The sequence below is a fragment of the Actinomyces oris genome (genome assembly GCF_001937445.1).
GTDB lineage: Bacteria > Actinomycetota > Actinomycetes > Actinomycetales > Actinomycetaceae > Actinomyces > Actinomyces acetigenes.
Genome location: NZ_MSKS01000019.1, coordinates 1 through 57014, shown reverse-complemented (window position 1 = coordinate 57014; position 57014 = coordinate 1). Strand labels below are relative to the sequence as shown.

Sequence of the window (57014 nt, the reverse complement as noted above, 5' to 3'; positions counted from 1 at the left end):
GATCGACCTGGCTGAGCTCCAGGCCATGGTGCCCGCCGACGCCGGCCCCGTCATCGGTATCGACGAGGCCCGCCTGGAGCCGGTCACGCTGGCCATGGAGCAGGATCCCAACCTCATCGTGCTCGGTGACGCCAAGAAGGGGAAGACCACCTTCCTGCGCGCTCTGACCCGCGAGCTGATTCGCGGCAAGACGCCCGATGAGGTGCGGATTCTCGCCATCGACCTGCGCCGCAACTTGCTGGGGGAGATTCCCGAGGAGTTTCTGCTCGCCTACCTCTCAGTGCGCGACATGGCCGTCTCCGAGATCAACGACCTCTCGGGTTACCTTCAAGGGCGTCTGCCGGGCCCCGACGTCACGGCCGAGCAGCTGCGCAACCGCTCATGGTGGAGAGGGCCGGAGATCTACCTCCTCGTGGACGACTACGACCTGGTGGCGACGAATACCTCCAACCCGCTTGCACCTCTGCAGCCCCTGCTGGCGCAGGCTCAGGACATCGGTCTTCACCTCGTGCTCACGCGCCGCATCGGTGGAACGACGCGTGCCATGTACGAGCCGATCATGCAGACACTCAGCGATCTGTCCACGCCGGGCATCATGCTGCCCGGCAACCCTGATGAGGGGCCGCTGCTGGGACGGCAGAAGCCGCAGCCCGGCCCGGCTGGGCGGGCCCGAATCATCAGCCGTGATGGGGTGCGCACTCTTCAGCTCGCGTGGACGCCGCCAACCATGTGAGTGGTACCCGTGCCTGCCGGCTCCTCTGGCCGGATGCAGGCACGGGGCAGCGAGGATCTCTCCATCCGGATGGGGTGAGCCCGTACCTGCGTAAGGTCAAGTGGGGTGCGTGGGGGTGCCTATTGGGCGTGGGGCCGGTAGCTCACATGCTGGGGTTGTTGCGTGCTTGTGGCCGCTGGTACGAACTGACGTGCCTTGTGCTTCATGGCGGACGCGCGTCGGCGTAGCAGCACGGTGATCCCGACGGCGATGGCTCCCAGCAGGATCGATGCGGCCCACGCCCGGAAGATGACATACGGCAACCGCTGGCCAGTACTGCTCAGCCCGAGACCGGAGGAGACGACAGCGCGGGATATGCCGAACGCGGCGAGAATATACATGTTGACCAGGGCTATGAGTGTTGGGGCGAGTCCAACGGTGTAGCGGAATACGCGACTGGTGGGAGATGAGACTCCCAGATAGAGGTTGATCGAGGCAATGACGGCTAAGATGATCGTGATGACTATCCCAACAGTGAGTGGTATTCCCCGATCATTCGGTCCGACTGCGGGGGTCATCCATAAATTGACCGTCTGGCTACTCGTGTCTGATCGATAAAATTTTGCGTTGAGGAGCAGTTTTGTGATCCGGTGGAGCATTGATATGAGGAGGAACAGGTTCATCGCCATTCCAAGACTGACCAGCCAGTGTCGAGGAGGGTTGGCGGTCCTTCCCATCCGGGTTGTGAAGATCGCTGCGGAGCCAGTGGCCAGCAGACACAAAATGGGGAATGGGTTGCCGATGGGGTCGTTGTTCAGTATTAATGCGTCAATGAAGAGTAGTTGAATTGCGGCCGCTGTTGTGATGACGCTGGCCTGGTTTCTGATGATGTTGACGATGGAGATAGGGATAAGGATGAGCCACCAGGCGCCTAATGTTAGTGGGATGTACGTCAGTGCCTGGATGTAGTCGCGCTCCGTGGGGTTCTGTAAGGAAGGGAAGGCCTGGTTTGTGGACGTGTCATTGATTGTCCATATCACGTGAAATCCGACTGCTAACAGTGTCAGCGCGAGGGCGGCCAGTCGGTCGCGTCCCCAGGGGGCGGGTGAGGGGAAGGCGGTCTTGCGGGTGATGCCGAGTGGCGCACTGGCCAGTGATGGCGGCACGAGCGGCTGCGGGGTCGCAGGAGCGGGGCCCGGGAGCGGGGCGGGGGTGAACCTGGGAAAGCTGGCGGTGGGCGCTGCCGAATAGGGGCCGATATCAGTCCCGTTGGTGACGATACTGCTGGCGGGCTGGCCGATGCTGGACAGGTGCGGGGCCACCGGTTGCGTCGGGGTGCTCCTCTGTCCCTGGAAAAGATAGGGGTAGTCGGCTTGCTGCCCGCCCTGGGGCCCGCGGTCCGGTGTGAGGGCCGCATGCGGTGGTGACGCAGTGGTGTGCGGCCCGTGTGGCATCACGCCGTATGGCGTGGCCGGGCCGTATCCATAAGCGTCCGACGGCGTCGGAGCAGGGCTGCTCTGAGGTGGAGGTGGCTGCCGCATAGTGGGCATTGTGCTCGACCTGTTGGTCGGTGTCGATAACCGAAGTGGTGGCGCGTGCCGACCTCGCGGTGGTGGGACCGGCTCAGTATCCGCCCGTCCATGGTGACTGGGACCGGTGATACCGGCTGAAGCGGTTTTGCATGCCCCGTGCTCCTCCAGTATGAAGTCCCTGCTGAGTTCCTCCGGTGGACTCCTCGTTGGTGAGGTGACGGGCGGCGGCCACCGTCGAACCGACGGTGACGATCCCCACGACGATGACTGCCAGCAGCATGAAACCGGTCTCGGACGGCGTATGACTGTGCCCGTCAGCCGAGGGCCCTCCGAAGACGGTAGAGACGAGGAGGCTGTCGAGGCTCAACAGGGATGCGCAAGTAATGGACGTTATCTTAAATGTCTTGCCATAAGATCCGCGGGCCGCCTGGATGACGCCGATACCCGACACAATGGCGATGAGGGCGGAGAGTATCATGCTGGGCACCAAGGGAATCCCGACTACGTCGGAGTCCGACCACACGAGCCAAAGATGTGAGGTGTAGTGAGTGATGCTCTGGCCGTTTGATATCGAGGCGTAGGCGACCCAGCCAAAATTCGCGAAACGGAGAATCGTGTTGAACAGGATGAACTGACAGGAGCCTACGGCGAGGGTCAGGATCCAGGATCGCGGCTCCTTCAGCCTCTGGTTAAGTCGTGTGGTCGCGACGGCTCCGACAGTGGCGACGAAGAAAGAGATTACAATGATGACGGCGTTGATATGAATCTGATGGGACTGGGCTGTTCCGGTTGGGAGCATGACTGTCACGAATCCGAACCACAGCGCCAATCCGGTCATCTCGGAGACGGGCTGGTTTCGGAAGAGGCGACGGAAGGCGAAGAAGAGCCACCACAGGTTCGGCGTGATGCTGATGTATATCATTGAGGCCGCCAGTCTGGAGAGGGAGAGCCAACTGTGCTTGCTCGTAATGTACGCATTCATCGACATAATGAAGTTCGCGGCCTCCAGGACGGCGAGTACGAGCAGTGCCGTGAGCGCCACGGCCTTCGCACCGCTCCACGGCACATGGTGTGGTGCGCCCACGGGTTGGGATGAGGTCGTTCCTGGGCGCGGGCTGCTCAGCTGTGGCGGTCTGGCAGGAGAGGGATAGCCCGGTGCGGTGACTGCTCCGCTCAGGTATGCCGACCCGGTGCCCGAGCCCGCGCCGTGCTGAAACTGCTGGAACTGCTGCGGTTGCGGCTGGTACGGCTGGTACGGCTGATACTGCGGTGCGGAGGCCTGCACGGGCGCAGGCGGATAGGGCTGGCTCGGGAAGGCGGGGGCCCCGGGTGGGCGCACCACCGACTGTGTCGGAATTGCGCTTTGCGCGGGAGGCATGTACGCGCCGTGACCGGCCGGCGTTGGCGCCTGCCCGTATGTCGCCCCGCCCTGCGGAGCGCTCACCGGGGGCTGGCCATAGGCCGCCTGCGGCGGGTACTGCGGGCTCGATGGGCCGTTGTATCCCTGTGGCGGCCCCGGATAGGCGGGTGGGTAAGTCATGGCAACGTCCTGATGGTCGTGGCTCTCAGCTCCAGAGCTGCGCCTGGACCCCCGAGTCGTTCGGGGCTTGCGGCCCCAAGGGCGGCAGCTCAGCTGCGGGTGAAGTGTGAGATGAAGTTGCGGATGATCCGTCCGGCGTCGTGCGCCTCGGAGGACCGGGCCTGGGTGAGGATGTCCTCGCTCATGTCCGGGTCACCGTAACCGGCCTCGTCGTAGATGCTGACGCGCCGCTCGAACCGGACGGCGTCGAGCTCAGGGTTGAACTGGCAGGCGTAGACGTTCCTGCCCACGCGCAGCATCTGGACCGGGCAGTCCGGTGAGCTCGCCAGCAAGGTCGCGTGCGGGGGCACCTCCCCGACGCCCTCGTAGTGGCCGGCGAAGACCGTGACCGCCTGGGGGAGCCCCTCCAGGATCGGGTCCTTACGGCCCTCCGCCGTCAGGAACAGGTCGACGGCTCCCAGCTCCTCACCGAATTCCTCCTGCGTCCCGGTGCCCAGGTAGGCGGCCAGCACCTGGAGCGCGACGCCGGTGGCCAGAAGGGGGATGCCCTCCTTGAGAATCACCCCGAGCAGCTCGCGGATCTGCTCCTCGACGTTGAGCTGACTGCGGGTCTTCTCGGCTGCCGGCGTGTCCGCGTTGTAGGGGCTGGCCCCGATGAGTACTCCGGAGACATCGGCCGCGGTGAAGGAGTCGAGGAAGTCGACCTCCTCCAGGGCGATGTGCTGCAGGTCGTCGCGCGACAGACCGCTCTGAGCCAGGAAGGACTCGTACTCGTCCTGCGCCGCCTCGTGCTCGGGGCGCGTGGTCACCATGATGAAAGGCTTCACGGGACCACTGTAGGGGACCGGTTGGCCCGGTGTGGCCGTCCGGTCCCTAGACCATGAACAGTATGAGGATGAGGAGGCAGGACCACAGGATGACGGAGACGCCTCCCAGAATGAGCCCCAACCAGGCCAGCCCCTCACCGGAGTTGTAGCTGTGGCGCAGGCGCCGCAGCGCGCTGATGCCCAGGATGATCGCGGCGACGCCGACGAAGGGGATGAAGCTGAGCAGCCCGCACACCAGGGCGGCCGTCGCCCCGGAGTCGCTGCGGGGGCGGGGCGCCGTGTAGCCGGGGCCGGAGAAGATTTCTGCCGGGTCGAGATTCTCGGTGCCGGGGAAGACGAATCCCGGAGGGAGTCCGTCGACGTACTGCTCCGAGCTCGGCGAGAAGCGTGGCGCGCTCTGTCCTGGCGTGGAGGTCCCGACGGTGCTCATGACCTCATCATGCACCGCCGGTGCCGGGGAGAGGCATCCTTCCCGCGGACGAATCGGGCACTGCCCGACAGATGCCCGCGAGGGGCCCGGTCCGCGTGCCTGCCGGGTACCTGCGAGGGGCCCGGTCCGGTGCTCGCCGAGCAGGGGCTATGCTGAAGTCCCGGCAGACTCTGCCGGGTCCTGCCGAGCGTCCCGCGGGTCTCCCGCGAGTGGATTTCCCACGGGACACAGTCATTCCCCTCATTGCCCAGGCAGGAGCTCACTCGTGTCCTATTTCCCCTCTCGTGGCTGGCGCCTGCACGGCGATGGCCGGTCCATCGCCCCGGGTGAGGTCGTCGCCCCCGGTGAGCGCCTCACCTGGCCGCGCACCATCGGCATTGGTGTCCAGCACGTCATCGCCATGTTCGGCGCCACCTTCCTGGTGCCGCTGCTGACCGGCTTCGACCCGGCGACGACGCTGTTCTTCACCGGTGTGGGCACCCTGCTGTTCCTGGGCATCACCTCCGGGCGCCTGCCCAGCTACCTGGGCTCCTCCTTCGCCCTCCTCGCCCCCATTGGCGCCGTGACCGGCTATACGCGCGACAGAGGTCTCCCCCTTGACCCCCACAAGGCAGCCCTGGCGCAGGGCGGGATCATCTCGGTGGGACTGTGCCTGCTGGTGGTGGGCATCATCGTCCACCTGGTCGGCTCCGCCTGGATCGACCGTCTCATGCCGCCGATCGTCACCGGCGCGATCGTCGCCCTCATCGGCTTCAACCTGGCCCCCGCGGCCTGGGGCAATGTCACAAAGAGCCCCGTGACCGCGGTCGTCACGATCGTCTCGATCCTGGTCATTACCGTGATGTTCAAGGGCCTCATCGGGCGCCTGGCGATCCTCTTCGGCGTGCTCATCGGCTACGCCACCGCGGTGCTGCGCGGGGAGGTGCACTTCGACAAGGTGGCCAAGGCCCCTGTCCTGGGGCTGCCCGACTTCCACGCCCCGGCCTTCGACCTGCGCTACCTGGGCCTGTTCATCCCCGTGGTGCTCGTCCTGATCGCTGAGAACATCGGCCACGTCAAGTCCGTCTCGGCCATGACCGGAGAGGACCTCGACGACGTCACCGGCCGCGCCCTGTTCGCCGACGGGCTGTCCACCATGCTCGCCGGCAGCGGCGGCGGCTCGGGCACCACCACCTACGCGGAGAACATCGGCGTCATGGCCGCCACGCGCGTCTACTCCACCGCCGCCTACGTGGTGGCGGCGCTCAGCGCCCTGGGCCTGTCCCTCTTGCCGAAGTTCGGTCAGATCATCGCCACGATCCCGGCCGGCGTCCTGGGCGGGGCCGCCACGGTCCTCTACGGAATGATCGGCATGCTGGGGGTGCGCATCTGGGTGCAGAACCGCGTGGACTTCTCCGACCCGGTCAACCTCAACACGGCGGCCGTGTCCATGGTGGTGGCCATCGCCGACTACACCCTGGTCTGGGGGGACATGACCTTCAAGGGCATCGCCCTGGGCTCGGCCGCTGCCATCGGCGTCTACCACGCGATGCGCTGGATCTCGAAGCTGCGCGGCACCAACCTGGAGCAGGCCTCGCCGGCCTCGGCCCCGGCTGGCACCGAGCTGGAGGGCCCGGCCTACTCCAGCCGCGCCGCCCACTCGTCCGCGGCCGCGTCTGCGGCGGCTCCGACGTCGTCGAGCACCGATGGCGCTGAGAGCGCCGGTGAGAGCCGCGACTGAGGCGCCCCGCGGACGTCAGTCCGCCAAGCCTCTTTCATTTGCTCACTGTCGCCCCCGGCAAGACCGGCCCTGGAACCGCACCCGAGCCGGCGTCTCAGACGCGATGACGCTCTGAATCGGGAACTGCGTTTCCCGTCCAGGACGTACTTGTCCCCCAGATGACTGAGGCCGGACCCCAGTCGTCTGGGGGACAACGCAGTCCTCGTCGGAGAAGTACGTCCTCGATCGGGGTAGGAAACCATCGAGGCAGGGCGTCGTCGTCGGGATGCTCCCGCCCGGACCTGAGCGGCTCCGAATCAGCTGGGCTTCTTCGTGGCGGCCTTGTCCGCCGGGACGCAGTCGCTGGGGGCGGTGATGGGCTTGCCGGCGCCGAGAAGCTTGATCTCGTCCGACTTCAGCGCGTTCTGCAGGTACTCCTTGCCCAGGACCACCGAGACCGTGGTGTCGTCGTCGGACAGGCTCTTGTCGAGCTGCACCGTGGACTTGGGGAAGATCTGGGCCAGGGAGTAGGCGTTGGTCAGGCCGCCCTTGGAGGCCATGATCTGGACCTCGCCGTTGTAGATGCCTCCCGGCCAGTCATTCGCCGAGGTGACGGTCAGTCCCGCCTCCTCCAGCTCCTGCTGCACCGTGGCGGCCAGACCCACCGTCTCCGAGCCGTTGTAGACGTTGATCTTCTCGATCGTGGTGACGTCGACAGTCTTGGCGCCGTTGGGCGGGCAGGGCTGGGGCACGTAGGTCGCCGTGCTCTTGGGGTGCGAGAAGCCCGGGTTGTAGGCGGGCAGGATGCCCAGCGATACCAGGAGACTCACGGCGACCGCGACCACCATGACGGCCAGAATGGTGCCGATGACGGTGGCCTGACGGTGCTGCATGTGCCGCCGGTACTCGGCGCGCGGATCTGCGGGACTACTCACGCGATCCAGGGTAATGGACGACGACGCTCATCGGGTGGTGGTGGGCTCGATGTGACATGGGACCGAGCCGTGGACTGGGGTGCCGGGCGGGTCGCCGAGTGCTGCCGGTGAGAGTCAGGCGCTCGGCGGCGCCGGGGCGAGCCGCGGCACCCCCTCCTCCGTGACCTCCAGGATGCGGGCGTGGATCGCGGTACGCCCCTGCAGGGCGGCGCGCAGTGCCCGGTGCAGCCCGGTCTCCAGGTAGAGGTCTCCCTTGAAGGAGACGACATGAGCGAACAGGTCGCCGTAGAAGGTGGAGTCGTCATCCAGGAGGCTGCGCAGATCGAGGGTCGCACGGGTGGTGGTGAGATCGGCCAGGCGGATCTGTCGAGGCGCGATGACGGCCCAATCGCGCTGAGTGGTGACCCCGTGGTCGGGGTAGGGGGGCCTCTCGCGTACTGCCTTGAAGATCACGGCAACATCCTAGTGAATGAAGCGACCGCAGGTGCGTGGGGGAGGCGTGGGTCGTCCAACATCAACGACCTCGACGGCCTCGACGACCTCGTCACCATCGCCTCCGGCCGGGGCCGGTCCGCTGGGGTGACCCTGTCCGGACCCTCCTGGGGAAGGGGAGACCTTTCCGTTATCTGTCTCACTAGTTGGAATGTGGCCGACAGGACGGTGATTCCGTCATCTCTCTGTGATTGGCGTTATCGCTGCGATATCTGGTGGTTTACTGGAAAGATGGGACGTCTGATGCCGGAAATCGGCGCGTCGCCTGACCTTCGGACTGTTCCTCTCTTCTTCTGGGCTCTAGTACCGTGTTGGCCGCACCGACCTCGACCGAAAGGATGCCGCAGTCATGACCATCGCGGTCCGCCGAAGCGGCTTCACCATTCCCCTGTCCCTTGTCGTTCTCACCTCAACCGCCATGCTTCTGGCCGGTTGTCAGTCCGGTGGTGCCTCCAACGCCAATCAGCAGGGCACCACGGGTTCATCGTCATCTGCGAAGACGCAGTCGTCGGCCAGTGCCCAGGCGACCTCCGGGCAGAAGGCGGGGCACGCCTCTCCTCGCATCCCCAGTCCTACCGGTAAGGGCTCCGCCGACTCCTCCGCGTCGCAGTCCTCCGGCTCCCAGTCCCGTCCTGCGAGCCCGCGGGCCAACGAGCCCCGTCCCGCCGACAGCGGGAACGGCGTCCCCAAGACGTTGGCCTCCGGTAAGACTAACGCTCCGGGACAGCAGAACGGTGGTGCCTCCAAGGCCTCCCAGGGTCAAGGGAAGGCCGACGACGCCGGCAAGTCCTACGCCGGAGCCACTCAGGCGCCGCGCTCCGCGGCGCCCGAGACTCCGAAGTCCTCGGATCAGCCGGCGCCGGCAGACAAGTCCGCCAACAAGCCGGCTGAGAAGCCCGCCGACACCCAGACCGACAAACAGGCTGACAAGGGCGCCCCCGCGCAGACGCCCGCTGAGCCGGCCGCCCCCGCCGACGAGCAGCCCGGCCAGGCCACGTCCTTCGTCCCGGACAACCTCGTCTCGGAGAAGACCGCCATGATCGTGTCGCCGTCGGGAAACATCGGCTGCGACCTGTCCGCCCACCACGCGGGCTGCGGCGTGCTGTCCTACCGCTCCGATGGCACCTACGGCAAGGATGAGGCGGGCTCGCCCAAGTGGTGGTTCGACCTCAGCTCCGGTGGGACTCCGCAGCTCGCCGGCCGTAGCGAGGGCGCCTTCTCGCTCGATGAGGCCTTCCGCGGCGGCGGCTCTTCGCCCCAGGTGGTGGAGTACGGCCAGTCCGTTACCTTCGGCTCCTGGGCGTGCCGCTCCGAGGAGAACGGCATGACCTGCCGCAACACCGAGACCGGTCACGGCGTCTTCCTCAGTTCCGGGCGCTACGAGGCCTTCTGACTCCCGAGCTCGAGACATTCTCGGTACGCCTGTGTTCGCCCCGGTGACGTGCCACCGGGGCGAACCCGGCTCACGCGGGCTGCAGCGGACCGGTGAGGTAGTGCTGGATCGTCGGTCCGACGACCTCCACGAGGTGGTCGATACTCGCTCCGGCGATGGGCTCCAGGCGTAGCACGTAACGGATCATGGCCAGCCCCACCAGCTGGGAGCCGGCCAGGGCGGCCCGTTCTCGCGCCGAGGCGATTGACAGGCCCGACTGCTCAAGGGCCTCGGTCATCGGGACTGCGATCTGCTCAGTGGCGTAGTTCTGGATCGCCTCCGGGCTGCGGACGTCGGCGGCCATCCACTGCAGCAGGGTGCGGAAGGTCGCGCCGTCGGCGTCGTCGTCCCAGGCCGTCAGCGACAGGCGTACCAGGCGGGGACCGGCCGAGAGGAGATCCCCGTTGATGGCAGTGGCGATCTCCTGGCTCGCCTGCGCGCGCAGGTTGACTGCCGCCCCGAACAGGTCCCCCTTGGAGCCGAAGTAGTAGGACACGAGTGCCGGGTCCACGCCGGCTGTGCGGGCCACCGCGCGGATGGTGGTGCCCTCATAGCCCTGGGTCAGGAAGGACTCGCGCGCGGCGGTCAGGATCGCCTCCTGGGTGGAGGATGGTCGGCTGCCGCCATCGTCGGGGCGACGTCTGGGGCCTCGACGGCGCGCGCGGACAGGGCGGCGCTCGGGTGGCTCGTCGTCGAGCGGGGCGCCGGGCTGCGGTGCGCGAAGAACATCACTGGTCACTCCAGGAGGTTACGGGCGCTTCAGCCGCCCGTGATGGCCGCCGCCCGGCCGACCCGAGTAGTTCCGGAGGAACGCGGCGCTTGATCGGGGTCGGCGATCCCGGGAAAGTACGACAGCCGCCCTCATTTTAAAGAAGGCTATCGATGCGATATTCAATATTCTTCAGGGCTCCGGGGTGCGCCCCGGACACCCGGGGCGACGGTTCCTGAGGGCGCGGAGGGCTACTTCTTGGAGTTCTTGGCAGATCCCTTGACCTGCGACTTATCCCCCTGGGCGACGACGCAGCTGATCTTGCGGTCGCCCTGGGCCCAGGTGCCCTCGCCGGGCGTGAGGTACTCGACCTGGTAGCTGGTCTTGCTGGACTCGATCCCGACGTACTTGGTGAAGTCCTCGCCCAGGCAGAAGCCCTGGCCCAAGGACTTGACCGCATCCTTGTTGGGGAGCTGCTTGACGTCGTCGCCGAAGGTGGTCTGGGCGATGACCTCGTAGGTGTGCGCCTTGGAGCAGTCGACCACGGTGACCTCGCCGACCGCGTTCTCCCCGCCGGAGTCCTTGCTCACGGGGTTGTAGCACTGCCCGACCTCGAGGTCCTTGGTGGCGGTGGTGGTCTGCGAGGAGAACAGGCTGCAGGAGGTCAGCCCCATGGTGACAGCGGCGGCGACAGGAAGGGCGAGGAGCGTGGTCCGGGTGCGCATGGCTCGAACCGTAACAGTCGGAATGGCCGGATTGTGCCGGTTTTCTGCCGGCTCCTGGTCACGACCGGAGAGGTGGCTGAAAAAATCCGGGATAAGGACCGGGTGGCGACATGAGACGGAGAAACGGAGAGTCGCCACCCGGCCGGAGTGGGAGGCGGGACGATGTTCGCGAGGCGCGGGAAGGGAGAAGTGGGCCTCCTCCATCAGTGGTGCGCCGTGCGCGGCCGTCCTGCTCGATGGGGACAGACTAGGAGTTCTTGATGGAATTATTCAATGGTGTGTTATCCCGGTTCTGGGCGAAGCAGACCAACGAGTGGTCCCCCTGGTCCCAGGAGGACTGCGAGGGGGTCAGGGCCACCGCCTGGTACTTCTTGGCCTTGGAGGGGGAGCCGACGTAGCTGTCCAGCAACGGTCCGCAGACGGCGGTGACCTCATCGGAGGTGTTCGCCTCGGCGTAGGTGGAGGCTGTGGACTGCCCCGTTCCAGTCACCTCGTACTGGTGGGGAGTGGAGCAGTCGACGAGCTTCGCGCCCGTGGCCTCCGTTCCGCCCTGCTCGGTCCCGTTGACCATCTCGGAGATGCAGTTGCCGGTCTTGAGGTCATGGATGTCCACGGTCTTGGCGCCGCCCTCCGCTTTGGCGCTGGAGCCGGTGGAGGCATCGGTGCGAGGCGTGGCCGAGGAATCGCCGTCGGAGTCCCGGGTGTCCTTGTCTTGGGGGGAGCCTGTGGGGGCGGCCTTGGCCGAGGAGGAGGGACCAGTGGAGGGGGTGCCCACCGCGTCCTCGTCGCAGGCACTGAGGCTCACGGCGAGAAGGAGCGCGGTTGGCAGGGCGATGAGGGATGAGGCTCTTGTGCGCATGGGGCCATCGTGGCAGGAGCGGGTGGTGGCGTCGATGGGGAGGGAACCTGATCGGACGCCCGCTGCGGGCGGCGGAGCGGAGGACGGAAAGACCCCGAAATCACGCGGATTCCGGGGTGGTGGCGGAGGATGGGGGATTCGAACCCCCGAGGGCTTGCACCCAACACGCTTTCCAAGCGTGCGCCATAGGCCACTAGGCGAATCCTCCAGGCGCTCCACGCGGCGACAACCGCGTGCAACGAGAAAGGAATATATCGGACCGCCCATCCCCGGGGCCAGCCCGGGGCGGTGGGATCTGTCACGCGAGGCCGGTTTCGCGGCGTCGACCCCGCCAGGACGCACCGTAGGCCTTCAGGGCGCACCTTTCAGGACCGTCCTCGGACCCTACTGTCCCTACTGTGCGTCTCGAGCTTCAGGGACGGGGCGGGCACGGCAGCCGCATGCGGACGGTTCGCAACCCGGGGCCGGATCGGGTAGTCTCTCGCTCGGCCCCTCGTGCGGCGTCATCCAGTGAATCCCCCAGGACCGGAAGGTAGCAAGGGTAAGCAGGCTCTGGCGGGTGCGCGAGGGGTCCTTGCGTGCCCGGACGGCCCCAACCTCGCTCAGTGCCTCCGAGGTTCCTGAGACCCCCGAGGCCCCGGAGGATCAGGCCTGGGCGGCGTCGACCTCCACCAGGCGGCCGGTGGCCAGGTCCAGGACGAAACCGCGCACGGCGTCGGTGTGGGGGATGAAGGGCGAGGCCTTGATGCGGGCGATCGACTGGCGCACGCTGTCGGCCAGGTCGGTGAAGGCCCCCGGCGCCCAGGCCGGGCGCGCGCCGGCCTGAACCTCCAGGGTGGAGCACAGCTCCTCGTCGGTGAAGGAGAGCATGCCGCAGCCGGTGTGGTGGATGAGGAGGATCTCCTCGGTGCCCAACAGATGCTGGCTGATCGACAGGGAGCGGATCGTGTCCTCGGTGACCAGGCCACCGGCGTTGCGGATGACGTTCGCCTCGCCCGGGGCGAGCCCCAGCGCCGCGAAGACGTCCACGCGCGAATCCATGCAGGCCACGACCGCGATCTTCTGCGTCCCCTTGGCCGCCAGGCCGCCCCGGGCGAGAACCTCGGCGGAGTAGGCGGCGTTGCGGGAGACAAGAGCCTTAGTGACGGACATGGTTCCTCCATTCCTCCAGCCGGCGACGCGCCGGCTCCCCCATCGTGCCAGATGCTTGTGACCTCACGGCGGTATCCGGCTACCTTCGAGAACTGGCTCAGCAGATTGCTGTCGTTGGTGGCCGGTAACCTGATCACCATGAACCTTCTGGAACGTGCAGCCGCTCGACGTGAGATGTCTCTGGCAGGTCTGGACGCAGCCAGCCAAGCTGAGTTGGGGCAGTTCTTCACGCCTGTCGCTGTCGCTCGGATCATGGCGGATATGGTGCGTCTGCCTGAGTCCGGTACGTTCCGAGTGCTGGATCCAGGGGCGGGATCGGGGGTGCTGACTGCTGCGGTGGTTGATCGCCTGAGACGGGAGCGGCCGGATCTTCAGGTGGTGCTGACTGCAGTTGAGGCGGATCGGTCCCTGTGGCCCGTCCTGGCTGACACTCTTGCGGACTGTGAGATGGAGGCGAGGGTTGTTACTGCTCTAGTGAAGGGTGACTTTGTTGACTGGGCGCTGCGCACTGATGAGCGCTTCGATCTCGTGATTCAGAATCCGCCCTACCGAAAGATCCGTTCGGGGTCGGCCTTGGACGGGAATTTGCGTACTGTCGGGATTGGGGTTCCCAACATTTATGCGGGATTCATGGCACTTGGAACCATTTTGCTGGACGCTGGTGGGCAACAGGTTTCTATCACTCCGCGTTCTTGGATGAACGGTACCTACTTCAGGCAGTTCCGTCGAACTCTGCTGGCTTCTTTCGGAATCGACGGTATCCATACCTTCCAGTCTCGTTCTGAGGTGTTCGGGGACCTTGGAGTACTCCAGGAGACGATTATCGTGTCTGTGACACGTGGGGTGCAGCCCCCAGTCGTCCGCCTGTCCTCGTCCGTGGATCACCGTGATATGCCGACGGTTCGAGACGTCCCTGCTTCTCAGGTCGTCACTGATGATTTTGTCTTCGTTCCTGCCTCGCGTGAGGATGCTGAGGCTGTTGAATGGATGCAGTGTGCTCACTATAGTTTGACTGACCTGGGACTCACTGTCTCAACTGGACGTGTGGTGGACTTTCGTTTGCGGGAACACCTCAGGAACAGTTGCGGCAATGATGTTGTGCCAATGGTCTACTCGGCCAACATTGTTGACAACGTGGTTCTTCATCCGCGTCCCTCGATCAAGAAACCTCAGTGGTTTCATGCTGAGGGGCCGTTGAGGTCGAAAGTGCTGGTGCCAGCGGGCACTTATGTTCTGGTGAAGAGGTTCTCCGCTAAGGAGGAGAGGCGTCGAATCGTGGCTGCAGTCTGGTCGGATGATGTGCGTCAGCCTGCTTTTGATAACAAGCTAAACTATATTCACTGTTCTGGGCGAGGGGTGGATCGTGAGCTGGCGCTTGGCCTGGCTGTCTGGCTGAACTCTAAGCAGGTAGATGACTTCTTTCGCCTGTTCTCTGGTCATACTCAAGTTAATGCTGGCGATCTGAGGCAGATGAAGTTCCCTAGTATTGAACGACTACTTCTTCTGGGGCGGAGTGAGTTGGGGCCCGACGATGCTGTTCGTCAGGTGATGGCAGCTGAGCGCATGGAGGCGGCGTGAGTACCGTCCAGGAAGCCCAGGATATCCTTCGGGCGTTCGGATTCGATAGTAGGCGAACGAATGAGGCCTCGGCGCGCACGCTTTTGGCTCTCGCTGGGCTTGATGAGAACAATACGTGGGCCGACTCTACCAATGAACGTATGGGTGTGCGGGCCATCTTGGACTGGATGCGTGGCCCGCTGAGCCATCCCATCGCCGAGAACTCGCGTGAGACCATCCGCCGCTTCGTCCTCCATCAGTTTGTTGATGCGGGATTCTGTCTCTACAACGACGATAACCCGGGTCGACCAACCAACTCTTCGAAAAACAATTACCGCCTCAATCCGGAGGCCTTGTTGACGATCAGGCTCTATGGGACGCCTGACTTCGTCCCGGCTGTTGAGGAGTATCTGGCGGAGGTTGGGAGCCTTGAGGCGAAGTACAGGGCTGCCCGTGATCTCACGCGTATTCCGGTTACCACGCCGAATGGCGGGGTGTTCACGTTGAAGGGTGGGGGGGCAGAACATCCTCATCAAAGCGATGGTGGAAGATTTCTGTGCCTACTTTGTCCCTGGCGGTGAGATTCTCTATGTAGGCGATGCTGACGAGAAGCTGGCGACCTTCGAGCGTGATCGTCTTGCTGAGCTGGGTGTTGTGGTCGATGAGCATGGAAAAATGCCGGACCTGGTGGTCTACCAGGCCGGCAAGAACTGGCTGTTCCTTATGGAGGCTGCCTCAACGCACGGTCCTGTGGGCCACATTCGCTACAGCGAGCTGTCTCGTATGTTCGCTGGTTCGTCGGCTGGCGTCGTCTATGTCTCCTGTTTCCCCAACCGATCGATCATGAGGAGGTTTCTCGGTGATTTGGCCTGGGAGACCGAGGTGTGGTTGGCCTCGGATCCCACGCACATGATCCACCTGAACGGTGACAGGTTCCTCGGACCTCATCCTCGCTAACCGATGATCGAGGTGCCGTTCTGATGTCGAAGGCCGTCTCTCGGAGTCTCAGCCGAAGCGGGACGCCCAGACGGAACCCGACCCGCCCGGAGCCTCGCACGGGGTCGGCCCGGCCGATTAGGCTCGGGCCGTGACCACCGCTCTGTACCGCCGCTACCGCCCCGACACCTTCCAGGAGGTCATCGGGCAGGACCATGTCACCGCTCCGCTCATGGCGGCGCTGCGGGCCGACCGCGTCACCCACGCCTACCTCTTCTCCGGCCCGCGCGGCTGCGGCAAGACGACGTCGGCGCGCATCCTGGCCCGCTGCCTCAACTGCGCCCAGGCCCCCACCGACACCCCCTGCGGCACCTGCCCCTCCTGCCGGGACCTGGCCACCGGCGGACCCGGCAGCCTCGACGTCGTCGAGATCGACGCCGCCAGCCACAACGGCGTCGACGACGCCCGAGACCTGCGCGAGCGCGCCGCCTTCGCGCCGGCCCGCGACCGCTACAAGATCTTCATCCTCGACGAGGCCCACATGGTCACCGCGCAGGGCTTCAACGCGCTGCTCAAGCTCGTCGAGGAGCCGCCGGCGCACGTGAAGTTCATCTTCGCCACCACCGAGCCGGAGAAGGTCATCGGCACCATCCGCTCGCGCACCCACCACTACCCCTTCCGCCTCGTCCCGCCCGACGTCCTCGAGGGTTACCTCGGCCACCTGTGCCGGGCCGAGGGCGTCGAGATCGGCCCCGGCGTCTTCCCCCTCGTGGTGCGTGCCGGTGGCGGCTCCGTGCGCGACACCCTCTCGGTCATGGACCAGCTCATCGGCGGGGCGCACGACGGCGGCGTCGACTACCAGCGGGCCGTCGCCCTGCTGGGCTACACCGACACCACCATGCTCGACCAGTGCGTCGACGCCATCGCGGCGGGCGACGGCGCCGGCGTCTTCCGGGTGGTGGACCGGGTCGTCTCCTCCGGGCACGACCCCCGCCGCTTCGTGGAGGACCTGCTGGCCCGGCTGCGCGACCTGCTCGTCATCGCCCTGGCCGGCTCCGAGGCCGGTGCGGCGCTCGGCTCCCTGCCGGTCGACGAGCTCGAACGCATGGACCTGCAGGCCCGCACCATGGGGGCCGCCGCCCTCTCGCGGGCCGCCGACACCACCGCCCAGGCCCTGACCGCCATGGTCGGCGCCACCTCCCCGCGCCTCCAGCTCGAGCTGCTCGTGGCCCGCCTGCTCATCCCTGCCGGAGGCGCCGCCAGAGGTGGTGGCGTTTCGGCCGGGGGTGCGGCCGCGGGGGGGCCGGCCGGCGCGGCCGGGAGCGCCGGACCGATGGCCTCGCCCGCCCCCGGTGGCGCGGGCGCCGGAGCGGTCGGCAACGCTGCCGGTGCAGTGCCGGCCGGGTCGGGACGCGAGATGGCCGCCCAGATCGCCCGACAGGCCTCCGCGGACGCCGTCGGCCGGCGCGGGGGCCAGCGTCCCGAGAACGCCGGAGGGCTGGGGGGAGTTGGGAGCCCGGCGCTCGCCGCCCCTCAGGCACCCCGTTCCGACGCCGGCTGGGGGACAGCCCCTGCCGCGCCCTCAGCGCCCGCCGCGGACCCGGGGCCCGCCGTCTGGGCGGCGTCGGCGACCTCCGCCTCACCGGGCCCCTCCGCACCCTCGGCCGCAGCGGCGCCGACTCCGCGACCGGCCGAGCAGCCCTCACACGCAGCCGAGCCGGCCAGCGCCCCGGCCGCCCCGAGCGCACCCGCGGCCCAAGGAGGCGCCGCTGCTGGCGGCCCGGGCGGGGGCGAGGCGGCCGACGCGGAGATGATCCGCACCCGCTGGGAGGAGGTCCTCGAGGCGGCCAAGCGCTCGCGGCGCGCCACCTGGGCGCTGGTGGGCCCCAACTCCCGGCCGGGCACCGTCTCCGGAGGCGTCTTCACGCTCCTGTTCACCGCCCCCGGCCTCGTGGGCGCCTTCGAGAACGGCGGACACGGCCCCATCTTCTCCGCAGCCCTTCACCAGGCTCTCGGCCTGCGCCTCGAGGTGCACGCCATCGTCGCCGGCGATGACGGACTCGGCGGGCCGGGCGGCTCCGGTGGCTCAGGAGGCCCGCGTGGACCGCAAGGACCGGGTGGCTCCGGCGCTGCCCCCACCGGAGCCGAGGCGGCGCACGCCCCCGGCCCCGGCGTCGGTCACGGTGTCAGCCGCGATGCCGGTTACGGCGGGCCGCAGGGCTCCTACGGTGGCGGCGCCCCCGACGCGGGCCAGAGCGGCCCCGGACCACAGGCCGGCGCCATCAACTCAGTGGGCTCGGCCGCCGGTGGCGGGGTGCAGGACGTCAACGGCGCCTGGACGCACGCCGGTGGCCAGGGGGCAGTCGAGGGAGCGGCCGCCCCGGTCGCCGCCAGTGGTGCCGGCGGCTCTGACCACGGCGTCGCACGTGCGGTGCCGCGCGGCTCCACCAGTGCGCCAGTCGCCGCATCCGCTCCCGCCCTCCAGTCGCCCGTTGCTGCACCGGCGCAGCCCACTGACGTCGAGCCAGCCGGCCGCCCCGAGGAGCACCGGCCCGTCTCCACCACCTGGGACGACGGCTCCCCGATCCCCGAGCCCCCGCCCGAGGACGACTGGGGTTCCGATCCCTACGCCGAAGACTCCGGGTACCCCGGTGGGCCCCTCGGTGCCGACGAGCCCACTGGCCCCGCTCAGCCCACCGACCGCGCTGGGCACCACGTCGCCCCGGCTCCCGCCGCGCAGGAGACCACGACCGCCCCCGAGCCGCCGGCCCAGGTCGGCGTCGATCCCGCCGCCCCCACCGAGTTCCAAGCAGTCTCCCCAGCGTCCCCGGCCGCCCCCGCGTCCCCAGCGCCCACCGCCCTCGCGGTCCCCATGGCGCCGCAGGCATCCCCTGCTCCCTTAAACCCCGCCGATCCCGACGACGGCTGGGGGCCCGTCGCGATCCCCGGCGGCGGGTCGGCCCCGGCTCCCGCACCCGCCCCCGCCCCCGGCGGCACCGACCCCGACGACGGCTGGGGCCCGGTCGCCGTCCCCGGCGGCGGCACCGTGCCCACCCAGTCGGCGCCCGCCTCCGCGCCCTCGTCCCCGCCGCCCGGGGCCACGCCCTCCTCAGGCGCAGGCTCGGGAGTGCCTGCGTCCCCCGCGCCCACCGGTCCCCAGCCCACCCCGGCCCCGACACCGGCGCCAGCGGCCTCAGCCTCACCCGCGCAGTCCCGCTCCGCCCCCGCCGCGCAGGCGCCCGACGAGGCGCCCCTGGCCACCGTCCACCGTCTGCGCGCCCTGCCGGAGATTCCCGGCGGGGCCGCGTCCGCTCCGGCGGCCCCCCAGTCCTTCCAGCAGACGCCCTCCTCCCCGTCCCCGCAGGCGCCGGGGGCCGGCAGCGCGCCCGGAGTGCCCGGCGCCCCGGAGACCGCCGCAGGATCACCCGGCCTGGCCCCCGTCACCTGGGAGGGGACGGCCTCGAGCCCCTTCAGCCCGGGCCCACCCCCCGAGGAGCCCAGCGCCCCGAGCGCCCCACCCGAGGACGAGTCCACCTGGGCGCCGTCGGGCATCGCCGGCTCGCGCCTGGCCGCTGCCATGGCTGCGGCCCGCGCCGCCGCCCAGGAGGCCGACACCGACTCCCTGGCCGACGACACTCCCAGCGAGGACGACCCCGACGCCGAGGACGCCGGCGTCGTCGGGCTCGAGGTCGTCAAACGGATCCTCGGCGCCCAGGTCATCGAAGAGGTCACCGTGACCCAGGAAGGACGCTGACATGCCCGCCGTCTACGAAGGCGCCGTCCAGGACCTCATCGACGAGTTCGGTGAGCTGCCCGGCATTGGCCCCAAGTCCGCCCAGCGCATGGCCTTCCACATCCTGGCCGCCGACTCGGCCGCCGTCGAGCGCCTCATCGAGGCCCTGCGCGCCGTCAAGGCCAAGGTCCGCTTCTGCGAGACCTGCGGCAACATCGCCGAGGCCCCCCAGTGCGTCATCTGCCGCGACCCCCGCCGCGACCAGCGCGTCATCTGCGTCGTCGAAGAGCCCAAGGACGTCGTCGCCATCGAGCGCACCCGCGAGTACCGGGGGCTCTACCACGTGCTCGGCGGCGCCATCGACCCCATCAACGGTGTCGGCCCCGACGACCTGCGCGTGCGCGAGCTCTTCGGACGCCTGGGAGACGGCGAGGTCGAGGAGGTCATCCTGGCCACCGACCCCGACGTCGTCGGCGAGGCGACGGCCGCCTACCTCACCCGCATGCTGCGCACCATGGCCGTGCCCGTCTCCCGGCTCGCCTCCGGCCTGCCCGTGGGCGCCGACCTGGAGTACGCCGACGAAGTCACCCTCGGGCGGGCCTTCGAGGGCCGACGCCGCGTGGAGGACTGATTCTCTGCGCCGAGCCGGGCATTTTTCGCGTAGCCCAACAGAAATTCTGTCGGGCTACGCGAAAAATGCCCGGCTCGATGGGAGGGATGGGAGGGTCAGGCCAGGCGCACGCCGCGTGGCAGCCTGCCGGCCGGCACACGCAGACGCCTGCTGGCCGTCACCACGCCGCCGGCTCCCAGGGCCATGAGTACCACGAGGCTCGCGGGCCAGAAGGCCAGGTGCTTGGCCACGGGAGCCTCGTCGTCACGTCTGCTGGAAGGATCGTCGGAGGAGTCCTCCCAGTTCTCACAGTAGTTGCTGACGACCCGATCGGGCTTGGGGTCGCGCAGCTCGTCGGTCCACGAACCAGTGGCCTCCAGAAGGGAGTAGCTACTGCGGTGGCCTCCGCGGCCGAGCTGACGGGGCGCGTGGGCGGTGGCATCCGCCAGGGTCACGAAGGGGTTGGGAGCCAGCATCCACCAGATCCGATCGGTGTGGGTGACCTCCTCGACCGAGACCTCGGGGTCGGTCTTGCACACGCGCTTGCCCTCGGTGGAGTTGTCGTAATCCACCTCGTAGGTCACTACTGTCTGGTTGCTGACCGCCAGGGGCGCGCTGATGAGCATGAACAGTGGAGTCCCGACGACGAGGGCGGTCACCACGATGTAGGTCAGGACCGCCGAGGCCGAGGGCCGCGCTGCCAACGCCGAGAAGCCCAGGCCGATGGCGCACACCGACCCCAGTGTGAAGACAAGGATGACCAGGTGGGTCAGGAGGGCCTGCCAGTGCGAACCGCCTGCGAGCGTCAAGCCGATGAGGAAGGGTACCGCCACAGCCAGGAAGGCGATCGCCGCTGCCCAGGCCGCCAGCAGCTTGCCGACGACGATCTCCTGGCTGCGCAGTGCTGTGGCCTGCAGCAGTGCCAGGGTTGCGTCGGCCCGGTCACCGTTGATGGAGGTCGCCGACAACGTGGGGGCGATGATGAGCCCGATCCCCAGCACGAAGCAGACGACGATGTCGTAGAGCGTCAGAAGATAGTCGTTGGACGCGCCTGAGGAGCTCGTGGTCTCGATGGCGATCACCAGCCCGCCGCATAGCAGGATGAGGGCCGCCAGCCAGATCCCCAGCATGATGCGCCAGCGCGTGGCCCTCACCCGCTGACGCAGCTCGAGCACCATGATGGTGCGCACACCGGTCCAGGTCATCGACGTTCTCCTTCCAGAGCCAGGTAGGTCTCTTCCAGGGTCCCGGACAGTGGGGCGAAGGAGACGACCTCCACCCCGGCCTCAACGGCCTCGCGCAGCAGACGGGCCGCTGCCGCGTCGTCGGCGACCGGGAGGCGCACAGCGCCGTCCTCCTCCGCCGTGGCGGACAGTTGCGCGGAGCGCGTCCACTCGCCCAGGCGCCCGGCGTCCAGGGCCCGCATGCGCCAGGTCCGCTGCATCGGAAGCGGGGCTGGCGCGCCTGAGCCCGCCTGGCTGGGCGTCGGGCCCCACCCCGGCGGTGAGGCGACGGCGGTCCCGTGGGACATGAAGACGACGCCGTCGACCATCTCCTCCATCTCCGACAGGATGTGGCTGGAGAGCAGGATCGTGGTGCCGCCCGAGGCCAGGTCGCGCAGCAGGACGCGCAGGTCGGCGCGCGAACGCGGGTCCATGCCGGCGGCCGGCTCGTCCAGGAGCAGGACCTTGGGGGCGTGGATGAGGGCGCGGGCCAGGCCCAGGCGCTGCTTCTGGCCGCGGGAGAGGACCCGGGCCGGCGTGCGCGCCATCTCGTCGAGGTGGACCAGGGTGAGCATCTCAAGGGCTCGGGGGCGGGCGGTGGCGGCGTCCATGCCCTGGGCGGCGGCGAAGGTCAGGAGGATTTCGGTGCAGGTCAGGGAGTCCCAGGTGCCGAAGGCGTCGGGCATCCAGCCCACGGTGCGATGGACCTCGCGCGACTGGGTGACCGGGTCCAGGCCCGCCACCTGGATCGTCCCGGAGTCTGGGGCCAGGAGGGCCGCCAGCATGAGCAGCAGCGTGGTCTTACCGGCGCCGTTGGGGCCGACCAGGCCGGTGACTGCGCCGCTGGGCACCGACATGTCCAGCTGGCGCACTGCCGGCGCCCGACCGAAGAAGCGAGTGAGCTGGGAGACTTCAATGCTCATACGGCCAGGCTACGTCGTCGGCGCGGGGCCGGTGGCAGAACTCGGGCTCGCCTCGCTTCGACACTTCGACCAAAACTTCAGAAGCGACGCGGCTCCGGGTCGATTTTGAAGATTCGGTCGAAGTGTGGGCCTGCGGTTGTTAAGAGAACTTCGAGTAGCGTTCGAGTAGGTTGGCAGTAGCGCCGTTCGAGGCGAGTTGTTCCTTGTCATTCCAACGCTCTGCAAGTTCACGTCGCTACTCTCAATATTTTAGAGTAGGTGTGAGTGGGTGGTTGGTGGCTGCTGCTGCGGGCAGTGAGGTGGCAGTGGTGGGGGTCAGGTGCCGGGTACGTACCATGTGGCTCGCGGGTCTCGAGGTGACTGCCCTCTTCTCTCCACCAGTCCCTCGTCGCGCAGCGTCTTGAGCCACCGCAGGACCGTAGGGCGGGATGCGTTGACGCCCGACACGATCTCCCCCGTGCCCAATGGTCCGGTGCTTCGCAGGAGCGTGACGACCTCGAGCGAGCCGTGAGGCAGTTTCTCAATGACGTCGCTCGAGATGGCCGACGTCGCATCCAACCTCACGATGACGCTGGTTGAGGTCTGACGATAGTGAGGGTCCGCGAGACCGGCTCGGCGCATGTCGTCAACCATGCGCCGAATGCCCTCGCCGAGCTCCTGCGTGATCCCGAGGTCCGCGCACACCCTCGCGATGCGCGGGTTGCGTGCATATCGCGCGATCTCGAGCGGGCGACTCGGATCGCTCATTCCGGGAAAACGGCCCGGACTGGAAACCTCGATGCGGTGAGGGAAGATCGACACGCGGATATGGTCTCCAGCCATCGAGTAAGAGCGGTGGACGACGGCGTTCACCACGGCTTCCAGCCAGGCGTCCCGGGGGATGATGTCCGTGGGGCCGAAGGTCCCCTCGTTCTTCAGGGCCCTGCGCTTGGGGGTCCACTGATCGATGAGCTCAGCCGCTCTGGCGATGACGTCCGGGATGGTGCCCTCGAGGCGTCGATCGCCGTCGGCCTCCATGGTTTGGCGCGCTCCGGTGCCTGTCTCATCCTCTCGGTAGCGTAGGACGCGCACCAGTGCCTGCGGCAGAAGCTGCTCGGGTGCAGTGCCGAAGAGCAGGAGTGCGGCGATGGTGGGCTTGCCGTCCTGTGTCAGGAGGCTGCGGCTGCGTAAGACGTGGCTGTCGTCTCCGTGTGCGCCGATCTCCGTTCGTAGTCGATCGATTGCCTTTCCGCTCAGGTCAGCCATCGTGATACCGGCGGGCTGGGCCTCATATGTCTCGGCCTCCCGGTCGTAGACGAGCTCTTCCCACATCGGGCCGTCAAGCTTCACGGTGGAGTCGCCCATGCGCAGGAAGGCTGTTCCGTCACTGCGCCGGTGTGCGTGTCGGCTGGGAGGTACCTGGGCGACGAGGAGATGGTCTTGCGTGCCGTCGTCGTTCATCACCGGGACCTCCCGGAAGTGGGCGCGCAGTGGTGGAGCCACCATGGTCATCGGTACCTGGCGAAGCCTGTTGGTTTGAGAGGGTGTGGAGTCGGTCCCCTCGACCCGCTTCTCGCTCAAGCCGACGACGACGGTTCCACCTTCCGCGTTCGCCATCCCGATGATGGCCTTGGCGAAGCTCTTCTGGTCGACACGGATGGATTTGCGTTCGAACCACTGGTTCTCCTGCGTCTGAGCCAGTCGCTCACCGCGTTCGTTGATGGGGAGGTTGAGTAGCGCATCGATGTCGTCGTGACCCACGGGTTCACTCTAACATTTTTAGAGTACTTAAGAGTGGGTGTGAGCGGGGTGGCTCTCGGGCTCGCCTCGCTTCGACACTTCGACCAAAACTTCAGAAACGACGTGGCTCCGGGTCGATTTTGAAGATTCGGTCGAAGTGTGGGCCGGGGGCGCGTGTGGGGCGAGGGCTGGGGGCCGCGAAGTGTGGGTGGGGAGGGGCCGGGGAGCGCGTGACGTGTCGGCAACACGGCGCACCGTATGCTTGCCCCAGCCACGTCGTCGTGGGCGCCGCACGGCGACGGCTCCGTCCCCGGAAGCCCCTGCCAGGACGCCCGCGCCGGCGCGGAGCACCTGATGCTAGACACGCACTGATTCCAGGACCCGAGGAGCGCCATATGGCACTGGTCGTCCAGAAGTACGGCGGCTCGTCCGTCAGCGACGTCGACGCGATGCGGCGCGTCGCCCGGCGCATCGTCGCCACCCGCCAGGCCGGCAACACGGTCGTTGTCGTCGTCTCCGCGATGGGCGACACGACCGACGAGCTCCTCGACCAGGCCGCCGCCCTGACCACCGACGCCCCCGCCCGCGAGATGGACATCCTGCTGTCCGCCGGCGAGCGCATCTCCGTGGCCCTGCTCGCCATGGCCGTCTCCGAGCTCGGCGTCCCGGCGCGCGCCTACACCGGCGCCCAGGCCGGCGTCCTCACCGACTCCAAGTACGGCAGGGCCTCCATCGTCGGAGTGCTGCCCGAGCGCGTGGCCCGCTCCATCCAGACCGGCTCGGTCGCCATCGTCGCCGGCTTCCAGGGCATCAACGAGGTCGAGGACACCACCACCCTGGGGCGCGGCGGCTCCGACACGACCGCCGTCGCCCTGGCCGCCGCCCTCAACGCCGACGTCTGCGAGATCTACACCGACGTCGACGGCCTGTTCACCGCCGACCCCCGCATCGTCCCCACCGCCAAGCGCATCGAGTCCCTCTCCAGCGAGGAGACCCTGGAGCTGGCCGCCCACGGCGCCAAGATCCTCCACCTGCGCGCCGTGGAGTACGCCCGCCGCTTTGGGGTGCCCCTGCACGTGCGCTCCTCCTTCTCCGACAAGACCGGGACCTGGATCTACGACGGCCGCCGCAAGGGCGCCTTCGTGCCCTCGGTCGTGGCCGCCCAGCTCGACGACGTCGTCGCCGCCGACACCGACAGCGCGCCCAGTACCCCGAGTCCGGCAGCCCCGAAGGCCGCCGGCGAGGCCCAGGGAGCCGCCCCGGCAGCCCCGGCCTCTACGGCCGCTACGGCCTCGCCCTCAGACCCCGCCGGGCTCGACGAGGGGCCCTCGGCCGCCGTCGTCGACACCGCGCACCGCAACGCCATCGCCGCGCGGGCCCAGGCCCGCCCCCGCCCGTCCGCCAAGGAGGACCACGTGGAAGCCCCCGTCATCTCCGGAATCGCCCACGACCGCAGCCAGGACAAGATCACGCTCGTGGGCGTGCCCGACGTCCCCGGCGCCGCCGCCCACATCTTCGCGATCGTGGCCGGCACCGACGCCAACATCGACATGATCGTCCAGGACGTCTCCGCCGAGGGGACGGGCCTGACCAACATCTCCTTCACCTGCCCCGACGGCGACTCCGCCGCCGCCCGCGAGGCCCTGGAGGCCGCCCGCGAGGAGCTGGGCTTCCGAAGCCTGCACTTCAACCCCGACATCGGCATCCTGTCCCTGGTGGGGGCCGGCATGCGCTCCAACCCGGGGGTCTCGGCGCGCCTGTTCGGCTCGCTGAGCGAGGCCGGGGTCAACATCCACATGATCTCCACCTCCGAGATCCGCATCTCGGTGGTGGTCGACGACGCCGTACTCGACGAGGCCGTGCGCGCCGTCCACTCCGCCTTCGGCCTCGACGCCCAGGCCGCCGAGGCGGTCGTCTACGGAGGGACCGGACGATGAGCAGTCCTGTGAACACCTACACCGGAGTGGCCGACGGCGTCTGCGTCGCCGTCGTGGGGGCCACCGGCCAGGTCGGCCGCGTCATGCGCGCCATGCTGGCCGAGCGCGACTTCCCGGCCCGCTCGGTGCGCTTCTTCTCCTCGGCCCGCAGTGCCGGGACCGTCGTGGACTTCCGTGGCGCCCAGGTCGAGGTCGAGGATGTCGCCACCGCGGACTTCAGCGGCATCGACGTCGCCATCTTCTCCGCCGGGGGTGCGGCCTCGCGCGAGTATGCCCCCCGTTTCGCTGAGGCCGGGGCCGTCGTCGTCGACAACTCCTCGGCCTGGCGCAAGGACCCCGAGGTGCCGCTCGTGGTCAGCGAGGTCAACCCGCACGCGCTGCGCGAGCGCCCCAAGGGCATCATCGCCAACCCCAACTGCACCACCATGGCGGCCATGCCGGCCCTCAAGGTGCTGCACGAGGAGGCCGGGCTCATCCGCCTCATCGTCTCCACCTACCAGGCCGTCTCCGGCTCGGGGCGGGCCGGGGTGGCCGAGCTGGCCGGGCAGGTGCGCGCCGTCGTGAACGAGGACATGGAGGGCCTGGCCTTGGACGGGCGGGCCGTCGAGTTCCCCGCGCCGGAGGTCTACGTCGACACCATCGCCTTCAACGCCGTCGCCTGGGCCGGTGGCGACGCCGGTGACGGCTCCGGCGAGACCGACGAGGAGCAGAAGCTGCGCAACGAGTCGCGCAAGATCCTCGAGATCCCCGACCTGCTGGTCTCCGGCACCTGCGTGCGCATCCCAGTGTTCTCCGGGCACGGGCTCAGCATCAATGCCGAGTTCGCCCGTGAGATCAGCGTCGAGCGTGCCCGCGAGCTGCTGGAGGCGGCGCCCGGCGTCACCTACCAGGATGTGCCCAGCCCCCTCAAGGGCGCCGGCCGCGACGGCACCTTCGTGGGGCGTCTGCGCGCCGACCAGGCCTTCGCGCCGGGCCACGGGCTGCAGTTCTTCGCCGTGGGGGACAACCTGCGCAAGGGTGCGGCCCTCAACGCCGTCGAGCTGGCCGAGCTGGTCGCCGCCGAGATCCGGGGCTGACCTCTCCTCACGCCGAGCCGGGCATTTCTCGCGTAGCCCCACAGAATTTCTGCCCGGCTACGCGAAAAATGCCCGGCTCGGTTGTTGCGTGCTGGCCGACGGCGTCGCCGCAAGTCGGATCGCGCGCTCATCGACCCGAGTCGGGCACCTTCAGAAGGCGGTCGATGCGCTCGCTCAGCTCGCTGACCTGCTGCTGCAGGGCTGCCACCTGCGCTTGCGTGGCGGCCTCCTGCTCGGCATTCTCCTCCTCGACCAGCGAGACGATCCACGAGGCCAGGGTCGCCGTGACGACGCCGGCGAGTGCCACTCCACCGATCATGAGTAGCGCCGCGATGAAACGTCCCTGTGTGGAGGCCGGGAAGGTGTCGCCGTAGCCGACGGTGGTGATCGTCGTCAGCGCCCACCACAGGGCCTGGCCGAAGGACTGGATCGAGGAGCCCGGCTCATGACGTTCCGCATCCAGCGCGGCCAGTGCCGAGGTGAAGATGAGCAGGGTGGCACTGCCGGCCGTGTACAGGGTGATGCGCCCGCGCAGCGCGGTGCCGGCGCTGCGCTGCATGATGCTCACGAGCGTCACCAGGCGCAGGAGCCTGAGCGGCCGCAGGATCGGCAGAACAATGATCGCCAGGTCTGGCAGGTGGTGGAGAAACCAGCGACCCCGGCTCGGCGCCAGTACCAGGCGGACAAGATAGTCGACGCCGAACAGTGCCCACACGGCACCGATCACGGACTCGGCTGCCTCCTTGGCCCCGCCCTGCGCGTTGGTGAGCACCTCCCAGGCGTAAGCGCCCAGGAAGACGACGGCGGCGCCGGCCAGCGGCCACTCCGTGGCTCGCTCCCATGCCCGCAGCCGAGTGCTCGGGCTGATGTCAGTCGGCATGATCTGATGGTAGACGGTGCTGGGGATAAAACCGGGGCGCCCTCACCGGTGGGGAACTTCTGCGCGGCCGGGGACGCTCTGCGCGGCCGGGGACAGGAATTCTGCACCTGCACGCGTGACATGTCCCCGCCCGGAGCGGCATGCACCCGGCCGCGTGGAATGTCCTCGGCTGGGGCATACGTCCGGAAACGGTCATGTTCGTTGGGAACTCAGGCCAGCAGGAGCCCGGCTGCGACGCCGAGGTAGAAGACGTAGACGGCCAGCAGGAAGATCCGCTCCGAGATCCCGAAGGCGTAGGGCTTCAGGCGGCGGACGACCAGCGCGGTCACCAGGACGATGAGCGCGGCGGCGGTCACCCACCGGGTCGCCCCGAGGAGGGACACCAGCCCCTGCGGCGCGAGTGGGGTCAGCAGCCGGACGATGTTGCCCATGCACGAGTAGGCGATCGCGAACCACGCGATGGCGGCCACCAGGTGAAGGCGACCGATGAGGGTGGTCGGCTGCCCCTCGACGTCGGTCGGCAGGAACGGCAGCGCTGCGAAGATGACGGCCAGGACCGCCAGCCAGAGCGCCACACCCTTCTCCGGCGTCGGCGGTCCGAGGGCGACGGCGCCTGCGAGCACGGCCCAGAACACCGCCGAGGTCCAGGTGATGGCGGTCGCCAGCCGGCGGGTAGGTCCGACGGCGTAGTCGCTCACGGCGTGCTGCACGATGTTGTAGTCGCTGGGGACGAGGTGAAGGGCGATGAACATAGCCAGCCGCGCGACTCCCAGGATGAGGGCGACGGCGGCAAGGGCGGTTGTCATTGAACCGGCTCCTTCCGTGCGGGTGCGACTCGATGCTAAACCTTCCAGTCCGTTGCGGATGGGGATGGTTTTTTCGTCGGGGGATGGTGCGTCCTCCTCCTCACGAACGGGGACATTCGACGCCGTCGGGGACACTTTCTCGCCGACGGGTGCGGTCCGCGCGTACGGGGACAGGAATCCTGTACCCGCACGCGCAGGATGTCCCTGCCCGGAGCGGCATGCACCCGGCCGTGTGGAATGTCCCCCGGAGGCGAGGGCTATTACTCGTAGGTCGGCTTCGGCTCAGGCTCCGACGGCGCTGCGGGAGTCGGCGCGTCGCATGACTCGGGCGGGGTGCGCACCAGTTGTGCGGCCCGCCAGACCTCGTCGAGCCGGGCCTCGACCCGGGAGCGGGCGTCGTCGAGCTGCGAGGGCTTCACTGTCAGGCCGAGCCGCAAGATGACGACCGGCCACCTTTGCTCGGTGTTTCCGGCGGGTGGGGTGTAGACGGCTCGGACTGTCACGCGACCCCAGAGTGCTGGAACCTCCTGGATGCTGAGGTTGTTACGGCCGGAGGGCAGGGGAAGGGCGGATGGAAACGGTTTGAAGACCGCCATGCCCTGCGGTGTCATACACATCGCGATCTTCTCCCGACGTGAGGCGGCCGACGCCAATACCGAGATCAGCCCGATGATAAGGCAGGCCGTGCCTATGACGGCAACTTGCTCCAGCGCCGGGGTTGAATCGTTGAGGATCAGGAGATGCAGGATGGTTATTGTGATAACTGGGTTGACCTCGATCAGTATGACCGCGAGCATCGCCCATAGCATGCCCACGGCGCGCCTGCTTGGGCTCGGGGAGATATGAAGGAACCGTGCCGAAGCGATATCGCGATGGGTGACCGTTGCGTCCTTGGGCAACCACTGGTCCATGCCTATGAAGCCGGAGAACGCACCGAAGATCATGGCGATCAGTATGAAACTGTAGACGGTCGCGACACCGATCAGAACGGATAAGGACTGTAGCGCCAGATTCCCGTCATCGTTGACGACGGGTTCGGTCAGAGGGCTCGCGATGGAGGGGGCCAGAAGTATGGCGGTCGGGTACAGGAACGTCATGCCAACAGTAGTGAGAGCACACAGGCACCCGAGAGCCCTGGTCTTCGTGGTGGGGCGGGTGCGGATGTAGATCGCCACGGGTCGCCCTCCTGAAAACTGATAGCAGGTCAGTTGCAGCATAGTTGGTTCGGTGGGGGCGTTCGACGCCGTCGGGAACTTTTCTGTGCGGCCGGGGGCGTTCGACGCCGTTGGGGACCGGAATCCTGTCCCCGGACGCGCAGGATGCCCCCGTCCGGGGAGGCGTGCACCCGGCCGCGTGGAGTGTCCCCGCCCGTCTTGGAAGGCGGGGCTGGCGGGCTCAGGCGAGCAGGACCTTCAGGACCGCAGGGGCGGCGAAGCGGCGAGGCTGCGAGCCGGTCTCGACGACGTCGAGCACCCCAATGTCGGTCAGCTGGGCAACCAGGCTGTTGGCTCGCCCATACGAGATGCCGAGGGCCGCCTCGACCTTGCGCACCGTGAAGCTCGGATTCGCGACCGCGAAGTCGACGAGGTCGAGGGCGTGCGCGGACCGCAGGCTGGAGGCGCGCACCGTCTCCTTGAGGCTCTGGTGCGCAGCGGACAGGGCGAGCATCTGGTGGCGCGTGCTGGTGGCCGCCGCGACCAGTCCCTGAGAGAAGAAGGCTAGGAAGGTGTCCCAGTCGCCGTGGGTGCTGACTCGCAGCAACGCGTCGTAGTACTCGGCGCGACGCTCCTCGAACCACGGCGAGACCGTCAGGGTGGGTTCGCTGAGAACACCCGAGCTCAGGAGGGTGAGCACGATGAGAAACCGCCCCAGGCGACCGTTGCCGTCCCGGAAGGGGTGAAGGGTCTCGAACTGGTAGTGGGCCATGCCCGCGGCGATGATCGGGTCGATGTCTCCCGTGTGGTCCTGATGCAGCCAGTCGACAAGGGCTCGAACGCCGGCGCGAAGATGGTCTCCGGGCGGTGCGGGAACGAACCGGGATGCATGGATCGGGGTCGTGCTGTGCGCACCGGGCCGGCGGCCGATCATGACCTGGGTGTCGCGCAGGCGACCTGAGGCCGACTCAAGCGGAGTGCCCCTCATGAGCTCGCCCTGAAGGTCCTCGATGAGCGACAGGGTGATGGGACGCCCCTCCTGCGCCCACAGGAAACCGCTGTTGGCCATGCGGACGTAGTTGAGGATCTCCGTCATCTCGGCGGTCGTAGGGGCGTCGTCGTCGGCGGTGAGCACCTCGCGCAGGGGGGCGTATGTGCCCTCCAGGGCCGACGTCGACTGAGCCTCGCGCCGCAGGGAGGGAGTTCGCAGCAGGTAGGGGTTCGGCAGTTGCTGGGCCGTGGCGTCGAGGGCGGCCAGTGCTCGGCCGGCTGCTGCCACCATTCGGTAGGTGCCTCCGTTGAGGGGTGGCTCGTCGGAGCCGAGTGGGGTGGGGATGAAGGCCTTGTGCTGCCAGCTGCCGGTCACCGGGTCGGAGCCGGTGATGTCGACCAGCGCCCCCATGGTGCCGTCAACGAACATGCTCACGTCCATGATGTCAGCCTAGTGGCGGTTGTGTGACATCTAAAGAGGGAGGATTGCACACATTGGCGACTTGTCGAACATCTCGGGTGGGTGTGTGTCTGGAAGCGGGCATGTGAGGGGCTGTTCGCCGGTGACTGCCGCCGTGGGGTTCCGTTGTGGACGGGGCGTTCGACGCCGTCGGGGACCGGAATCCTGTCCCCGGACGCGCCGGGTGTCCCCCTCCGCAGCGGCGTGCACTCGGCCGCGTGGGATGTCCCCGGCCGCACTGTGCAGCGCTGGGTCAAGTGGTGGAGCCACCACTCGTGGGAGGGGTGTTGCCTGTCTGGGGCTGGTCGTGGTCAGCGGCTGCATCGTGGTGCGCTGGTGCGGGTGATGACTGGTGAGCCGGCTTCGGCTCGGCCTGCAAGGGTGGTGCGTCGGCCGTCTCCTCCTGCTCGATTGAGGTTCGTATCAGCTGAGCGGCCCGCCAGACCTCGTCGAGCCGGGCCTCGACCCGGGTGCGGGCGTCGTCGAGCCGTGAGGGTCTCACCGTCAGACTGAGCCGCGGGATGACGACCGGTCGCCCCGGCTCGGCACCTCCGGTGGGTGGAGCGTAGATGGCCTGCACTGTCACGCGACCCAATCGTGCCGGAGCCTCCTGGATGCTGAAGTTGTTGCGCCCAGCAGGTAGGGGGAGGGAGAAGGACTTCGGGTCCGCAACCGCCATGCCGTACGTTCTCAGGCGTACCGCGCTTGCCCGCCGGCGTACGGCAGCGCGTTTCAGTGCCACGAACAGACCGATGTGGGCCAGGCCGAGAATCCATGTGGCCCCCACGACCAGATCTTGAGTGGAATCGCTGTAGATCAGGGAGTGCGGGATAGACATCATGGTGAAGGGGAAGGCCGTCACCAACATGCCCGCGAGCATCGCCCATAGCATGCCCACGGCGTGGCTGTTGGGGTTCTGGGCGACATGAAGGAACCGTGCCGACGCGATATCGCGATGGGTCACGGTTGAGTTCTTGGTGAGCCACTGGTCCGTGCCCGTGAAACAGGAGGTTGCTCCAAAGATGACGGAGGTCAGCACGAAGCTGAAAATGAGTGGTGTTGCGCCTACCGCAGTCGCGGCATTGGCTATCGATTCGTTGCCCTCCGGGTAGTCGACGGCCTCGTCCAGGGCGCCCAGAGCAAAGGCGGTCATGAGCAGGATCAACGGGTAGAGGAGCGCGATGCCGGCGGCGGCCAGAGCGCCCAGGTACCCGAGCATCCTGGTCTTCGTGGTGGGGCAGGTGCGGAGGTAGATCGCCATGGTTCCCCCTCCTGAAATTTGATAGCAGGTCAGTTGCAGCATAGTTGGTTCGGTGGGGGCGTTCGACGCCGTCGGGGACCGGAATCCTGTCCCCGGACACGCAGGATGTCCCCCTCCGCAGCGGCGTGCACCCGGCCGCGTGGGATGTCCCCGGACGTTCAGGATCGGTGGGGTCAGGTGGTGTGTGCACCGTCGATGGTGTCGTTGAGCTTCTCCGTTGGAGTCTGTCCGTTCAAGATGATGCGGGGTCGGTGGTTGAGGCGGCCCTGAATGTCCTGGACCTGGGTGTCGGTGATGGTGAAGCTGATGCCCTTGGGGAGGTGTTCGCGGATCAGGTGGTTGGTGTGCTCGGCAGGGTCAAGCGATGGAGGCACCACTCATGGGAGGGGGTTGTCTGCCTGGGATTGGTCGTGGTCGGGGTCTGCATCCTGATGTGGCGGCCGGTGAGCCTGTTTCAGCTCGGGCTCCGAGGGCGGCGCGTCGGCCGTCTCCTCCTGCTCGATTGAGGTTCGTATCAGCTGTGTGGCCCGCCAGACCTCGTCGAGCCGGGCCTCGACCCGGGAGCGGGCGTCGTCGAGCCGTGAGGGTCTCACCGTCAGACTGAGCCGCGGGATGATGATCGGTCTACCCGGCTCAGCACCTCCGGTGGGTGGAGCGTAGACGGCCTGCACTGTCACGCGACCCAAGCGTGCCGGAGCCTCCTGGATCCTGAGATCGTTGCGACTGGACGGTAGGGGGAGGCTGAAGGACTTCGGGTCCGCAACCGCCATGCCCCGCGCCGTCATGCGTACCGTGCTTGCCCACCGGCGTGCGGCAGCGCGTTTCAGTGCGACGAACAGGACGATGACAAGGACGATCACGACCAAGACAGTTTTATCCTCCAGCCCTTGGGCGAGTCCGCTGCCGATCAGGGGGCGTGGGGCGGCCAGCACGATGACTGGGGAGGCCGCCAGCAGCATGCCTGCGAGCATCGCCCATAGCATGCCCGCGGCGCGGCTGTTGGGGTCCTTAGCGACGTGGAGGAACCGTGCCGACGCGATATCGCGATGGGTCACGGTTGAGTTCTTGGTGAGCCACCGGTTCGTGCCCTTGAAGCAGAAGACTGCCCCAAAGGTGACGGCGGTCAGCATGAAGCTATAGGTGGTCGTGACCGTGACTATCTGAGCCGCCCCATTACCTACGCTGCTGCTCTCGCTGGGGTATCTCGCAGCTTCCTCCATGGAAGCCAGTGCGTAGCCGGCCAGGAACAGGGCAGCCGGGAGAAGGAGCACGATGCCGACAGCGATCAGAGTGAGCAGGCACCCGAGCACCATGGTCCCGGTGGTGGGGCGGGAGCGGATGTAGATCGCCACGGGTCACCCTCCTGAAAATTGATAGCAGGTCAGTTGCAGCATAGTTGGTTCGGTGGGGGCGTTCGACGCCGTCGGGGACCGGAATCCTGTCCCCGGACGCGCCGGGTGTCCCCCCTCCGCAGCGGCGTGCACCCGGCCGCGCGGAATGTCCCTGGCCGCAGGAGGTGGGTGGGGTCGGGCGGCGCAGGCAGGAGGGCGGCGCAGGTAGAAGGGGTTGCGGCATCGGCAAGAGGATGCAGGCCGGCGGGAGGCCGGGAGGCAACGGCGGGAGGATGCGCGGTACCGGCAGCAAGCCGGGCGGCCTCGTCACAAGGATCGCCGGCCTCAGGAATAGGTTGGGCCCCGGCCGTGTTGGCCGCAGTGGAACCCATCTGTCCCCACAGTCTTGAAAGGAACACCCATGGCCACCAAGAACATCACCGGCCCCGAGTTCAAGGACACCATCCACGGCGAGGGCATCACCATCGTCGACTTCTGGGCCTCCTGGTGCGGCCCGTGCATGCGCTTCGCCCCCATCTACGAGAAGGCCTCCGAGGCCAACCCGGACATCACCTTCGCCAAGGTCGACACCGAGGCCGAGCAGGACCTCGCCGGCGCCCTGGGCATCTCCTCGATCCCCACGCTCATGGTCTTCCGTGACAATGTGCTGGTCTACCGCGAGGCCGGCGCCCTGCCCGCCCCCGCGTTGGACTCCCTCATCACACAGGTGCGCGAGCTCGACATGGACGAGCTCAAGGCCAAGATCGCCGAGGAAGAGGCCGCTTCCGGCGCACAGGCCTGATCCGTCACCCGCCGCGGGGCCGTCCTCTCGGCCCTGCGGCCATCCGACGTCGCCCGGGAACCCGCCGTTTCCGGGCGACGTCGTCGTCTGTTACCCGGCTCGCCCACCCAAGGGCAGGACATTACGTTTTGATATCCTATGATGGCCCGCGTGAAGTTGGAGTCCCACGTCAGCCACGCTGTCAGAGCCCGATGGGCGGTCCCCGTCGGCGCCTCAGGCCGCGACGCGTTGGTGCGCCACCTTGTCTACGCCTTCCTACGCTCCGACCCCGAGGGCGCCACGGACTGGATCGACTCGACGGTCCCCACCGACCCCGACGAGCTGCGCACCATGCTCGACTTCCTACTCACCGCCCGCCCCCCGGCGCCCCTGCCCGAGGACATCGCCGCCGACCTCGACACCCTCCTGGAGGCCGAGGCCGCCGAGCGCGGCATGGTCGACGCCACCGAGATCCCGCCCCTGGCCATCACCGACCACGTGCCCGGCCTGCTGGGCCGCAACGTGGCCTTCTGGCGCGGCGACCTCACCCGGCTGCGCGCCGGCGCCGTCCTCAATGCCGCCAACTCCGGGATGCTCGGCTGCTTCGCCCCCGGGCACCGCTGCATCGACAACATCATCCACGCCGTCGCCGGGCCGGCCCTGCGCGCCGAGTGCGCCCGCTACATGACCTGGGCGGAGACCTTCGACCCCACCCGCCGCCAGGGCGGGGAGCCCGCCGGCCGGGCGGTCTTCACCGGCGGCTACCACCTGCCGGCCCAGCACGTCATCCACTCGGTGGGGCCCGTCATCGAGGACGGGCGCAAACCGACCCTGCATGACCGGCGCCTGCTGTCCTCGTGCTACACGAGCGTCCTCAACGTCGCGCACGCCGCGGGGCTGGGCAGCGTCGGCCTGTGCTCGCTGTCCACGGGCGTCTTCGGCTACCCCAAGCGGCAGGCCGCCCTGGTGACCTTGGAGACGATCGGCCGCTGGCTGGCCGCCCACCCCGACTCCCGGATGCGCATCGTCATCAGCCTCAACGCCGACGTCGACGTCGCCGCCTACGAGGCCGCCCTCGCCCCGCCGCCCTGGCGGCCGTAAGGGGCGGGGGTCCTCCACTTTCAGCGCGCCCGAAGGGGCGCACTGCACGAGGGCCGGGGGCCACTGGAGGAGGGCTGGGTGCACTCCGTGTAGGTAGGGCTTTCGTGCAGTACGCACAACTCGCGGCCAGTCTCCCGAATCTCGTGCAGTACTGTGCGGTTCCAGTTGCCGACGGCGAACCCGGTCCGCTGGTAATGCCTGCAGGCCAGGCCCTCCGAGAGGCGGTCAGCTCGCCTGAGCCCGGGCCGCGGCGCGGGCGGCCGCCGGGGCCGCAGCCGCAATCGCCTCCAGCTCCGCCTCGCCGTGCGCGGCCGAGACGAACCAGGCCTCGAAGACCGACGGCGGCAGGCCCACACCCGCCTCGAGGAAGGTGTGGAAGAAGGGCCCGTAGCGCCAGGTCTCCTGGGTGCGGGCGGCCTCATAGTCGCTCACGCCCTGCTCGGCGGCCCGCTGCCCGAACATGAAGGAGAACAGCGAGCCCGCCCGCTGCACGCGGTGGGGCACGCCCTGCTCACTCAAGGCGGCCGAGACCACCTCGCCGATGGCCTGGGCGCGGGCGGCCACCGAGGCGTAGACGGCGTCGTCGGCCAGCTGGAGCGTGGCCAGGCCGGCCGCCGTGGCCAGTGGGTTCCCCGAGAGCGTGCCCGCCTGGTAGACGGGGCCGTCCGGCGCCAGCAGGTCCATGATCTCCGTGCGTCCGCCGACGGCGGCCAGCGGCATCCCGCCGCCCACGACTTTGCCGAAGGTCACCAGGTCCGGCACCCAGGCGGCGCGCTCGTGCCAGTCGGCACCCGGCCAGGAGGGGGCTGCGACGTCGGCGGGCTCAGTGGACGGGCCCGGCAGGTTCGCGGTCCAGCCGTCGACGGCCTCCAGGCCCCACCAGCCGGCCGGGCCCACGCGGAAGCCGGTGAGGACCTCATCGAGGATCATGAGCGCGCCGTGCTCGGCAGTGATGCGGCGGATCGCGGCGTTGAAGCCGGGCGCCGGCGGCACGATCCCCATGTTGGCCGGGGCGCCCTCGGTGATGACTGCGGCGATCTCGGCGCCCCGTTCGGCGAAGCAGGCCTCCAGGGCGGCGACGTCGTTATAGGGCAGGACGATGGCCTGGGCGGCCACCGCCGCGGGCACGCCGGCGCTGCCCGGCAGGCCGCCGGTGGCCAGGCCCGAGCCGGCCGCCGCGAGCAGGCCGTCACTGTGCCCGTGGTAGCAGCCGGCGAACTTCACCACCAGGTCGCGGCCCGTGGCGCCGCGGGCCAGGCGCACGGCCGTCATCGTCGCCTCGGTGCCGGTGGACACGAAGCGCACCTTCTGCGCGGCCGGCACCCGGCGGCGCACCTCCTCGGCCAGGAGCGTCTCCGTGGCGGTGGGGGCGCCGAAGGACAGGCCGCGGGCGGCGGCCGCCTGGACCGCGGCGACGACCTTCGGGTGGGCGTGCCCCAGGAGCGCCGGGCCCCAGGAGCCCACCAGGTCCACGTAGCTGCGGCCCTCGGCGTCGGTGACGTGGGCGCCACTCGCCGAGGCGATGAACCGCGGCGTGCCGCCCACCGAGCCGAAGGCGCGCACGGGGGAGTCGACGCCCCCGGGGATGACGGCGCGAGCCGCCTCGAACAGGGAGGTGTTGGTGGAGGGGCGGCCTGCGGGCTGCGATTGCTGAGTCACGGTGATCCTGTCGACGAACTGGTCAGGGCCGGTTCGGGCCAGCCGTACCGGGTGGGACTGCCTGACAAACTACCGGACTGAGGCCGTCTGCCGTGGCGTTGAACGTGGCGTTGACCGGTTGGGAACGCGGGGGAGGGTGAAAGTGTCACTACTGGCGACTTTTCAGGTGGTCGAAACCGGCTCCTTCTTGCAGTATCCCAGGTCAGGGAGTGGTTACTTCCAGATACTGAATGAGGTGGGAGTTGAAAAGTCGCCACCGTGGACACTTTGGCGACGTGATGCCGCTGGGGACCGTTCGCTATGACGAGCGACGAGACCGGTCAGCGGAAGTTGAAGCTCCTCGAAGCAGGTAGGAAGGACATGTCTCCGGGCGCGCTGGGGAGACGTCGCTAGTTGTACTTCCCCGTGGGGCCGGCGGCGTGTCCGTAGCGGGCATTCTGCCTGGTCGAGGCCCGGGGCACCCCCCGATACCGCAGTCTGTCGCCGGACCTACCGCAGGGCCGGGTTCTCGGCGATCTCCCTGGCCCAGTAGGTCAGGACCATGTCCGCCCCCGCCCGCACGATGCCCAGCACCGACTCGGCGATGACGCGCTCGCGGTCGATCCACCCGCGCTGCGCGGCCGCCTCCACCATCGCGTACTCGCCGCTGACCTGGTAGGCGGCTACCGGCACCGGTGAGGCGGCGGCGACATCGGCCAGCACGTCCAGGTAGGGGCCGGCCGGCTTGACCATGACGATGTCCGCCCCCTCGGCGACATCGAGCATTACCTCGCGCAGGCCCTCGCGGCGGTTGGCCGGATCCTGCTGGTAGGTGCGCCGGTCGCCGGTGAGTGTGGAGCCCACGGCCTCCCGGAACGGACCGAAGTATGCCGAGGCGTACTTCGCCGAGTAGGCCAGGATCGCGACCTCGTCGTGCCCGGTGGCGTCCAGGGCGGTGCGGATCGCGGCGACCTGCCCGTCCATCATCCCCGAGGGCGAGACCATGTGGGCCCCGGCCTCAGCCTGGGAGACGGCCATGGCCTGGTAGGTGGCCAGGGTGGCGTCATTGTCGACCTCGCCGGCGCGCGGGCCGTCGGGGCGGATGAGCCCGCAGTGGCCGTGGCTGGTGAACTCGTCCAGGCAGGTGTCCGCGCACACGACAACCTCGTCCCCCACCTCTGCGCGCACCGCCGCGATCCCGCGGTTGAGGATGCCGTCCTCCGCCCAGGCCGCTGTGCCGGCCTCGTCCCGGGTGGCGGGAACGCCGAAGAGGTCGATGGCGCCGATGCCGGCCTCGGCGCAGGCGGCGGCCTCGCGGCGCAGCGAGTCCAGCGTGTGCTGGACGACCCCTGGCATCGCCTCCACGGGGCGGGGGGTGTCGATGTCCTCGCGCACGAACACCGGCAGGATGAGGGCGGATGGGTCCACGACGTGCTCGCGTGCCAGGCGCCGCATCGCCGGAGTGGTGCGCAGGCGGCGGGGGCGGACCGTGGGGGGCTGCGGGTCGGGGACGGGGCGGCGCGACAGGAAGTCGGCGGCCGGTCGGAGGGCGTCGGTCATGAGGTGCTCCTGGTGGTTGTTGGTCCGCCGCCCCGCAGGTTGTCCAAAGTGTTGGAGCGACTGGGATTGGGCGGATCGGGTGGACTTGTGAGGAGGTCTGTGCAGGGGGCACTCGCGTCGGACTGGGAGGCTGCGAGGTGGTTCCGTGTCACGAATGGCGACTTTCAGTGCGCCGAGCGGGGGTGGTGGCTCTCGAGCGCATCCGAGCATCCGGCCCTGACCTGGGCACATACCTGAGGGGTAGGTGCGGAGGGGGCAGTCGCGGCAATGAAAAGTCGCCAATTGTGACACTTTTGCCGGTGCGTGGCCATCACGGCGGCTCCTGAGAGGCAGGAGCGGAACCTGTGGCGCCCCGGATGGCGTCGATAGTTGCCTGGAGAACCCCCTCGGGCGTGGGGGAGAGGGCGGTGGCAGCGACCGGCAGGCCGAGTTCACGGGCGGCCGCCGCCGTGGTGACACCGATGGCCACCAGTCCAGTTCCCTGCGGCGGCGGGCCGAGCAGTTCCAGGACTGCCCGCGTCGTGGATGGGGCGGTGAGCACGACCGCGTCCACTCCGCCAGTGGCCCACGTGCACTCCAGGTCCGGGGGCAGGTCGTGGGCGTCTGCTGTGACGGTCGTGTAGGCGGCCACCTGCTCCACCTCCCAGCCCGCCCGACGTAGGCCCTCCGCCAGTGCCGGGTCAGCCAGCGCCGAGGCCGGCAGCAGCACCCGCCGCGCAGCATTCGGGGCTGGCAGCGGGCCGGCGAGTTCTGGTTCCTTCAGGAGGGCGGCGGCCGAGCCTCGGGCCACCAGGTCGGGGGCGGTCCCGGTGAGCTCGGTCCACGCACGTGCCGTCGCCGGGCCGACGACGGCCACCCGTAGCGCTGAGGGCACCGGAACGTGTAGGTACGGCGCCAGCGCCTCAACCGTCCGGGCTGAGGTGAGCACCAGCCAGGCCGCCTCGCCCGCCGCGATCCTGCGCGCAGTCGCCTCCAGCGTCGCCGCCTCACCCGGAACGGTCCGAGTCACGGCCGCGCGCAGCACCATCGCCCCGGCCCGCTCCAGCGCCGAGGCGATGCGGTCGCGCTCCTTGAGGCGCGGCAGCAGAACCACCCGCCCCGACAGCGGCGCCCCGCCGCCCTCCCGGGGGTTGCCCGGGAGGCTCCCGGCTGAGTCAGTGCGTGAGGTGGACTGCGCCATGGCCTCAGTCCCGCCGGGGCTTGTTGGCGTGCAGGTCGACGATCTGGTCGGCGCCGTCCTCCAACAGGACCTCGGCCGCCCTGGCCCCCAGCGCCTCGGCCGCCCGAACCGCCTCCGTGTTCCCAGGAGCCTCCGGCCCCCCAGCGGTCTCGGGCAGCTCGGCGCTCAGTTCGCAACCAACTTCCTGACCGCCATCGAGCGAGGTGACCACCGCCCGCAGCACGAGCACCTGCGGCGAGCGGCGCGAGACCGCCGAACCGCGCGGCCCCGCCGCAGCGGTTGCCTCCGTCCCCCCGTGCTCAATGCCCCGATCCACTGGGGCGCCGATTGGCCGCGGGCCGCCAATCGGCGTCCCGGCCCCCTGCCCAGTTCTGGTCGTGGCGGTGTCATCTCTGCCGAACTCCTCGTTCCACCGGGTTCCGTGCTCGGCGCGCTCCTCCCAGAGTTCTCGGTTGCCACCCCGCAGGTGCGCCCAGGCCCCCACCGGCGCCGCGCAGCCCGCCCCGAGCCGCGCCATGAGCGCCCGCTCGGCCGTCACCGCCAGGCGCGTGGGCTCGTCGTCGAGCGCCGCCACGGCCCGGGCCAGTTCCGCGCAGTCCTCGCCGGCTCGGGCCTCCACGGCCAGGGCCCCCTGAGCCGGCGCGGGCAGCATCGTCTCCAGGTCCAGGACCTCGCTCGCGCAGTGCTCCAAACCCAGGCGCCGCAGCCCCGACAGGGCCAGGACCACCGCGTCCAGGTCACCGGCGGCATCGGCCCGGCTCGGCGCCACCGGCTCATCGGTCCCGACGCCGACCGCCTCCAGCCCCCGCACCCGCGCCAGGCGCGTGGGCACGTTTCCGCGCAGGTCCACCACCTCCAGGTCGGGGCGGGCGGCCAGCAGCTGGGCGGCCCGACGCGGCGAGCCGGTGCCCACGCGGGCCCCCTCCGGCAGGGCGGCCAGGGTCAGGCCGTCGCGGGCGCACAGGGCGTCGCGCGGGTCCTCGCGCGCCGGCACACAGATGACCTCCAGCCCCTCGACCGGCTGCGTGGGCAGGTCCTTGAAGGAGTGGACCACCAGGTCCACCTCGCCGTCCAGGAGCGCGTGGCGCAGCCGGGCCGCAAAGACCCCCACGCCGCCGAGCTGCCGCAGCGGAGTGCGGTCGCCGTCGCCGTCCGTACGCACGGTGACCAGGTCGATGCCCAGGCCGCCGGGGCCCCCGCCGGCAGCCTGGCGCAGCGCCTCGGCGACCTGCCCGGACTGGGTCAGCGCCAGGCGCGAGCCGCGCGTGCCCAGCCGAAGCCGCCGGGAGTCCGTCCCCGTCGTGGTCATGCATCCCCTCCTCGTGCGCGGTTCTCAATCGTCGCGTTCGTACCGTAGGGCTCGCCTTCGTACCTTGGGGGTACGAACTCGCGACCTAATATACGAACGCGCCGTCCACCCCCGTTCCGGCGCGGCGCTTCACCCGCCACGGGAGCCCACCAGACGCCCGGCCGCGGCGCGGGCGTGCCCGACGACGGCCGCGATCCCGGTCCCGGCCACCCACGCCCCGGTGACCTCCAGCCCCGTCACCGACGCCAGCTCCTCCTCCAGGCGCGTCGTGCGCTCCCGGTAGGCGGGCGTCACCGGCGGCAGCGTCCCGTCCCAGCGCACCAGCAGGTGGTCGATCACCGCCTCCGGCTCGATCCTCACCCCGGTCAGGGCCGCCACGTCATCGAGCGCCACCTGCAGATCCACCTGCGGGCGCGGCCGGCCGGGCCGACCGTAGGACAGGCGCAGCGCGTGGACGTCCGGGCCGTGCAGCGCCCGCAGCTCGGCACCGACCCACGGCCACTTGGCACTCAGGTGCGACAGCGCCTTGGCTCGCACCGGGCAGGCGGCCGGGCTCGCAGACCCCCCGCCGGGAACCTTCCCGTCAGAGACCAGGCCAGAGGCCCCGGTGCCGGCCGACGCCGCTGCGGCGGGTCCGGCGAGCTCAGCGGGACCAGCAACGGCGGTGGGCGCCACGAGCAGCCCCGAGCCCACCGGCTCACCACTGAGCTCCGGAGCCCGCGCCACCAGCGTGAAGCGGGCGATCGGCGCCCCCACCGGCACGGTCAGGTCCGTCGCGCTCGCGGGCAGGCCGCGAATCCCCCGCAGCAGCCGCAGCGCGGCCCCCGCCGAGCACGCCACGACGACGCGGTCGGTGGCCACAACCTCCTGCGCACCATCGGGCACCGGCTCGTCCGACGGCGTCGGCCCCCGGCGCGTCGGGGCGATCCCCACCCGCCAGGCGACCGGTGCCTGTCCGCCTCCACACTCCCCGCCGCCGGGCCGCAGCCACTGGGCGCCGGTGCGGGTGCGCACGCTCCCGCCGCCGGCCTCGATGGCCTCGCGCAGCGCGTCGGTGAACCGGAACAGCCCGCCCTCGACGGCCGCGTCCACGCTCCGGCCGCCCGCCCCGTCCTTCCGGGCCCGACGCCGCTCCAGCACTGCCGCCACAGCGGCACTGAGCGACCCCAGTTCCGCCGTGGCCCGCCGCAGCCCGGGCATGACGACGTCGGCCGCCAGGTCCGCCGGGTCCGCCGAGTGGATGCCCGCGACAATGGGCCTCACGAGGCGCTCCAGGACGCCGGCCCCCATGCGCGCGGTCACGAAGGAGGCCAGGTCGGCCGGATCCTCAGGGCCGGTGCCCACCGCACCGGGAAGGTCGGCGTCCTGCGCGGCCCGGCGCGCGGCCCCCTCCCCGATGATGGCGACGACGTCGGCCGCCAGTGGGTCCGCCGGGATCCCCAGGTAGGCGTGGTCAGGGAACCGGTGCAGCCCCCACTGGGACGGCCCTGCGCCGGCGCCCGGCGCGAGGGGCGGCAGGAAGAGCCGGGGCCGGCCGTGCGGGGCGGCGGTGCGCAGCCCCAGCTCGGCGAGCATCGAGGTGGCCGCCTGGCCGCGCACGACGAAGCCCTCAGCACCCAGGTCCACCCGCGCCCCGCCGATTCTCCCGGCCGCGACGAGCCCGCCGGTGTAGCCGCGCGCCTCAATGAGCAGCGGCCGCAGCCCGGCGCGCACCAGGTCCCAGGCGGCCGTCAGCCCCGCGATCCCGCCGCCGATGACGAGCGCGTCCCACCGCTGGACCGGCGCCTGGGGGACGGCCGGACTCGCCGGCCGGGCAGCGGCCCCCGGAGTGCCTGGGGTAGCCGCGCCAGCCGGGCCGTCCAGGCCTCCCTGGTCGCCCGGAGCGTCCAAGGTGCCCCGGTTATCTGGCCTGCCCTGACCTTCCAGGTCTGCCGAACCTGCCGGGCCTGCTGGCCGGGCATCGGTCTCGGGGGCGCTCGGGCCTGCCGGGCCGCACGGGTTGCCCGGGTTGCTCCGGCCTCCCCGGCCGTCAGAACCGTCGATGGTGCCCTGGTTGTCCAGGCCGCCCTGACCCCGCAGGCCTCCCGGACCTGCCGGAGCGCCCCGACCGTCCAGGCATCCCGGAGCGCCCCGACCGCCAAGGTCGTCGGGCGCCCCGTACCGGTCCTCCTGGTGGCCCCCGGCGGGCTGCGTGTGCTCAGTCATTCAGTGCTCTTCCCGTCCGGGGCGGCGCGTCGTGCGGGCCAGGGGCCGTCCGCCAGGACCTCGAGGCGCCTGCCGGCCGGGCTCCCGCAGGCTCTGCCGGTCCTGCGGTTCCGGCCCGCTCGACCCGCTTGGCCCGCCGGGCACCTCGGCGGCCTGAGCCGGCGCATCGGCGACGGCGTCCCACCCGGCCAGGGCCACGGCCTCCCAGTCGGCCGAGCCGTGCACCCGTGCCACGATCCGGGTGAGGACATCCGCGTCAGTGGCCGGCGGCACCCCGTGCCCCAGGTTGACCACGTGCCCCGGCGCCGCGCGCCCGGCGGCCAGCACCGCGTCGACCTCCTCAGCCAGGATCGGCCACGGCGCCGCCAGCAGCGCCGGGTCGAGGTTGCCCTGGACCGGGCAGGCCCCCGCCTGCGGGTCGGCCCCGGCCAGCGCCTCAATGGCCTCACCCAGCTCGATGCGCTCGTCTACGCCGACGGCGTCGGCCCCCACCTGCCGCATGAGCCCCAGCAGCCGGGCGGTCCCGGTCCCGAAGTGGATGAGCGGCGCAGCCTCACCGGTGGTGGGGGACAGGGCGCCCCGGGCCGTCTCCAGGGCGAGCGCCGAGTAGGGGGCCACGCGCTCGCGGTAGGCGCGCGGGGACAGTGAGCCCGCCCAGGAGTCGAAGAGCTGGGCCGCGGCCGCCCCGGCACGCACCTGTGCGGCGATGAACTCGCCGGTCAGGCGTGCGCACCAGGTCATGAGCCGGTCCCAGGAGTCGGGGTCGGCGCGCATGAGCGTGCGCGCCGCCAGGTGGTCGCGACTGGGGCGGCCCTCCACCAGGTAGGCCGCCAGCGTGAAGGGCGCCCCGCCGAAGGCGAGCACCGGCGTCCACCCCGCCGACCCGGCGCTGTGCTCCAGTCCGGCGCGCGCCCGCTCACTGAGCCCCTCGCGCGCGCCGGGTGCCTGCGGACTTCCCAGCTCGACGACGACGCGCCGCACCGCCTCCTCGATCGCCCCGACCCCCTCGGCACCGGGGCCGTCACCGAAGCGGCGGGCCACCAGCTCATCCACCTCGCGGCCGCTGCGCACCGGGGCGTCGAGGACCGGCCCGACGCCCTCCTCGATCCGCACCCCGACGCCCGCCAGGCGCAGCGGCACCATGATGTCGGAGAAGAAGACAGCGGCGTCGACGCCGTGGCGCCGCACCGGCTGCAGCGTCACCTCCGCCGCCAGCACGGGATCCAGGCAGGCCTCCAGCATCGGGACGTCGGCGCGCGCCCGCAGTGCCCGGTACTCCGGCAGCGACCGTCCCGCCTGACGCATGAACCACACGGGCGTGCGTGCGGGCCTCCGGCCCGCCAGCGCCTCCAGGAGCGCGGGCGACGGGGTCGGCCCCGCCGCTCCGGCAGCTCCCGCCGCTGGCCCGGGCGTCGCCCCGTCGGCTCTTCCGCCTGCCCCGCCTCCGTCCTGCTGCCGCTCTTGCGCCGCCCGCTCGGACTCAATTGAATCATTGTGTGAACTGCCGGTGACGAAATCGCCGTTATCGGACGAAGAATGCTGACGCCGCGTGCTTTCCCTGCGATAGGGGAACTGAATGCGAGACATATCCGGCTGCCTCCTGTAAGCAGTGGTCAGAGGGGGGTTGTTGCGCGTGATGATGCGGCGTTCCAGACGTCCGTCGGGTCCTGACGGAGTGTCAGAAATATGGTGGTGACGCATTGTCATGATGTCGGGTGTGTGTCGCCACGCCGCTATTGTGCCTGCACCCCGCGGTGATGTTTCAATAGCGCACGTTGTGACTACTCATCTTCTCTCCGCAGACCATCGACTGCCGGGCCTCGACGTCGTTGCCCGGCTCGGCGCGGTCGCCCCGGGGCTGGGGCCGGACCTCCTGGAGGCGGTGCCCGCGCTGCGCGGGGTCCTGGTCCTGTCCACCTGCAACCGCCTGGCCCTCCTCATCGACGCCGATTCCTGGGCCGACACCGGCTGCCCGGCGGCCCTGCACCCGGACCTCTCTCCGGCGGACGCGAGCCGGCCCGCGGCGGCGTCGGACCTGGCCGAGACCATCACCGCCTTCCTGGCCGAGCGCGCCGGGCTCCCCCCGAGCGGCCTCCGGCTGACCCACCTGGTCGGGGCGGCCGCCCGCCGGGAGATGCTCGCCATCGCCGCGGGCCTGAGTTCGATGGTGGTCGGTGAGGCCCAGATCGTCGGTCAGGTCCGCCGCGCCGCCGAGACCGCCGCCGCCGAGGGCACGCTCAGCCCCGAGCTCGTGCGGGTCGTTGAGCGCGCCTCGGCCACCGCCCGCCGGGTGGCCCACGAGACCGAGCTGTCCGGTCAGGGGCGCAGCGTCGTCGCCGTCGGCGTGGATCAGGCCGCCGGCCACCTGCCGCCGCTGGAGGACTGCCGCGCCCTCATCGTCGGCACCGGCTCCTACGCCGGCGCCACCGTCGCCGACCTGCGCGCCAGGGGCCTGAGCGACATCGCCGTCTACTCCGCCTCCAACCGCGCCGAGGCCTTCGCCGCCGGCCACGGCCTGCGCGCCGTGCCCACCGGCGCCCTGAGCCAGGCCATGAGCCGCGCCGACCTCGTGGTCACCTGCCGCGGCACCGGCGGGCCGATCCTCACCGCCGACGTCGTCGCCCCCGTCGCCGCCGAGCGCGCCGGCTCAGGCGGGGGAGCCGGCCGCCCACTGGTCATCCTGGACCTGGCCCTGACCCGCGATGTCGATGAGGCCGTCGGCGCCCTGCCCGGCGTCGTCCACCTCGACCTGGCCCGCGTGCGCGACGCCGTGCCCGACGCCGAGGCCCAGCAGGTGACCGCCGCCCGCGCCATCGTCGAGGCCGAGGCCGCCGACTTCGAGCGCACCCTGGCCGGCCGGGCCATGGACCCCCTCATCACCGCCCTGCGCGCCCAGGTGGGCCGCGTCGTCGCCGAGGAGGCCGCCCGCCTGCGCCCCCAGCCCGCCCGCCGGCTCGCCTTGGCCGTTCCTGCCGTTGACGGGCGCGCCGGAACCGGCGTCAGCGGGGTCAACAGCGCCGACGCCGCCGCGGGGGCCTGCCCCCATCGTCACCTCGCTGCCGAGCCCGGCTTCGATGCCGCCGGCCAGATCGACGGCGAGCCCATGGTGCCTCTGGCGCAGGCCGAGCGGGCCCTGCACCACCTGGCCGCCCGCCTCCTCCACCAGCCCACCGTCATGGCCCGCCGCGCCGGCCAGGAGGGCCGCGAGGAGGCCTACCGTCAGGCCCTCGAGCTCGTCTGGGGCCTGGAGAGCGCAGGGGAGAACCATGACTGACGCCGCCGCGTCCGTGCCCGGAACCACCCAGAAGGCTCCCGCACGCCTGGACGCCCGTCCGGACACCCTCCCGGGCGCCGACCTCGCCGGAGCTGCGGCCAGCCTCCCGGCCCTCGACCCGCTGGCCCCCTACGACGCCGTCCTCCTGCTGTCCTACGGCGGGCCCCGCCGCCCCGAGGACGTCCTGCCCTTCATGCGCAACGCCACCGCCGGGCGCGGCGTGCCCGACTCGCGCCTCCTGGAGGTCTCCGGCCACTACCAGGGCTTCGGCGGCGCCTCCCCGATCAACGCGCGCAACGCCGAGCTGCGCGACGCCCTCCAGGCCCGCCTGGCCGAGCGCGGCTCGACGCTGCCGATCGTCGTCGGCAACCGCAACTGGCACCCCTTCGTCAGCCAGGCCCTGCGTGAGCTGGTCGACGCCGGGGCCCGCCGCGTCCTGGCCCTGCCCACCGCGGCCTTCGGCTCCTACTCCGGGTGCCGCCAGTACCGCGAGGACCTGGCCGGCGCCGTCGCCCTGCTCGCCGACGGCGCGGACGGCTCCACCGGTGAGGGGGCCGAGGCCGACGCCGCCGCCCGGGTCGGCGGGGACGGGGGTGGCCCCGTGGAGCTCACCGTGGACAAGACGCGCCCCTACTACAACACCCCCGGCCTGCTGCAGGCCAACGTTGACGCCATCGTCGAGGCCTACGGGGCGCTGGCCGAGCAGGGGGTGGCGGCCGAGGACGCGCGCCTCGTGCTCGTCACCCACTCCATCCCCCTGGGCATGGAGGCCGGCTCCGCCCCGGGGGAAGGGTGCGAGAGTGCGCCCGGCGCCTGCGCGGCACTCGGCACCTCCGACGTCGACGGCCCGGGAGGAACCGGGTGGCGAGAGCCGGGCGTGGCCGCCGACCTGTCCACGGAGGTCTCCTACGTCGCCCAGCACGAGGCGCTGGCCGCCGTCCTCGTGCCCGAGGTCGCCCGTCGGCTCGGCCTGGAGAGAGTGGAGGCCGACCTCGTCTACTGCTCGCGCTCCGGCCCGCCGCAGGCCCGCTGGCTCGAACCGGACGTCAACGACCACCTCGAGGCCCTGGCCGCCGGGCACCTGACCGACGGCCGCCCCGTGGACCGGCCCGGGGGCGTCGTCGTGGCCCCCTTCGGCTTCATCTCCGACCACATGGAGGTCGTCTTCGACCTCGACACCGAGGCCGCCCAGACCGCCCACGACCTGGAGATGCCGTATGCGCGCGCCGCCACCGTCGGCACCCACCCGGCCTTCGTCGACTCCCTCGTCGACATCCTCTTCGAGCGGGCCGCCACCGCCCGCGGCGAGGACGTCCGACCCGACTCGACCACCGGCGTCGGCCCCTTCCACACGGTCTGCCCGGACTCGTGCTGCCGGCCCGGGACCCGCCACCCCGGCCGGCCCAACCGACCCAACCGGCCCAGCCAGCACAGTCACCACGGGACCGACGGCGCCGGCCTCCGATAGCCCTAAGCCCAGCAGCTCCACAAGAACTAGGAGAGGAAATGAGCACCGACACCCGCAGCCAGCACGGCCACCCCGGCGGTCACCCCGGTGAGGGGGGCCTGCACCGCTTCGAGGACGAGGAGCGCCGCCCCCACCGCGACCCGCGCGACGCCACCGACGTCGACCTGGAGGCCATCAACAACCAGTACCACTACACGCTCTACTCGGTCTTCCGCCTGACCCGACCGCTGCCCGCCTCCCAGCCTGAGCGCGAGCACCTCCTGGGGGAGAGCGCCAACTTCGTCGAGGCCGGCGGCGTGACGACGCGCGGCTGGTATGACATCGGGGGTCTGCGCGCCGACGCGGACCTGCTCGTGTGGTGGCTCGACGACGATCCCGAGGTCCTTCAGGACGCCTACCACCGTCTGCGCGGCAGTGCGCTGGGCCGCTACCTGGAGCCGGTGTGGTCCTGCATGGGGCTGCACACGCCCGCCGAGTTCAACCCCCGCCACGTGCCGGCCTGCCTGGCCGGGGTGGCGCCGCGCGACTGGGTCATGGTCTACCCCTTCGTGCGCTCCTACGAGTGGTACCTGCTCGACCCCGAGGAGCGCTCGCGCATGATGGCCCAGCACGGGCGCCACGGCTTCTCCAAGTACCCCGACGTCAAGGGCTCGACCCTGTCCACCTTCGGCCTGAGCGACTACGAGTGGATCCTCGGCTTCGAGGCCGACAGCCTCGACCGGCTCGAAGGGGTCCTGCACCACCAGCGCTACACGGAGGCGCGCATGCACGTGCGCGTGGACACGCCCTTCTACACCGGGCGCCGCGTCAGTCCGCAGGAGTGGGCCCAGCGCCAGCCCTGGGCCTGAGCGGCAGGGGCCGAGGCCAGGTGCCGTGGCTATACTCGGCAGGACAGTTGTGACCTCGGGGTGTGCTGCAGATCACGTGGCTGTTCTCGCCGGGAGCGCTCGTCATGACTGTGAGTACCCCCTCGGGACTGTCTAGTGAGAGCTATTACTGTGTGTTTATGTGATTCTGATACTTCCTTTCTGTTCTTCGTTTATCCGCTGGTGGCCCTAGGGCCGACAATCGTGCTCATGGCTCTCGGTGTTGTGGGACAGAGGATGAGAAAGGCTGAGCGCGCGCGTTTCTACTTTCGAACCACGTACAATCTATCTGTCGATCGCATGCTCGCCGAGAGCCCTCTGGACAAGAACTACATCGCCAGATTGAAGGGGGCTACATTTGGGAGGTTCGCAGCCATCCGATACGTCACCATGTGTGATCCCGTGCCCCGACAGATTGCCATCAGGTTCATTGACGCCATCTGGGGGGATGTGCGGGGGCCGGGCGTGTTCTGAGACGTGCATCTTCAGTTCCGGTGCAAGAGGTGGATGGTGTGAGTGATGGAGCGTTGGTCAGTGGTGGCGGCGAGGGCTGCTTTTCGCTTGCCTGTGTGAAGTCAGTGACTGTCGACCGTGAATCAAAATTCATCTTAGGTAGGTGAAACATGAGCTACTGCACCTCCGATGCGATATCTGTGGTAATGTCGATAATGGTGGGCGTTCCCATGTTGGCATATTATGTATTTGGTGGTCGTGAGCGACTGAGCAATAAAAGTGAGCGTGAGTTTCGCTTCTTTCGAAACGAGTACAGTCTGTCGGTTGAACGTATGGTCGCTGAAAGTCCGGTCGACAGGAATAAGGTTCTTGAGCTGAAGCGAAAGCTGTTCGGGAGGTCTCGGGCTATTCACTACGTCAGAAAATGGGATCCCGTACCTCCTCGGATCGCGGCTCTCTTCGTTGATGCCATTCGATAGGATGCTGGACCTGGCCCAGCATCTTGTGGATGGTCGGGAGACCAACACCCGCAAGGCGCTCAAGCAGGCCAAGAAGTTCCGCAAGGACGTCTGGACCGACGACAGCGACTGTTCGGAGGAGGATGAGCGCGCCACGGACACGGCCTATGGTGCCGTGTTCATGGTGGTCTCGGTGTGCTCACGCGACCCCTACGACGACATCACCGGCCCCGAGAACGACACTCAACTGCTGCCGGACACCATCGAGACCAGCTACGCCTGCGCCTGCGCCGAGACCAGAGCCACCAACATCATCAGGGTCCACCAGACTGACGTCCCCGTACGAGTGAGATGTCCTCGGCCGTGAGGGTGGGCGGCGGCGCAACCTGACCAACGTGGTTGACCAGGTCGCTTTCTCCTGGGACCATCAATACATGAAGACGGTGAAGGTTCAGGAGGCAAAGACGCATCTGTCGGCGCTGTTGGTGGAGGTCGAGCAGGGGACGACCATCAACATCGCCCGAGGGCGTCAGACAGTGGCGCGCTTGGTTCCGGTCGGGGGCGAGCGGGAGCTGGGCTTCGGCGGATACCAGCTGCCGGACACGTTCTTCGACGAGCTGCCGGAGGAGGAGCTGAGTGCCTGGGAGGGTGCATGAAGGGCTACCTGCTCGATACGCACGCGCTCATGTGGGCGATCAATGAGCCCTCGCGTCTGGGCGGGAGGGCTGTCGAGGTGCTGCGAGACCGAGGGAATCTCGTGGTGGTCTCCGCCGCCAGTGCATGGGAGCTGCATACCAAGAACCGCATTGGGAAACTGCCTGGAGCGGGGCCGTGGCTGGATGCTCTCGAGGGGCACGTGCGACGGCTCGGAGCGGAGTTCTTGCCCATCGAGTGGTCGCACGCGCGCTTGAGCGGGCAGATTGAGTGGTCGCATCGCGATCCCTTTGATCGGATGCTGGCGGCGCAAGCGATGTACGAGTCGCTTGCGCTGGTGACGCGCGATCCGGCCTTCGAGGAACTGTCCGGTGTGACGATCCTGTGGTGAGTGGTCGTTGCCTAGAGGGTCTGTCGAACGTCTTGTTCGATCACGTCACCAACGCTGGTGGGGGGCTGGCGCTGTGCCTATGACGTGACCGCCTTGTATTTCGAGGCCGAGCGTGAGGACGAGCTGCGCAAGGTCGGTTACTCCAAGGTGAGGCGTGTCGACCCTCAGGCCATCGTTGGGGCCCGCCAGGTCCGGGCCCTCGGTGACCTGGGGGCTCACTTCCACGGGGAAGGTGACGCCTTCACCGACGGGTAGCTGATTGACACCATCACTCCCAAAAGTGGCGGAGTGCGACTCTGGCGAGGATGGATGCCTGGGTGTGGGCCATTGGTGAGACTCCAGCTGTTGCCAAGGTGACTGCGACTGCCCGGGCCGGGTGTCCCGGGCTGTTGGTCAGGTTGGTCCGGTCTCGTCACGGTGGGCGGGGAGACCTCGGTCGGCTCGCTTCCTCACGGGGATCTTCGACGCTGTCTGGGACACTTCACCCTGGCTGGGGGGCACTCCGTTCCAGGCAGGGGCTGTTTGTGCGTCGGGGGACGGAAATCCTGTCCCCCAGTGCGCAGGGTGTCCCTGTCGATGACGAGCCCTTGACGTCGGCCATCATCCTGGATGGCCTGACCGGCAAGCCTGCGCAGCAGACCTGGTTCCTCCTTCTGAGGACTGTTGGCATCACGTACCCTCGCCAGAACAGGGGTGTAGCAATGAAGTCGACGAAGGTCGAGACACGTTCGTGACCTTCGCGGTAGTGTCGACGGGTTGGTTTCCGCCGGGTCGAATCCGGCCGACAGTCAGGAGCCCCCGTGGCACATGCCGAGAACCACCCCGTGAGCCGAGCCGGGGGCCGCCGTCGAGCCGCTGCACTGGGCTGCCTGCTGCTCGCCGGCTCGCTGGCCCTGACCGGCTGCTCCTCCAAGGACTCCAAACCCGGCGCCAAGGCGCCTGCCAGCCGGGCTGGTTCCACAGGGAGGCCGACGTCAGCCCCCTCGGCTTCCGCTACGGCGTCGAGCACCGCCGGCACCGTCACGGCGGCCTCCCTGTCTGACGCCCAGCTCGGATACACCATCACCACGATCCCCGCCGGCCTCGACGTCAAACGGGTCGCGATCCTCCAGGACTTCGTGGCCTACGACCAGATGTCCTGGAAGCTGTGGGTCGGCGGCGGGCAGGACACCAGCAAGGTCCCCACCGTCACCACCGGCAACCTCCAGCAACAGTTCCTCGACGACGCCGCCAACCTCAAGAACAAAGGACAGAAGGCCAAGACCCCCGTCAAGGTGGCGATCTCCGAGGTCGCCATGAGCGCCGACGGCCAGAGCGCCACCGTTACCTACTGCGTGGACATGACGCAGGTGACCTACGTCGACGCGCAGGGCAAGGACGTCACCGAACCCACCAACAAGGCGCGCATCCCGGCGAAGAACACCATGGTGCCCGGCAGTAACGGGCACTGGCTCGCCTCCGAGGAGGAAGAGACCGGCGAGCCGAACACCTGCAAGGTCGGCTGATATCTCCGGAGCCGTCGTGGCATGATTGCGCTCACCTTTCTTCGGCACCTTCTCCCGGAACGCCCAGTGTCCTGCCGGGGAGGAAGGGAGTCGGAAGGAGGTGGGGGTCGTGTCCAAGCCGAAAGGCCGACGCAGGCAAGTTCGCAAGGACAAGGAAACGGCCCGGAAGGTGAGCGAACTGTTAACCGCACTCGCTCGCCTGACCCGGGCCGTCAGTGTCCTTGTGGATACCCTCGGCAAGTGGTTCGGATGAGCCGCTTACCTGGGGGAGCCGTCCGGTAGCCGCCGGATGGCTCCCCGTCATTATGCCAGTCGGCTCGCGCCAGTGTCCACGTGCTGTTGACCGCCGTCGCCCGGCCCGGGAAGCCCGTCCGGGCAGGTGACCCTTGGTTTCAGGTGAGGCATGGCTTACCTGTGAATCATAAGTAACACACACAGAGATTCACGATGTAGTAAAGTGATGGCCATGAACGCAGACACCATGACAACACCGTCCATCAACCTCACCTTCACCGCCTCCGCCGCCCTGAGCGACAACCTCCAGCGCGTCCTGACCGACCTCATCGCCCTCGAGCTCGTCGGCAAGCAGATCCACTGGAACATCGTCGGCTCGAACTTCCGCGACATCCACCTCAACCTCGACGACGTCGTCGACATCGCCCGCGAGGGCTCCGACGAGGTCGCCGAGCGCATGCGTGCCATCAACGCCGTCCCCGACGGCCGCCCGGCCACCGTCACCGCCGCCACCACCGTCCCGGCCGCCCCCGAGGGCGAGATCCTCACCAGTGAGGGCGTCGCCTACATTGTCTCCGCCATCGAGGCCGTCGTCGCCACCCTGCGCGGCGTGCACGACGACGTCGACTCCGAGGACCCCACCTCCTCCGGCATCGTCGAGGACCTCACCGGCAAGCTCGAGCAGCAGGCCTGGTTCCTCTCCGCCGAGGTCCGCAAGCCCGTGCGCTGAGCCTAAGGCTCGCGCCGACGCGCTGACTCCATCACGTGGGGCCCACCTCCTTGAGAGGTGGGCCCCACGTTCGCGTCTGCGGGCCGGACTGCCGGCCCCGGGATGTCGTACTCGCCTGGGCGGTCCCGGATTTCATGTCCGCCAGTCGCCCAGCGCCCCCTCCAGGCAGCCCAGCGCTGCGTCAACCAGGCTGTGGCGCTGGTCGTCGGGGCAGCCTGCGTGCACCCAGCGCAGGCAGGCGTCGTCGAGGAATCCCAGGTAGCCCCACAGGGCGAAGTTGTCGCGGTGGCCCCGGCTGTCGCCGACCACCTGGGCCAGGGCCGTCACCGCCGCCTCGCGCGCCTCCCGCCTCACCCGGGCCGCCTCATCGCCCGGGTCGTGCCCGGCCAGCACCTGGTAGGTCACCCAGCCGGGGGAGCGCTCGGCGATGAAGTCCAAATAGGTCAGCACCGAGGTCCGCACCCGGTCCCGGGCCGACGACCCCTCCGGCAGAGCGTCGTCGGCCCGCCGGGTGCGCTCGGCGAGCTCGTCAGTGGCACGCCGGAGCACCTCGGCGTAAAGGCCGGCCTTGCCGGCGAAGTACTTGTGCACCAGCGCCTCGGAGGCCTGAGCCTCCGCCGCGACCTCGACCAGTGAGACCTCCTCGTACGGGCGGCTCGCGAAGGCCCGCCTCGCCGCGGACAGGATCAGCTCGCGGCGCTCGGCGGGATCCATGCGCAGGCGGGGACGCTTGTCGGTACGGGATGGCACCTTGACATGCTAACGGGTGCGGCGGCACCCTTGGAGACATGACTAGTGAGTCACCTGGAATAAGCCGTCCTGAAACCCCCGCCTGGATCGACCACGCCATCTGGTGGCAGGTCTACCCCCTCGGCGCCACCGGCGCCCCCATCCGCCCCGAACCGGGCGCTCCCCTGACCGAGCCCGGTGCCCCCGCGCGCCTGGACCGCCTGGAGCCCTGGCTCGACTACGCCGTCGAGCTCGGCGCCAACGGCTTGTCGCTCGGCCCCATCTTCGCTTCATCCACCCACGGCTACGACACCACCGACCACCTGCGCATGGACCCCCGCCTGGGGGACGACGCCGCCTTCGACCGCCTCGCCGAGGCCTGCCGCACCCGAGGCCTGGCCCTCATGCTCGACGGCGTCCTCGGGCACGTCGGCACCGAGCACCCCCTCTTCCGGGCCGCCCGCGCTGGGGGAGAGGAGCGCGGCCTCTTTCGCTTCGACGACGCCGCCGTCGGGAACGACGCCGGACCGTCCGGCCCCGGCTACGCCACCTTCGAGGGGCACGAGTCCCTGGCCGCCCTCAACCACGACTCCGCCGAGGTGCGCGACCTGGCCGTGTGGGTGCTCACCCACTGGCTCGACCGCGGCGCGAGCGCCTGGCGCCTGGACGCCGCCTACGCCGTCGACCCCGCCTTCTGGGCGAGCGTCCTGCCCGCCGTACGCGAGCGCCACCCCGACGCCTGGTTCATGGGCGAGGTCATCCACGGCGACTACGCCGGCTTCGTGGAGGCCTCCACCGTGGACACCGTCACCCAGTACGAGCTGTGGAAGGCTACCTGGAGCTCGCTGGCCGACGTCAACTTCTACGAGCTCGACTGGTGCCTCAAGCGCCACAACGAGCTGCTGGACCGGTTCATCCCGGCCACCTTCGTCGGCAACCACGACGTCACCCGCATCGCCAGCAAGGTCGGGGCCGGCGGGGCGGCGCTCGCCGTCGTCCTGCTCATGACCGTGGGTGGCGTGCCCAGCGTCTACTACGGGGACGAGCAGGCCTTCCGTGGGGTGAAGACCGAGACCCTCGGCGGCGACGACGAGGTCCGCCCCGCCCTGCCGGCCACGCCGTCCGGGCTCGCGCCGCAGGGCGCCTGGATGCTGCGGCTCCACCAGGACCTCATCGGGCTGCGACGCCGCCACCCCTGGCTTGTGCGCGCCCGCACCGAGGTCACCGAGCTGGACAACCCGCGACTGTCCTACGACGCCGTCGGCGAAGAAGGGCAGCGGCTGCACGTGAGCCTGGCCTTGGAACCGGCACCCCGCGCCGAGGTGCGTGCCCCCGGCGAGGCGCCGCTCGTCGTCGAGCCGCCCGCGGAGTGACTCCGACTGTTCCACCTTGTGCCGAGCCGGGCATTTCTCGCGTAGCCGGGCAGAAATTCTGTGGGGCTACGCGAAAAATGCCCGGCTCGGCGTCCGGGCATGCAGCACATCGCCGGCCGGGGCTTGCGACGCTCGTCTAGACCGTGATGAGTGGGAGGCCGGGGTGGACCGCGCTCAGGTCTTCAGGGTCAGAGGTCACCACGGTGTGCCCCTGCTCCTGCGCCAGCAGGGCGACGTGAACGTCAACGATGTCCCGGTGTCCGCTGCGTCCGCACAGCAGGCCGACGGCTCGCGCCGTCATGTCGTCCAGCGGCGCCACGTGCACGCTGGGGTCCGCCAGCAGTCGTGCGACGCGGGCCTGCCGAGGGCCTCCCTGCCAGGCCTGTGCCACGACGCCGGCTGGCATGCTCAGGGGCAGGCCCGTCTCCAAGGCCCGGCGAAGGAGCGCGCGGACCCGCGAGTCCCCGCGCTCAAGTGCGAGCAGTGCGCCGGTGTCGAGGGTCAGGCCCTTGGCGCGCCTCCTGCTGGCGGTGGTCACGCCAGTCCCAGCGCCTGGTCGGCCCAGGCCAGGTCCGCGTCGTCGACGGGGCCGAGCTCGCGATCAAGGTCGTCCAGCAGCTGGGCGAGGTTGTCCTCCCGTTGCGCGCGAGCGACCGCTGCGCTGACGAATCCCGATACCGATGCCGCCCTGCCCTGTGCGACCGCACGGCGAATCGAGACGACCTGCTCGTCCGGGAGGCTCACCGCGATCTTTTGAGTCATACCCGAATCATACCAAGGGTGGTGCAGACGCCCCCGTGCCGAGCCGGGCATTTCTCGCGTAGCCCCACAGAATTTCTGCCCGGCTACGCGAGAAATGCCCGGCTCGGCGTCGGTAGGCCGACGGCGTCGTGCTCAGTATCCGAGCGAAGGCCTGGCGCATAGTGACGGCGCTGCCGAAGCCGCAGGTCGAGGCCACCTGCTCGACCGTCAGGTCCGTGCTCTCCAGAAGCCGCTGGGCCTCGCGCACCCGCTGCGCGCGCACCCAAGCCGCAGGCGCGGTGCCGGTCGACTCCCGGAAGGCGCGGATGAAGGAGCGGGTGCTCATCTGCGCGTTCCTCGCCAGCCGTTCCACGGGCAGCGGCTCGCCCAGGTGCTCCAGCGCCCAGGACGCCGTGCTGCCGATCGGGTCGTCGTCGGCGTGCCGCGGCACCGGCCGCTCAATGTACTGCGCCTGCCCGCCTTCGCGATGCGGCGCGATGACGAGCTGACGCGCCACCTCGTTGGCGGCCTGCGCACCCACATACTTGCGCACCAGGTGGAGGCAGGCGTCCAGCCCCGACGCCGCACCCGCCGAGGTCAGAACGTCGCCATGGTCCACGTAGAGGGCCGACTCGTCCAGCGCGATCTCCGGGTGCTCGCGCGCCAACGGCTCAAAGGCCCGCCAGTGCGTCACCGCTCGGCGCCCGCCGATGAGGCCGGCCTC

General features: G+C 69.4%; 52 protein-coding genes, 1 tRNA gene, 1 other RNA gene and 1 pseudogene (1 of these 55 running past the window's edge). 24 read left to right on the top strand and 31 right to left on the bottom strand.

The features are described 5' to 3' along the window. A protein-coding gene (eccCa, locus tag BKH20_RS06565) for a type VII secretion protein EccCa (RefSeq protein ID WP_075390426.1) crosses the window boundary here: on the top strand, positions 1–733 show its 3' end. It extends 3344 nt beyond the left edge of the window; 733 of the gene's 4077 nt are visible here — the last part of the coding sequence; the start codon falls outside the window, past its left edge; it ends in the stop codon at positions 731–733. Between the two features lie 119 nt (positions 734–852). On the opposite strand, the gene BKH20_RS06560 is transcribed toward eccCa, so the two are convergent. The 4 genes from BKH20_RS06560 to BKH20_RS06545 all read right to left on the bottom strand — a co-directional run bounded on the left by BKH20_RS06560 (position 853) and on the right by BKH20_RS06545 (position 5041). Next, positions 853–2034, bottom strand: coding sequence for a hypothetical protein (locus BKH20_RS06560; protein WP_075390410.1), 1182 nt, complete (start codon positions 2032–2034; stop codon positions 853–855). 301 nt (positions 2035–2335) lie between these two features. Beyond that, positions 2336–3286, bottom strand: coding sequence for a hypothetical protein (locus tag BKH20_RS06555; protein ID WP_256693060.1), 951 nt, complete (start codon positions 3284–3286; stop codon positions 2336–2338). Positions 3287–3873: 587 nt separating this feature from the next. Further along, positions 3874–4611, bottom strand: coding sequence for a glutamine amidotransferase-related protein (locus BKH20_RS06550; protein ID WP_075390408.1), 738 nt, complete (start codon positions 4609–4611; stop codon positions 3874–3876). Positions 4612–4657: 46 nt separating this feature from the next. Beyond that, the gene (locus BKH20_RS06545) at positions 4658–5041 is read right to left on the bottom strand and encodes a DUF4190 domain-containing protein (RefSeq protein ID WP_075390425.1); all 384 of its coding nucleotides are present in this window, start codon (positions 5039–5041) and stop codon (positions 4658–4660) included. Between the two features lie 265 nt (positions 5042–5306). On the opposite strand from BKH20_RS06545, the gene BKH20_RS06540 reads away from it, so the two are divergent. Beyond that, positions 5307–6761 carry a uracil-xanthine permease family protein gene (locus BKH20_RS06540; RefSeq protein WP_075390407.1) on the top strand — a complete coding sequence of 485 codons (1455 nt, stop codon included), beginning with the start codon at positions 5307–5309 and terminating at the stop codon, positions 6759–6761. A gap of 296 nt (positions 6762–7057) precedes the next feature. On the opposite strand, the gene BKH20_RS06535 is transcribed toward BKH20_RS06540, so the two are convergent. After that, positions 7058–7633, bottom strand: a complete 576-nt coding sequence (locus BKH20_RS06535) for a LytR C-terminal domain-containing protein (RefSeq protein ID WP_081381628.1) — start codon at positions 7631–7633, stop codon at positions 7058–7060. Positions 7634–7789: 156 nt separating this feature from the next. Further along, positions 7790–8128 (bottom strand): hypothetical protein, encoded by a 339-nt coding sequence (locus BKH20_RS06530; protein ID WP_003788121.1) that lies wholly within the window; start codon positions 8126–8128, stop codon positions 7790–7792. A 388-nt stretch (positions 8129–8516) separates the two neighbouring features. Between BKH20_RS06530 and BKH20_RS06525 the strand changes: the two genes are divergently transcribed. Further along, entirely contained in the window at positions 8517–9560 is a 1044-nt protein-coding gene (locus BKH20_RS06525) for a hypothetical protein (protein WP_075390405.1), read from the top strand. A 70-nt stretch (positions 9561–9630) separates the two neighbouring features. Here the strand turns inward: BKH20_RS06525 and BKH20_RS06520 are convergent, their stop codons facing one another. The 4 genes from BKH20_RS06520 to BKH20_RS06505 all read right to left on the bottom strand — a co-directional run bounded on the left by BKH20_RS06520 (position 9631) and on the right by BKH20_RS06505 (position 12100). Continuing rightward, positions 9631–10338, bottom strand: a complete 708-nt coding sequence (locus tag BKH20_RS06520; protein ID WP_075390404.1) for a TetR/AcrR family transcriptional regulator — start codon at positions 10336–10338, stop codon at positions 9631–9633. 221 nt (positions 10339–10559) lie between these two features. Further along, positions 10560–11033, bottom strand: coding sequence for a septum formation family protein (locus BKH20_RS06515; protein ID WP_070659116.1), 474 nt, complete (start codon positions 11031–11033; stop codon positions 10560–10562). Positions 11034–11280: 247 nt separating this feature from the next. Further along, entirely contained in the window at positions 11281–11892 is a 612-nt protein-coding gene (locus tag BKH20_RS06510) for a septum formation family protein (protein WP_075390403.1), read from the bottom strand. 120 nt (positions 11893–12012) lie between these two features. Beyond that, a tRNA-Ser gene (locus tag BKH20_RS06505) sits at positions 12013–12100 on the bottom strand. Between the two features lie 276 nt (positions 12101–12376). Between BKH20_RS06505 and ffs the strand changes: the two genes are divergently transcribed. Beyond that, positions 12377–12471: signal recognition particle sRNA small type (gene ffs / locus BKH20_RS06500), an RNA gene on the top strand. Between the two features lie 66 nt (positions 12472–12537). Here ffs and BKH20_RS06495 read toward each other — a convergent pair. Then, a complete protein-coding gene (locus BKH20_RS06495; protein ID WP_075390402.1) occupies positions 12538–13044 on the bottom strand; it encodes a beta-class carbonic anhydrase in 507 nt (168 codons plus the stop codon). Between the two features lie 138 nt (positions 13045–13182). Here BKH20_RS06495 and BKH20_RS06490 point away from each other — a divergent pair, with 138 nt between their 5' ends. The 5 genes from BKH20_RS06490 to recR all read left to right on the top strand — a co-directional run bounded on the left by BKH20_RS06490 (position 13183) and on the right by recR (position 19901). Then, entirely contained in the window at positions 13183–14622 is a 1440-nt protein-coding gene (locus tag BKH20_RS06490) for an Eco57I restriction-modification methylase domain-containing protein (RefSeq protein ID WP_075390424.1), read from the top strand. Beyond that, positions 14619–15182 (top strand): hypothetical protein, encoded by a 564-nt coding sequence (locus BKH20_RS14345; protein ID WP_218638152.1) that lies wholly within the window; start codon positions 14619–14621, stop codon positions 15180–15182. Before BKH20_RS06490 ends, BKH20_RS14345 begins: the two co-directional genes overlap by 4 nt. After that, positions 15142–15558, top strand: a complete 417-nt coding sequence (locus BKH20_RS14340; protein WP_218638151.1) for a BsuBI/PstI family type II restriction endonuclease — start codon at positions 15142–15144, stop codon at positions 15556–15558. Before BKH20_RS14345 ends, BKH20_RS14340 begins: the two co-directional genes overlap by 41 nt. Positions 15559–15688: 130 nt before the next feature. After that, positions 15689–19291: a DNA polymerase III subunit gamma and tau gene (locus BKH20_RS14660; RefSeq protein ID WP_075390401.1), complete on the top strand. Its 3603-nt coding sequence runs from the start codon at positions 15689–15691 to the stop codon at positions 19289–19291. Between the two features lies 1 nt (position 19292). Then, a complete protein-coding gene (recR, locus tag BKH20_RS06475) occupies positions 19293–19901 on the top strand; it encodes a recombination mediator RecR (protein ID WP_075390400.1) in 609 nt (202 codons plus the stop codon). A 95-nt stretch (positions 19902–19996) separates the two neighbouring features. Here the strand turns inward: recR and BKH20_RS06470 are convergent, their stop codons facing one another. The 3 genes from BKH20_RS06470 to BKH20_RS06460 all read right to left on the bottom strand — a co-directional run bounded on the left by BKH20_RS06470 (position 19997) and on the right by BKH20_RS06460 (position 23766). After that, a complete protein-coding gene (locus BKH20_RS06470; RefSeq protein ID WP_075390399.1) occupies positions 19997–21085 on the bottom strand; it encodes an ABC transporter permease in 1089 nt (362 codons plus the stop codon). Beyond that, on the bottom strand, positions 21082–22026 hold the full coding sequence (locus BKH20_RS06465) for an ABC transporter ATP-binding protein (RefSeq protein WP_075390398.1): 945 nt from the start codon (positions 22024–22026) through the stop codon (positions 21082–21084). The genes BKH20_RS06470 and BKH20_RS06465 overlap by 4 nt, the downstream gene beginning before the upstream one ends. A gap of 315 nt (positions 22027–22341) precedes the next feature. Beyond that, positions 22342–23766, bottom strand: coding sequence for an ATP-binding protein (locus BKH20_RS06460; protein ID WP_081381626.1), 1425 nt, complete (start codon positions 23764–23766; stop codon positions 22342–22344). A gap of 374 nt (positions 23767–24140) precedes the next feature. Between BKH20_RS06460 and BKH20_RS06455 the strand changes: the two genes are divergently transcribed. Together BKH20_RS06455 and BKH20_RS06450 are read left to right on the top strand one after the other, a co-directional pair. Further along, the gene (locus BKH20_RS06455; protein WP_075390397.1) at positions 24141–25682 is read left to right on the top strand and encodes an aspartate kinase; all 1542 of its coding nucleotides are present in this window, start codon (positions 24141–24143) and stop codon (positions 25680–25682) included. Then, complete coding sequence (locus BKH20_RS06450; RefSeq protein WP_075390396.1) at positions 25679–26758, top strand: aspartate-semialdehyde dehydrogenase; 1080 nt, start codon at positions 25679–25681, stop codon at positions 26756–26758. The genes BKH20_RS06455 and BKH20_RS06450 overlap by 4 nt, the downstream gene beginning before the upstream one ends. A 127-nt stretch (positions 26759–26885) precedes the next feature. On the opposite strand, the gene BKH20_RS06445 is transcribed toward BKH20_RS06450, so the two are convergent. The 7 genes from BKH20_RS06445 to BKH20_RS06415 all read right to left on the bottom strand — a co-directional run bounded on the left by BKH20_RS06445 (position 26886) and on the right by BKH20_RS06415 (position 33661). Then, entirely contained in the window at positions 26886–27638 is a 753-nt protein-coding gene (locus BKH20_RS06445) for a potassium channel family protein (protein WP_075390395.1), read from the bottom strand. A gap of 209 nt (positions 27639–27847) precedes the next feature. After that, on the bottom strand, positions 27848–28444 hold the full coding sequence (locus BKH20_RS06440) for a DUF998 domain-containing protein (protein ID WP_075390394.1): 597 nt from the start codon (positions 28442–28444) through the stop codon (positions 27848–27850). Between the two features lie 260 nt (positions 28445–28704). Further along, positions 28705–29619, bottom strand: a complete 915-nt coding sequence (locus tag BKH20_RS06435; RefSeq protein ID WP_075390393.1) for a hypothetical protein — start codon at positions 29617–29619, stop codon at positions 28705–28707. Positions 29620–29839: 220 nt separating this feature from the next. Then, positions 29840–31030: a Fic family protein gene (locus tag BKH20_RS06430; RefSeq protein ID WP_075390392.1), complete on the bottom strand. Its 1191-nt coding sequence runs from the start codon at positions 31028–31030 to the stop codon at positions 29840–29842. A 271-nt stretch (positions 31031–31301) separates the two neighbouring features. Beyond that, positions 31302–32309 (bottom strand): hypothetical protein, encoded by a 1008-nt coding sequence (locus BKH20_RS06425; protein WP_075390391.1) that lies wholly within the window; start codon positions 32307–32309, stop codon positions 31302–31304. A gap of 173 nt (positions 32310–32482) precedes the next feature. After that, positions 32483–32683, bottom strand: a complete 201-nt coding sequence (locus BKH20_RS06420; RefSeq protein ID WP_081381625.1) for a hypothetical protein — start codon at positions 32681–32683, stop codon at positions 32483–32485. 3 nt (positions 32684–32686) lie between these two features. Continuing rightward, positions 32687–33661 carry a hypothetical protein gene (locus BKH20_RS06415; protein ID WP_075390390.1) on the bottom strand — a complete coding sequence of 325 codons (975 nt, stop codon included), beginning with the start codon at positions 33659–33661 and terminating at the stop codon, positions 32687–32689. A gap of 400 nt (positions 33662–34061) precedes the next feature. Here BKH20_RS06415 and BKH20_RS06410 point away from each other — a divergent pair, with 400 nt between their 5' ends. After that, the gene (locus tag BKH20_RS06410) at positions 34062–34442 is read left to right on the top strand and encodes a thioredoxin family protein (RefSeq protein ID WP_060956929.1); all 381 of its coding nucleotides are present in this window, start codon (positions 34062–34064) and stop codon (positions 34440–34442) included. Positions 34443–34580: 138 nt separating this feature from the next. Continuing rightward, positions 34581–35522 carry a macro domain-containing protein gene (locus BKH20_RS06405; RefSeq protein ID WP_060956928.1) on the top strand — a complete coding sequence of 314 codons (942 nt, stop codon included), beginning with the start codon at positions 34581–34583 and terminating at the stop codon, positions 35520–35522. Positions 35523–35747: 225 nt separating this feature from the next. On the opposite strand, the gene hemL is transcribed toward BKH20_RS06405, so the two are convergent. The 6 genes and pseudogenes from hemL to BKH20_RS06375 all read right to left on the bottom strand — a co-directional run. Continuing rightward, positions 35748–37181: a glutamate-1-semialdehyde 2,1-aminomutase gene (hemL, locus tag BKH20_RS06400; protein ID WP_075390389.1), complete on the bottom strand. Its 1434-nt coding sequence runs from the start codon at positions 37179–37181 to the stop codon at positions 35748–35750. A gap of 489 nt (positions 37182–37670) precedes the next feature. Continuing rightward, entirely contained in the window at positions 37671–38720 is a 1050-nt protein-coding gene (gene hemB, locus BKH20_RS06395) for a porphobilinogen synthase (RefSeq protein ID WP_075390388.1), read from the bottom strand. Between the two features lie 310 nt (positions 38721–39030). Further along, on the bottom strand, positions 39031–39900 hold the full coding sequence (locus BKH20_RS06390; RefSeq protein WP_081381624.1) for a uroporphyrinogen-III synthase: 870 nt from the start codon (positions 39898–39900) through the stop codon (positions 39031–39033). A gap of 4 nt (positions 39901–39904) precedes the next feature. Beyond that, entirely contained in the window at positions 39905–41209 is a 1305-nt protein-coding gene (gene hemC, locus BKH20_RS06385; RefSeq protein WP_075390387.1) for a hydroxymethylbilane synthase, read from the bottom strand. Positions 41210–41338: 129 nt separating this feature from the next. After that, entirely contained in the window at positions 41339–43414 is a 2076-nt protein-coding gene (locus tag BKH20_RS14655; RefSeq protein WP_276565253.1) for a protoporphyrinogen/coproporphyrinogen oxidase, read from the bottom strand. 174 nt (positions 43415–43588) lie between these two features. Further along, positions 43589–45001: pseudogene (locus BKH20_RS06375) on the bottom strand (uroporphyrinogen decarboxylase); the annotation flags it as partial. Positions 45002–45191: 190 nt separating this feature from the next. Here BKH20_RS06375 and BKH20_RS06370 point away from each other — a divergent pair. The 10 genes from BKH20_RS06370 (at position 45192) to BKH20_RS06320 (ending at position 53447) form a co-directional block, all read left to right on the top strand. Further along, positions 45192–46688, top strand: coding sequence for a glutamyl-tRNA reductase (locus BKH20_RS06370; protein ID WP_075390386.1), 1497 nt, complete (start codon positions 45192–45194; stop codon positions 46686–46688). Next, positions 46681–48156, top strand: coding sequence for a ferrochelatase (locus BKH20_RS06365; protein WP_081381622.1), 1476 nt, complete (start codon positions 46681–46683; stop codon positions 48154–48156). The genes BKH20_RS06370 and BKH20_RS06365 overlap by 8 nt, the downstream gene beginning before the upstream one ends. Positions 48157–48194: 38 nt before the next feature. Further along, positions 48195–49004 (top strand): hydrogen peroxide-dependent heme synthase, encoded by an 810-nt coding sequence (gene hemQ, locus BKH20_RS06360; protein ID WP_075373652.1) that lies wholly within the window; start codon positions 48195–48197, stop codon positions 49002–49004. Positions 49005–49232: 228 nt separating this feature from the next. Then, a complete protein-coding gene (locus BKH20_RS14245; RefSeq protein ID WP_178388569.1) occupies positions 49233–49496 on the top strand; it encodes a hypothetical protein in 264 nt (87 codons plus the stop codon). Between the two features lie 444 nt (positions 49497–49940). Next, positions 49941–50300 carry a hypothetical protein gene (locus tag BKH20_RS06345; protein ID WP_256693059.1) on the top strand — a complete coding sequence of 120 codons (360 nt, stop codon included), beginning with the start codon at positions 49941–49943 and terminating at the stop codon, positions 50298–50300. A gap of 67 nt (positions 50301–50367) precedes the next feature. Further along, positions 50368–50589 (top strand): type II toxin-antitoxin system Phd/YefM family antitoxin, encoded by a 222-nt coding sequence (locus tag BKH20_RS06340; protein WP_070512051.1) that lies wholly within the window; start codon positions 50368–50370, stop codon positions 50587–50589. After that, the gene (locus BKH20_RS06335; RefSeq protein ID WP_075390384.1) at positions 50586–50978 is read left to right on the top strand and encodes a type II toxin-antitoxin system VapC family toxin; all 393 of its coding nucleotides are present in this window, start codon (positions 50586–50588) and stop codon (positions 50976–50978) included. Before BKH20_RS06340 ends, BKH20_RS06335 begins: the two co-directional genes overlap by 4 nt. An 84-nt stretch (positions 50979–51062) precedes the next feature. Beyond that, entirely contained in the window at positions 51063–51233 is a 171-nt protein-coding gene (locus tag BKH20_RS13740; RefSeq protein WP_430793383.1) for a hypothetical protein, read from the top strand. 545 nt (positions 51234–51778) lie between these two features. Next, positions 51779–52483 (top strand): hypothetical protein, encoded by a 705-nt coding sequence (locus BKH20_RS06325; protein WP_075390382.1) that lies wholly within the window; start codon positions 51779–51781, stop codon positions 52481–52483. Between the two features lie 466 nt (positions 52484–52949). After that, on the top strand, positions 52950–53447 hold the full coding sequence (locus tag BKH20_RS06320; RefSeq protein WP_178388568.1) for a Dps family protein: 498 nt from the start codon (positions 52950–52952) through the stop codon (positions 53445–53447). A 132-nt stretch (positions 53448–53579) separates the two neighbouring features. Here BKH20_RS06320 and BKH20_RS06315 read toward each other — a convergent pair whose 3' ends face one another. After that, the gene (locus tag BKH20_RS06315; RefSeq protein WP_075390380.1) at positions 53580–54197 is read right to left on the bottom strand and encodes a TetR/AcrR family transcriptional regulator; all 618 of its coding nucleotides are present in this window, start codon (positions 54195–54197) and stop codon (positions 53580–53582) included. A gap of 38 nt (positions 54198–54235) precedes the next feature. Here BKH20_RS06315 and BKH20_RS06310 point away from each other — a divergent pair, with 38 nt between their 5' ends. Beyond that, the gene (locus BKH20_RS06310) at positions 54236–55549 is read left to right on the top strand and encodes an alpha-amylase family protein (RefSeq protein ID WP_075390379.1); all 1314 of its coding nucleotides are present in this window, start codon (positions 54236–54238) and stop codon (positions 55547–55549) included. Positions 55550–55685: 136 nt separating this feature from the next. On the opposite strand, the gene BKH20_RS06305 is transcribed toward BKH20_RS06310, so the two are convergent. The 3 genes from BKH20_RS06305 to BKH20_RS06295 all read right to left on the bottom strand — a co-directional run. Beyond that, a complete protein-coding gene (locus tag BKH20_RS06305) occupies positions 55686–56087 on the bottom strand; it encodes a type II toxin-antitoxin system VapC family toxin (protein ID WP_075390378.1) in 402 nt (133 codons plus the stop codon). Further along, complete coding sequence (locus BKH20_RS06300; RefSeq protein WP_075371050.1) at positions 56084–56311, bottom strand: toxin-antitoxin system antitoxin subunit; 228 nt, start codon at positions 56309–56311, stop codon at positions 56084–56086. The genes BKH20_RS06305 and BKH20_RS06300 overlap by 4 nt, the downstream gene beginning before the upstream one ends. A 7-nt stretch (positions 56312–56318) precedes the next feature. Further along, positions 56319–57014, bottom strand: a 696-nt coding sequence (locus tag BKH20_RS06295) for a GlxA family transcriptional regulator (protein ID WP_256693058.1), incomplete at its 5' end; no start/stop codon positions are given.

Bases quoted from the DNA above. Each gene is read 5' to 3' on its own strand.
- BKH20_RS06545 (WP_075390425.1), bottom strand. From the start codon at position 5,041: ATGAGCACCGTCGGGACCTCCACGCCAGGACAGAGCGCGCCACGCTTC.
- BKH20_RS06535 (WP_081381628.1), bottom strand. From the start codon at position 7,633: ATGCAGCACCGTCAGGCCACCGTCATCGGCACCATTCTGGCCGTCATG.
- BKH20_RS06525 (WP_075390405.1), top strand. From the start codon at position 8,517: ATGACCATCGCGGTCCGCCGAAGCGGCTTCACCATTCCCCTGTCCCTT.
- BKH20_RS06515 (WP_070659116.1), bottom strand. From the start codon at position 11,033: ATGCGCACCCGGACCACGCTCCTCGCCCTTCCTGTCGCCGCCGCTGTC.
- BKH20_RS06510 (WP_075390403.1), bottom strand. From the start codon at position 11,892: ATGCGCACAAGAGCCTCATCCCTCATCGCCCTGCCAACCGCGCTCCTT.
- BKH20_RS06495 (WP_075390402.1), bottom strand. From the start codon at position 13,044: ATGTCCGTCACTAAGGCTCTTGTCTCCCGCAACGCCGCCTACTCCGCC.
- BKH20_RS06490 (WP_075390424.1), top strand. From the start codon at position 13,183: ATGAACCTTCTGGAACGTGCAGCCGCTCGACGTGAGATGTCTCTGGCA.
- BKH20_RS14340 (WP_218638151.1), top strand. From the start codon at position 15,142: ATGGTGGAAGATTTCTGTGCCTACTTTGTCCCTGGCGGTGAGATTCTC.
- recR (WP_075390400.1), top strand. From the start codon at position 19,293: ATGCCCGCCGTCTACGAAGGCGCCGTCCAGGACCTCATCGACGAGTTC.
- BKH20_RS06470 (WP_075390399.1), bottom strand. From the start codon at position 21,085: ATGACCTGGACCGGTGTGCGCACCATCATGGTGCTCGAGCTGCGTCAG.
- BKH20_RS06465 (WP_075390398.1), bottom strand. From the start codon at position 22,026: ATGAGCATTGAAGTCTCCCAGCTCACTCGCTTCTTCGGTCGGGCGCCG.
- BKH20_RS06455 (WP_075390397.1), top strand. From the start codon at position 24,141: ATGGCACTGGTCGTCCAGAAGTACGGCGGCTCGTCCGTCAGCGACGTC.
- BKH20_RS06450 (WP_075390396.1), top strand. From the start codon at position 25,679: ATGAGCAGTCCTGTGAACACCTACACCGGAGTGGCCGACGGCGTCTGC.
- BKH20_RS06445 (WP_075390395.1), bottom strand. From the start codon at position 27,638: ATGCCGACTGACATCAGCCCGAGCACTCGGCTGCGGGCATGGGAGCGA.
- BKH20_RS06440 (WP_075390394.1), bottom strand. From the start codon at position 28,444: ATGACAACCGCCCTTGCCGCCGTCGCCCTCATCCTGGGAGTCGCGCGG.
- BKH20_RS06430 (WP_075390392.1), bottom strand. From the start codon at position 31,030: ATGGACGTGAGCATGTTCGTTGACGGCACCATGGGGGCGCTGGTCGAC.
- BKH20_RS06425 (WP_075390391.1), bottom strand. From the start codon at position 32,309: ATGGCGATCTACCTCCGCACCTGCCCCACCACGAAGACCAGGATGCTC.
- BKH20_RS06410 (WP_060956929.1), top strand. From the start codon at position 34,062: ATGGCCACCAAGAACATCACCGGCCCCGAGTTCAAGGACACCATCCAC.
- BKH20_RS06405 (WP_060956928.1), top strand. From the start codon at position 34,581: ATGATGGCCCGCGTGAAGTTGGAGTCCCACGTCAGCCACGCTGTCAGA.
- hemB (WP_075390388.1), bottom strand. From the start codon at position 38,720: ATGACCGACGCCCTCCGACCGGCCGCCGACTTCCTGTCGCGCCGCCCC.
- BKH20_RS06390 (WP_081381624.1), bottom strand. From the start codon at position 39,900: ATGGCGCAGTCCACCTCACGCACTGACTCAGCCGGGAGCCTCCCGGGC.
- hemC (WP_075390387.1), bottom strand. From the start codon at position 41,209: ATGACCACGACGGGGACGGACTCCCGGCGGCTTCGGCTGGGCACGCGC.
- BKH20_RS14655 (WP_276565253.1), bottom strand. From the start codon at position 43,414: ATGACTGAGCACACGCAGCCCGCCGGGGGCCACCAGGAGGACCGGTAC.
- BKH20_RS06365 (WP_081381622.1), top strand. From the start codon at position 46,681: ATGACTGACGCCGCCGCGTCCGTGCCCGGAACCACCCAGAAGGCTCCC.
- hemQ (WP_075373652.1), top strand. From the start codon at position 48,195: ATGAGCACCGACACCCGCAGCCAGCACGGCCACCCCGGCGGTCACCCC.
- BKH20_RS14245 (WP_178388569.1), top strand. From the start codon at position 49,233: ATGGCTCTCGGTGTTGTGGGACAGAGGATGAGAAAGGCTGAGCGCGCG.
- BKH20_RS06345 (WP_256693059.1), top strand. From the start codon at position 49,941: ATGCCATTCGATAGGATGCTGGACCTGGCCCAGCATCTTGTGGATGGT.
- BKH20_RS06340 (WP_070512051.1), top strand. From the start codon at position 50,368: ATGAAGACGGTGAAGGTTCAGGAGGCAAAGACGCATCTGTCGGCGCTG.
- BKH20_RS06335 (WP_075390384.1), top strand. From the start codon at position 50,586: ATGAAGGGCTACCTGCTCGATACGCACGCGCTCATGTGGGCGATCAAT.
- BKH20_RS06320 (WP_178388568.1), top strand. From the start codon at position 52,950: ATGAACGCAGACACCATGACAACACCGTCCATCAACCTCACCTTCACC.
- BKH20_RS06310 (WP_075390379.1), top strand. From the start codon at position 54,236: ATGACTAGTGAGTCACCTGGAATAAGCCGTCCTGAAACCCCCGCCTGG.
- BKH20_RS06300 (WP_075371050.1), bottom strand. From the start codon at position 56,311: ATGACTCAAAAGATCGCGGTGAGCCTCCCGGACGAGCAGGTCGTCTCG.